Annotated in this window: 42 protein-coding genes and 2 pseudogenes; 21 read left to right on the top strand and 23 right to left on the bottom strand. The window is 70.8% G+C overall.

The window, feature by feature from the left end:
• Nucleotides 1-151: 151 nt before the first annotated feature.
• Nucleotides 152-1,216 carry a BMP family lipoprotein gene (locus GRC12_RS08510; protein WP_208778561.1) on the bottom strand — a complete coding sequence of 355 codons (1,065 nt, stop codon included), beginning with the start codon at nt 1,214-1,216 and terminating at the stop codon, nt 152-154.
• A gap of 290 nt (nt 1,217-1,506) precedes the next feature.
• Nucleotides 1,507-2,727 carry a M20 family metallopeptidase gene (locus GRC12_RS08505; protein WP_208778566.1) on the bottom strand — a complete coding sequence of 407 codons (1,221 nt, stop codon included), beginning with the start codon at nt 2,725-2,727 and terminating at the stop codon, nt 1,507-1,509.
• Between the two features lie 218 nt (nt 2,728-2,945).
• On the opposite strand from GRC12_RS08505, the gene GRC12_RS08500 reads away from it, so the two are divergent.
• Nucleotides 2,946-3,614 carry a class I SAM-dependent DNA methyltransferase gene (locus GRC12_RS08500; RefSeq protein ID WP_308286499.1) on the top strand — a complete coding sequence of 223 codons (669 nt, stop codon included), beginning with the start codon at nt 2,946-2,948 and terminating at the stop codon, nt 3,612-3,614.
• A gap of 965 nt (nt 3,615-4,579) precedes the next feature.
• Here GRC12_RS08500 and GRC12_RS08495 read toward each other — a convergent pair.
• The 4 genes from GRC12_RS08495 to GRC12_RS08480 all read right to left on the bottom strand — a co-directional run bounded on the left by GRC12_RS08495 (nt 4,580) and on the right by GRC12_RS08480 (nt 9,415).
• Nucleotides 4,580-5,647, bottom strand: coding sequence for a hypothetical protein (locus GRC12_RS08495; protein WP_208778565.1), 1,068 nt, complete (start codon nt 5,645-5,647; stop codon nt 4,580-4,582).
• Between the two features lie 130 nt (nt 5,648-5,777).
• Nucleotides 5,778-6,716 carry an N-acetylneuraminate synthase family protein gene (locus tag GRC12_RS08490; RefSeq protein WP_208778559.1) on the bottom strand — a complete coding sequence of 313 codons (939 nt, stop codon included), beginning with the start codon at nt 6,714-6,716 and terminating at the stop codon, nt 5,778-5,780.
• Between the two features lie 15 nt (nt 6,717-6,731).
• Nucleotides 6,732-7,997, bottom strand: a complete 1,266-nt coding sequence (locus tag GRC12_RS08485) for an N-acylneuraminate cytidylyltransferase (RefSeq protein ID WP_208778558.1) — start codon at nt 7,995-7,997, stop codon at nt 6,732-6,734.
• 71 nt (nt 7,998-8,068) lie between these two features.
• Nucleotides 8,069-9,415, bottom strand: a complete 1,347-nt coding sequence (locus tag GRC12_RS08480) for a DUF6716 putative glycosyltransferase (protein ID WP_208778557.1) — start codon at nt 9,413-9,415, stop codon at nt 8,069-8,071.
• A 198-nt stretch (nt 9,416-9,613) separates the two neighbouring features.
• Between GRC12_RS08480 and GRC12_RS08475 the strand changes: the two genes are divergently transcribed.
• The 3 genes from GRC12_RS08475 (at nt 9,614) to GRC12_RS08465 (ending at nt 14,811) form a co-directional block, all read left to right on the top strand.
• On the top strand, nt 9,614-10,600 hold the full coding sequence (locus GRC12_RS08475; protein WP_208778556.1) for a glycosyltransferase family 2 protein: 987 nt from the start codon (nt 9,614-9,616) through the stop codon (nt 10,598-10,600).
• Complete coding sequence (locus GRC12_RS08470) at nt 10,600-11,946, top strand: alpha-2,8-polysialyltransferase family protein (RefSeq protein ID WP_208778555.1); 1,347 nt, start codon at nt 10,600-10,602, stop codon at nt 11,944-11,946. Before GRC12_RS08475 ends, GRC12_RS08470 begins: the two co-directional genes overlap by 1 nt.
• A 201-nt stretch (nt 11,947-12,147) precedes the next feature.
• Nucleotides 12,148-14,811, top strand: coding sequence for a glycosyltransferase family 4 protein (locus GRC12_RS08465; RefSeq protein ID WP_208778554.1), 2,664 nt, complete (start codon nt 12,148-12,150; stop codon nt 14,809-14,811).
• Nucleotides 14,812-14,865: 54 nt separating this feature from the next.
• Here the strand turns inward: GRC12_RS08465 and GRC12_RS08460 are convergent, their stop codons facing one another.
• Nucleotides 14,866-15,519: a TetR/AcrR family transcriptional regulator gene (locus tag GRC12_RS08460; protein ID WP_208778553.1), complete on the bottom strand. Its 654-nt coding sequence runs from the start codon at nt 15,517-15,519 to the stop codon at nt 14,866-14,868.
• 72 nt (nt 15,520-15,591) lie between these two features.
• Here GRC12_RS08460 and GRC12_RS08455 point away from each other — a divergent pair, with 72 nt between their 5' ends.
• Complete coding sequence (locus GRC12_RS08455) at nt 15,592-16,998, top strand: FAD-dependent oxidoreductase (protein WP_208778552.1); 1,407 nt, start codon at nt 15,592-15,594, stop codon at nt 16,996-16,998.
• Nucleotides 16,999-17,025: 27 nt separating this feature from the next.
• Here the strand turns inward: GRC12_RS08455 and GRC12_RS08450 are convergent, their stop codons facing one another.
• A complete protein-coding gene (locus GRC12_RS08450) occupies nt 17,026-18,606 on the bottom strand; it encodes an acyl-CoA mutase large subunit family protein (RefSeq protein WP_208778551.1) in 1,581 nt (526 codons plus the stop codon).
• A 234-nt stretch (nt 18,607-18,840) separates the two neighbouring features.
• Between GRC12_RS08450 and GRC12_RS08445 the strand changes: the two genes are divergently transcribed.
• Nucleotides 18,841-19,656, top strand: coding sequence for a L,D-transpeptidase family protein (locus GRC12_RS08445; RefSeq protein ID WP_208778550.1), 816 nt, complete (start codon nt 18,841-18,843; stop codon nt 19,654-19,656).
• Nucleotides 19,657-19,882: 226 nt separating this feature from the next.
• On the opposite strand, the gene GRC12_RS08440 is transcribed toward GRC12_RS08445, so the two are convergent.
• The 4 genes from GRC12_RS08440 to GRC12_RS08425 all read right to left on the bottom strand — a co-directional run bounded on the left by GRC12_RS08440 (nt 19,883) and on the right by GRC12_RS08425 (nt 23,497).
• Nucleotides 19,883-21,013 (bottom strand): hypothetical protein, encoded by a 1,131-nt coding sequence (locus GRC12_RS08440; protein ID WP_208778549.1) that lies wholly within the window; start codon nt 21,011-21,013, stop codon nt 19,883-19,885.
• Complete coding sequence (locus tag GRC12_RS08435) at nt 21,013-21,675, bottom strand: RNA polymerase sigma factor (RefSeq protein ID WP_208778548.1); 663 nt, start codon at nt 21,673-21,675, stop codon at nt 21,013-21,015. Before GRC12_RS08435 ends, GRC12_RS08440 begins: the two co-directional genes overlap by 1 nt.
• 298 nt (nt 21,676-21,973) lie before the next feature.
• Complete coding sequence (locus GRC12_RS08430; RefSeq protein ID WP_208778547.1) at nt 21,974-22,714, bottom strand: hypothetical protein; 741 nt, start codon at nt 22,712-22,714, stop codon at nt 21,974-21,976.
• A 165-nt stretch (nt 22,715-22,879) separates the two neighbouring features.
• The gene (locus GRC12_RS08425) at nt 22,880-23,497 is read right to left on the bottom strand and encodes an RNA polymerase sigma factor (protein ID WP_208778546.1); all 618 of its coding nucleotides are present in this window, start codon (nt 23,495-23,497) and stop codon (nt 22,880-22,882) included.
• 359 nt (nt 23,498-23,856) lie between these two features.
• On the opposite strand from GRC12_RS08425, the gene GRC12_RS08420 reads away from it, so the two are divergent.
• Nucleotides 23,857-26,094, top strand: coding sequence for a peptidoglycan recognition protein family protein (locus GRC12_RS08420; protein WP_208778564.1), 2,238 nt, complete (start codon nt 23,857-23,859; stop codon nt 26,092-26,094).
• A 58-nt stretch (nt 26,095-26,152) separates the two neighbouring features.
• Here GRC12_RS08420 and GRC12_RS08415 read toward each other — a convergent pair whose 3' ends face one another.
• Together GRC12_RS08415 and GRC12_RS08410 are read right to left on the bottom strand one after the other, a co-directional pair.
• Nucleotides 26,153-27,625 carry an MFS transporter gene (locus GRC12_RS08415; RefSeq protein ID WP_208778545.1) on the bottom strand — a complete coding sequence of 491 codons (1,473 nt, stop codon included), beginning with the start codon at nt 27,623-27,625 and terminating at the stop codon, nt 26,153-26,155.
• A 75-nt stretch (nt 27,626-27,700) separates the two neighbouring features.
• Complete coding sequence (locus GRC12_RS08410) at nt 27,701-28,090, bottom strand: hypothetical protein (protein ID WP_208778544.1); 390 nt, start codon at nt 28,088-28,090, stop codon at nt 27,701-27,703.
• A 167-nt stretch (nt 28,091-28,257) separates the two neighbouring features.
• Here GRC12_RS08410 and GRC12_RS08405 point away from each other — a divergent pair, with 167 nt between their 5' ends.
• Nucleotides 28,258-28,701, top strand: coding sequence for a DUF1877 family protein (locus GRC12_RS08405; protein ID WP_208778543.1), 444 nt, complete (start codon nt 28,258-28,260; stop codon nt 28,699-28,701).
• Here GRC12_RS08405 and GRC12_RS08400 read toward each other — a convergent pair.
• The 3 genes from GRC12_RS08400 to GRC12_RS08390 all read right to left on the bottom strand — a co-directional run bounded on the left by GRC12_RS08400 (nt 28,690) and on the right by GRC12_RS08390 (nt 31,533).
• Complete coding sequence (locus tag GRC12_RS08400) at nt 28,690-29,274, bottom strand: hypothetical protein (RefSeq protein WP_208778542.1); 585 nt, start codon at nt 29,272-29,274, stop codon at nt 28,690-28,692. The two genes, GRC12_RS08405 and GRC12_RS08400, sit on opposite strands and share 12 nt — an antisense overlap.
• A 106-nt stretch (nt 29,275-29,380) precedes the next feature.
• Nucleotides 29,381-29,887, bottom strand: coding sequence for a hypothetical protein (locus GRC12_RS08395; protein ID WP_208778541.1), 507 nt, complete (start codon nt 29,885-29,887; stop codon nt 29,381-29,383).
• Between the two features lie 32 nt (nt 29,888-29,919).
• Nucleotides 29,920-31,533 carry a family 20 glycosylhydrolase gene (locus tag GRC12_RS08390; protein WP_439959874.1) on the bottom strand — a complete coding sequence of 538 codons (1,614 nt, stop codon included), beginning with the start codon at nt 31,531-31,533 and terminating at the stop codon, nt 29,920-29,922.
• A 209-nt stretch (nt 31,534-31,742) separates the two neighbouring features.
• Here GRC12_RS08390 and GRC12_RS08385 point away from each other — a divergent pair, with 209 nt between their 5' ends.
• From GRC12_RS08385 to GRC12_RS08355, 7 genes are all read left to right on the top strand, one after another.
• Entirely contained in the window at nt 31,743-32,279 is a 537-nt protein-coding gene (locus GRC12_RS08385; RefSeq protein ID WP_208778540.1) for a 2-oxo-4-hydroxy-4-carboxy-5-ureidoimidazoline decarboxylase, read from the top strand.
• A 190-nt stretch (nt 32,280-32,469) separates the two neighbouring features.
• On the top strand, nt 32,470-32,850 hold the full coding sequence (sdhC, locus tag GRC12_RS08380; protein ID WP_133043130.1) for a succinate dehydrogenase, cytochrome b556 subunit: 381 nt from the start codon (nt 32,470-32,472) through the stop codon (nt 32,848-32,850).
• A 5-nt stretch (nt 32,851-32,855) separates the two neighbouring features.
• Complete coding sequence (locus tag GRC12_RS08375) at nt 32,856-33,338, top strand: succinate dehydrogenase hydrophobic membrane anchor subunit (protein WP_208778539.1); 483 nt, start codon at nt 32,856-32,858, stop codon at nt 33,336-33,338.
• Between the two features lie 19 nt (nt 33,339-33,357).
• Nucleotides 33,358-35,112: a succinate dehydrogenase flavoprotein subunit gene (sdhA, locus tag GRC12_RS08370; protein ID WP_208778538.1), complete on the top strand. Its 1,755-nt coding sequence runs from the start codon at nt 33,358-33,360 to the stop codon at nt 35,110-35,112.
• Nucleotides 35,112-35,885: a succinate dehydrogenase iron-sulfur subunit gene (locus GRC12_RS08365; protein ID WP_133043133.1), complete on the top strand. Its 774-nt coding sequence runs from the start codon at nt 35,112-35,114 to the stop codon at nt 35,883-35,885. The genes sdhA and GRC12_RS08365 overlap by 1 nt, the downstream gene beginning before the upstream one ends.
• 151 nt (nt 35,886-36,036) lie before the next feature.
• On the top strand, nt 36,037-36,663 hold the full coding sequence (locus GRC12_RS08360; protein WP_208778537.1) for a hypothetical protein: 627 nt from the start codon (nt 36,037-36,039) through the stop codon (nt 36,661-36,663).
• Nucleotides 36,664-36,665: 2 nt separating this feature from the next.
• Nucleotides 36,666-36,989, top strand: a complete 324-nt coding sequence (locus GRC12_RS08355; protein WP_208778536.1) for a hypothetical protein — start codon at nt 36,666-36,668, stop codon at nt 36,987-36,989.
• Here the strand turns inward: GRC12_RS08355 and GRC12_RS08350 are convergent.
• Entirely contained in the window at nt 36,986-37,897 is a 912-nt protein-coding gene (locus tag GRC12_RS08350) for a hypothetical protein (protein WP_308286498.1), read from the bottom strand. The two genes, GRC12_RS08355 and GRC12_RS08350, sit on opposite strands and share 4 nt — an antisense overlap.
• Nucleotides 37,898-38,130: 233 nt before the next feature.
• Here GRC12_RS08350 and GRC12_RS08345 point away from each other — a divergent pair, with 233 nt between their 5' ends.
• The gene (locus GRC12_RS08345; RefSeq protein ID WP_208778534.1) at nt 38,131-38,703 is read left to right on the top strand and encodes a hypothetical protein; all 573 of its coding nucleotides are present in this window, start codon (nt 38,131-38,133) and stop codon (nt 38,701-38,703) included.
• Nucleotides 38,704-38,706: 3 nt separating this feature from the next.
• Here GRC12_RS08345 and GRC12_RS08340 read toward each other — a convergent pair.
• A pseudogene (locus tag GRC12_RS08340) lies at nt 38,707-39,537 on the bottom strand (DUF7737 domain-containing protein); the annotation flags it as partial.
• On the opposite strand from GRC12_RS08340, the pseudogene GRC12_RS08335 reads away from it, so the two are divergent.
• From GRC12_RS08335 to GRC12_RS08325, 3 genes and pseudogenes are all read left to right on the top strand, one after another.
• Nucleotides 39,527-39,694, top strand: a pseudogene (locus GRC12_RS08335) (VOC family protein); the annotation flags it as partial. The pseudogenes GRC12_RS08340 and GRC12_RS08335 sit on opposite strands and share 11 nt — an antisense overlap.
• A gap of 51 nt (nt 39,695-39,745) precedes the next feature.
• Nucleotides 39,746-40,483: a TetR/AcrR family transcriptional regulator gene (locus tag GRC12_RS08330; protein WP_208778533.1), complete on the top strand. Its 738-nt coding sequence runs from the start codon at nt 39,746-39,748 to the stop codon at nt 40,481-40,483.
• A 73-nt stretch (nt 40,484-40,556) separates the two neighbouring features.
• A complete protein-coding gene (locus GRC12_RS08325) occupies nt 40,557-41,174 on the top strand; it encodes a Uma2 family endonuclease (protein ID WP_208778532.1) in 618 nt (205 codons plus the stop codon).
• On the opposite strand, the gene GRC12_RS08320 is transcribed toward GRC12_RS08325, so the two are convergent.
• The gene (locus GRC12_RS08320; protein ID WP_208778562.1) at nt 41,167-43,575 is read right to left on the bottom strand and encodes an MMPL family transporter; all 2,409 of its coding nucleotides are present in this window, start codon (nt 43,573-43,575) and stop codon (nt 41,167-41,169) included. The two genes, GRC12_RS08325 and GRC12_RS08320, sit on opposite strands and share 8 nt — an antisense overlap.
• A gap of 166 nt (nt 43,576-43,741) precedes the next feature.
• Between GRC12_RS08320 and GRC12_RS08315 the strand changes: the two genes are divergently transcribed.
• Nucleotides 43,742-44,431: a response regulator transcription factor gene (locus tag GRC12_RS08315; protein WP_208778531.1), complete on the top strand. Its 690-nt coding sequence runs from the start codon at nt 43,742-43,744 to the stop codon at nt 44,429-44,431.
• Nucleotides 44,428-45,882, top strand: coding sequence for a sensor histidine kinase (locus GRC12_RS08310; protein ID WP_208778530.1), 1,455 nt, complete (start codon nt 44,428-44,430; stop codon nt 45,880-45,882). Before GRC12_RS08315 ends, GRC12_RS08310 begins: the two co-directional genes overlap by 4 nt.
• Nucleotides 45,883-45,906: 24 nt before the next feature.
• Here GRC12_RS08310 and GRC12_RS08305 read toward each other — a convergent pair whose 3' ends face one another.
• The 3 genes from GRC12_RS08305 to GRC12_RS08295 form a co-directional block, all read right to left on the bottom strand.
• Nucleotides 45,907-46,308 (bottom strand): ATP-binding protein, encoded by a 402-nt coding sequence (locus tag GRC12_RS08305; RefSeq protein WP_208778529.1) that lies wholly within the window; start codon nt 46,306-46,308, stop codon nt 45,907-45,909.
• Between the two features lie 97 nt (nt 46,309-46,405).
• Nucleotides 46,406-47,962, bottom strand: coding sequence for an ABC transporter substrate-binding protein (locus tag GRC12_RS08300; protein ID WP_208778528.1), 1,557 nt, complete (start codon nt 47,960-47,962; stop codon nt 46,406-46,408).
• A gap of 206 nt (nt 47,963-48,168) precedes the next feature.
• Nucleotides 48,169-48,995: metallophosphoesterase (locus tag GRC12_RS08295; RefSeq protein WP_208778527.1), on the bottom strand; the 827-nt coding region annotated here is incomplete at its 5' end.

The following is a 48,995-nucleotide window of genomic DNA, read 5'->3' as shown; positions in this document are numbered from 1 at the left end:
GGCAAAGGGGGCTGAGGGGGAGGGCAGGCGTCGGCGACGCTAGCGCGGCAACTCCATGCTACACGCGTAGAGTTGACACATTGTTATGGCTCGACGAGGGGGTCTGTCGAGGCCCCCTCGCCGAGCCCGGGTTCCGGCGGGAACCGTCAGGTCAGCTGGTCTTGACCTTGACGGTGCCGTCGACGATCTTCTTCTTCGCGGCGTCCAGCTGGGCCTTGATGTCGTCGATGTAGCCACCGCTGGTGGCCAGGCCGACACCGCCCTTGGCGAGGGAGTAGACCTGGTTGCCCGTCAGCGGCTTGCCGTCGTGCACGGACTTGATGAAGTCGTACACACCGACGTCCACGTTCTTGACCATCGAGGTGAGGATCGAGGTCTTGTACGCGGCCAGGCCCGGGATGTTGTACTGGTCCGAGTCCACGCCGATCGCCCAGGCGCCCTTGACTCCGTGGACGGCCTCGATCGAGCCGTTGCCGGAGGAGCCGGCGGCGGCGTAGATCACGTCGGCGCCGTTGTCGAGCATGCCGGACGCGGCCTCCTTGCCCTTGTCGGGGCTGGAGAAGCCGGACAGGTCCGAGCCGTGGGTCAGGTACTGGACGTCGACCTTGACCTTGGAGTTGGTGTCCTTGACGCCCTGGACGTAACCCGCGGCGAACTTCTTGATCAGCGGGGTGTCGACGCCGCCGATGAAGCCGACGTGGTCCTTCTTGGTCTTCAGCGCCGCCGCCACACCGGCCAGGTAGGAGCCCTGCTCCTCGGTGAAGGTGATGCTGTCGACATTCGGGGAGGTCGCGACCGAGTCGATGAGACCGAAGCTGACCTTCGGGAACTGCTTGGCGACCTTGTCGACCGAGGTGGCGTACGAGAAGCCGACGGCCACGATCGGGTTGTAGCCGGCGCTGGCCAGGTCGGTCAGGCGCTGCTCGCGGTCGGCCTCGGTGTCGGAGGTCTTCGCCGTCAGCTCCTTGATGGAGCCGCCGAACTCCTTCTCGGCCTTGTCGGCACCGCGCGCGGCGGAGTCGTTGAAGGAGCGGTCACCGCGGCCGCCGACGTCGTAGGCGAGGCCGATCTTGATGCCCTTGCCGCCGCCACCCGAGGAGGAGGCGGAGGACGAGCTGCTGTTGCTGTCGGACGAGGTGCTGCCACAGGCTGTGGCAGTCAGTGCGAGAGCTGCGGTGGCGATACACGCAGCGGAAAGCTTGGCTACCCGGCGCACGGGAAGGCTCCTTCACCTGACCTGAGCGCCTTGTCGGCGCTTCATGTGAGCACCATGCCAGTGCTCGGGCCCGGACGCCCCTGCGGCGTCGGCTTCGCGGCATCGTAACGCGCGTAGATGTCAGAAAAAGACCTCTTCCGAAGCCGTTATCGATTCGAGGCAAACGCCGCCTGAACTCCGGGTCTTCGGCCCTGACACGCCGTGATTTCGAAGAGTGCACGATTGGCTTACAACCATGTTGCGCCGGACAGCGCAACGGCCCCCGAAGGGGCCGTCGTGTCACATGCGGGTCACTCCGCCGCGTCCAGCAGGGCCGCCGCCGTGAACAGCTCCACACCGACGGTGATGGCCGACTCGTCGGCGTCGAAGTCGCCCTGGTGCAGATCGCGCACGGTCCGATCGCCGGGGGGGCGCACCCCGAGCCGGGCCATGGCGCCGGGGACCTGCTCCAGGTACCAGGAGAAGTCCTCGCCGCCCAGGCTCTGCTCGGTGCCCTCGACCGAGAGGGCGCCACGGCGGGCGGTCATGGCCTCGCGCAGCAGCTCGGTGACGTCCGGGTCGTTGACGACGGGCGGGACGCCGCGGACGTAGTTGATCTCCGACTTGGCGCCGTGCAGGTTGGCGACCTCGTCGATGGCGGCGACCACCAGGTCCGGGGCCTGCCGCCAGGCACCGAGGTCCAGGCAGCGGACGGTCCCGGAGAGCTCGGCGTGCTGCGGGATCACGTTCGGGGCGTGGCCGGACTCGATGCGGCCCCAGGTGATCGCGAGACCGGCGCGGGTGTCGACCCGGCGGCCGACCAGCGCGGGCACGTCGGTGACGACGCGGGCGGCGGCGGTGACCAGGTCGGTGGTCAGGTGCGGGCGGGCGGTGTGGCCGCCGGGGCCGTCGAGCGCGACCTCCAGACGGTCGCAGGCGGAGGTGATGGCGCCCTCGCGCAGTCCGATGCGGCCGGCGTCCACCCGGGGGTCGCAGTGCACGGCGATGATCCGGCCGACGCCCTCCAGCGCCCCGCACTCGATCGCGTCCGCGGCGCCGCCGGGCAGCACCTCCTCGGCGGGCTGGAACAGCAGCCGGACCGGGCGGGGCAGCCTGCCCTGCCGGTGCATCTCGGCGAGCACGAGGCCGGCGCCGAGCACGACGGTGGTGTGCACGTCGTGACCGCAGGCGTGCGCGCGGTCGGGCACGGTCGAGCGGTAGGGGCACTCGGTCTTCATGTCCGGGATGGGCAGGGCGTCGATGTCGGCGCGCAGGGCCAGCATGGGGCGGCCGCCGTCCCAGTCCCCGATGTCACAGATGAGCCCGGTCCCCAGCGTGAGCACCCGCGGCTTCAGGCCCGCCTTCTCCAGACGGGCCTTGATCGCGGCGGTGGTACGGAACTCCTGGTTGCCCAGCTCGGGGTGCATGTGCAGATCGCGGCGGAAGGCCACGAGCTCGGCACGCAGCGACTCGGGCAGCGTGCCGGGGAGCTTTGCATCCCCGGGAGCGACGGCTTCGGACTCCAGTGACATCAGTTGCTTCACCCTCTAAAGGCTATGACGCCGGGACGGCCGGGCGACCCTCGATCAACAAAACTTCAACCCGTCCGGGAAAGAAAATCTGGTCACTCGACGCATGGGTGCGGTTCGGGATGGGTAAACCTCTTGTTTCTCTACGCATACCACGCCCCGTCGACTCAAGTCGGTTCTGTTCACCTGTCGGACTCGGGGTCCTTGTAGGGTGCGGGCCCGTGAGCTCCGAGATACCGGGTAGCCCGGATTTCCTGCATGCCACCAGGACGTCGTACGACGCGATCGCCCGTCCGTACGCCGAGCAGCTCTCCGACTGGCTCGGGGACAGACCCCTCGATCTCGCGCTGGTCACCGCCTTCGCGGAACTGGTCCGTTCCTCGGGTACGGCGCCGGTGGCCGACGTCGGCAGCGGGCCCGGGCATGTCACGGCGCGGCTGGACGGCCTCGGGGTGCCGGTGTTCGGCGTGGACCTCTCACCCCGGATGGTGGCTCTCGCCCGTCAGGCACATCCCGGGCTGCGGTTCCACGTCGGTTCGATGACCGCGCTGGACCTGCCGGACGAGACGCTGGGCGGGGTGCTCGCCCTGTACTCGGTCATCCACGTCCCGGACGACCAACTCCCTACCGTCTTCGCCGAGTTCCACCGTGTCCTGGTCCCCGGCGGCCATGTCCTGCTCGGCTTCCAGACCGGCGAGGAGGACACCCGCCTCCACCTCACGGAGCGCTTCGACCAGCGGATCTCCCTGGACTACTACTGGCGCACCCCGCAAACGGTCACCGAACAACTGACCAAGGCAGGCCTCCGCGTAACCGCCCAGACCCTCCGCGAACCAACCCCCGACGAAGCCCGCCCGCGCGCCTACGTACTGGCCCACAAGGACGCCTGACCGGGGCGGGCGCGGCGGGGACGACACCCCGCCGGCGCACGGGCTGGGCACGCGGCCAGGTGACCGCCGCCGCACGCCCTGACAGCGGCGGTGACGCCCAGGAGGGTCTGTCTCCGACCCGCCGGGGACGGAAGCGGCGCGTTGGACCGACCGGGGCCTTCCAGGCCCGCAGGGCGGAATGCAGGGCCAAGGGCGAGTGTCCACGGTTATGGGGCGGGGCAAGGGCCGCGTCCAGCCGCAGATTCCCGGCGAGCAGCTCCTTCGGAGCCGCATCCGACCCGCCACACCCCGGCACACCCACCCGCCTGCGGCCGGGGCCCAGCTCGACGCCGTCAGGCCACGTCTCCGCCTCCCCGCGGAGCGGCGTCCACCCCCACCACAGCCCGGCACACGGCCCGCCTGCGGCCCGGGGCACAGCTCGACACCGCCAGGCCATGCCTCCCGACTGCTCGCAGAGCTGCATCCGGCCCCACCACAGCCCGGCACACCGCCCGCCTGCGGCCCGGGGCACAGGCCAACATCGCCAGGCCATGCCCCCGGCTCCCCGCGGAGCAGCATCGATCACCACGGCCCGGCGCACCGCCCGCCTGCGGCCGGGGCCCAGCTCGACGCGGCCAAGCCGCCACGCCCCGGCTCCCCGCGGAGGGGTATCCGGCCCACCAGGCCCGTGCACACCGCCCGCCTGCGGCCCCGGGCGAAGGCCGACACCGCCAGGCCAGGCCCCCGACTCCACGGGGAGCAGCATTCAGCTGCACCACAGCCCGGCACACCGCCCGCCTGCCGCCCCGGGCGAAGGCCGACACCGCCAGGCCACGCCCCCGACTCCCCGTGGAGCAGCATCGATCACCCCGCCACGGCGCACCGCCCGCCTGCAGCCCCCGGCGAAGGCCGGCGCCGTCAGGCCAGCGCCTCGGCTTCCCGGCAGTGGGATGTCCGGCCCGGCGTCCCCGGCTCCCGCGCGGCGTTCAGGCCGTCGTGGTCAAGGTCTGGAGGCGGGTTACGTCTCGGGCCGTTCCTGTGACGCCTGAGAGGAAGCCCTGGGCTCGGGGGGAGGCCTTCTCCGTCAGCCAGGTGGGGTCGATGTCGCAGACCGCCACGCGGACCTCCGTGCCGACCAGGGCCAGGGGGAGGGTGTGGACGACCGTGGAGGGGAAGCTGAGGATCGTGCGGCCCACCGGGCCCCGGCGGGCGATCAGCTCCAGGGGGAGGTCGGGGCGGACGATCTCCAGACCCGTCTCCAACGCCAGCTGGTGGAGTTTCGCGGTGCTCTCCCGGCGGTGGGCGAAGTAGCGCGTGGCGCCGTGGGCCTTGGACAGCGTGCGCACCGCCTCCAGGTAGCGGTCGTGGTCGACCACACCGGTCTCCACCAGCGAGGTGCCCACCATGTCGGCGCCCTTGGTGATCCGCGGCGGCCCGAAGCGGAAACGGGTCCAGGAGAAGTCGTTGGCGAGGAGGGTGACACCGGGCGGTGTCTCGTCCATCGGCATCGAGGAGAACACCGTCACACGGCGCTTGTCGCTCGGGGTCAGCCGGCGCCGGGCCTTGGAGGACACCGGCGCGAAGATCAGGTCGCGCGGGCCCGGCCGCCCGCCCTTGCGGTGCCAGCGCACCAGCCGCTCGCCCCGGGCGAGCTGCGCGACGAACTCCATCGTCGCCGTGCCGTCGTCGACGACGACCAGGTCACGGGCCCGGGTGATGGTCAGCAGAAGCTGCACGTAGCGGGAGAAGGGGTCGCCCAGGACGATCCGGTCGGCGCGCCGGAGCCTGGCCGTGAGACCGCCGATCGTCTGGAACGGAGCCGCCGGACCACCCCGGGCCTCCTCCCAGCGGACCTCGTGCCCCTCCTCGCGGGCCAGTTCGGCCATCCGGCGCAGCTGGCCCCGGGTCATGGGGTCGGTCGGGGACAGCACGACGAGGGTGAGCGCCACGTCAGGCGCGTGCGCGTGCGCCCACTCCAGCACGTTCAGGAGCTGTACCGGGCTCTCGACGAACGCGAGGGTGTGGGGGCCGGTGTTCCCGGCGCGGGGGCTCATCGACGTACGACCGTCCCGTCGTAAGGCGCTCATGAGGCGCGCGGAGGATGCGGGGTCCGAGCGCCCGGGCCGGGGGCGACCGCGGTGGTCGCGTCCCGGCCCGGTGCGTTCGGACTCGGTGCGTTCGGACTCAGACGGAAACCGGCTCGCCGGCCGCCGCCGCGATCTCCGCCTCGGCGACGACGCCCGCGACACGGCGCAGCTTCTTCATCGGGCCGAGCTCGGAGTCGTAGACCTTCTTGACACCGTCACCGAGGGAGGCCTCGATGGTGCGGATGTCGCGGACGAGGCGCGTGAGGCCCTGCGGCTCGACGGAGGCGGCCTGGTCGGAGCCCCACATCGCGCGGTCGAGGGTGATGTGGCGCTCGACGAAGGTGGCGCCGAGGGCGACGGCGGCCAGCGTGGTCTGCAGACCCGTCTCGTGGCCGGAGTAGCCGATCGGGACGTTCGGGTACTCCTGCTGCAGGGTGTTGATCACGCGCAGGTTGAGCTCCTCGGCCTTGGCCGGGTAGGTCGACGTGGCGTGGCAGAGCAGGATGTTGTCGCTGCCCAGGACCTCGACCGCGTGACGGATCTGCTTCGGCGTCGACATGCCGGTGGAGAGGATGATCGTGCGGCCGGTGGCGCGCAGGGCGCGCAGCAGCTCGTCGTCGGTGAGGGAGGCGGAGGCCACCTTGTGGGCGGGGACGTCGAACTTCTCCAGGAAGGCGACGGCCTCGGTGTCCCACGGGGAGGCGAACCAGTCGATCCCCTTCTCCTTGCAGTACTCGTCGATCTGGCGGTACTCGTCCTCGCCGAACTCCACACGGTGGCGGTAGTCGATGTACGTCATCCGGCCCCAGGGGGTGTCGCGCTCGATGTCCCACTGGTCGCGCGGGGTGCAGATCTCGGGCGTGCGCTTCTGGAACTTGACGGCGTCACAGCCGGCCTCGGCGGCCACGTCGATGAGCTTGAACGCGTTCTCCAGCTCGCCGTTGTGGTTGATGCCGATCTCGCCGCAGATGTAGACGGGGCGACCCGGGCCGGCCTCACGCGAACCGAACGTGCGGATGCGGGTGTTGGTGCTCATGGGCGTGAACTGTCCTTACTTGTCGAGGGAGTCGAGAGAGGGGCCGAGGATCCAGCTGGCGATCTCTCGGATCGCGCCGTCGCCACCGGGGACGGTGGTGACCGCACGGGCGGCGCCGCGTACCACGTCGTGGGCGCTCGCGACCGCCACGGGCCAGCCCACGAGGGCGAAGCACGGGAGGTCGTTGACGTCGTTGCCGACGTAGAGCACGCGCTCGGGCGCGATGCCCTGCTCCTCGCACCACTGCTTCAGTGCGAGGTCCTTCCGGTCGATGCCGTGCAGCACGGGAATCTGCAGCTTCCGTGCGCGCGCGGCGACGACCGGGTTCTGCTCCGTGGAGAGGATCAGCATCCGCAGGCCGCTCTTGCGCAATGCGGCGATGCCGAGCCCGTCCCCGCGGTGCACGGAGACGAACTCCTTTCCATCGGCGTCGATCAGCACCCGGTCGTCGGTCTGGGTGCCGTCGAAGTCCAGTACGACCGCGTCGATGTCCGCGGCGGTCGGCAGCGAACCGGGGCGGTCCGCGTCGAAGAGGGGCGCCAGGGCGCGTGCCCGGGCGAGGTCGTGCGGGTCGTCGATCTCCAGCACGCGCGCGGGGTCGGTACGGACGAGTTCCGTACGGCCGAAGAAGCGGTGCTGGTGCTTGCGGAAGCCGGCCGCGTCCATCGCGTAGGCGGCGCCGGTCTCCAGGAGGTCCTGGGGGCGGTCCTGGCGGCGCGGGCGGAAGGACTTGTCGTGGTTGACGCCGTAGCCGCCGCCGGTGGCCGCGTCGGCCTCGGAGACGGTGCCGGCGGCGACCTCGTCCTCGGCGTCGCGCCAGATGAACCCGTGGAAGGGGGCGACGGTCACGGCGGTGTCGGCGCCGTTCTCGACGACCGCGGACGCCACCCCGTCGATGTCCTCGCGGATGATGAACGGGCTGGTGCACTGCACGAACACCACCACGTCGACGGCCGCGCCGTGCAGCGCCTCGTGGGCGTCCATGGCGTGCAGGACGGCGGCCTCGGAGGTCGCGGTGTCGCCGGCGATGGCGGCCGGGCGCAGCACGACCTCGGCGCCGGCCTCGCGGGCGGCGGCGGCGATGGCCTGGTCGTCGGTGGAGACCACGACATCGGTCACCAGACGGGCCGCGAGGCACTCGCGCACCGCCCGCGCCACCAGCGGCACCCCGCCGACGGGGGCGAGGTTCTTCGCGGGCACGCCCTTGGAGCCACCGCGCGCGGGAATGACGGCGAGCACACGGCGCACAGAGGCCCCGGTACGGACCGGCGAGTCGGACATGGGTTGCACTCCTTGTGCGGGGTTCGCTGAGGTTTCACGGGCGGCGAAGCCGCCCTCCGGGGGCGCGGCGCTCACAACTCCCCCATCCGCCGGATGACGGGCGCCACTCGCTGCACCCCGTGCCGGTACGCACCACGAGCAGCGCGCCGCACGATCTGCCGGACGGGCCCCGGCTCCTTGTCCGCGGCGGGAGCCCCCGGCAGCGGACCGCCGTCCGGACCCAGGTGGTGGCGGGCGAGGATGCCGGGCAGATAGCCGGGTGCCGTCGCGGGCGTGTAGTAGGGGGTCAGCGGCGCCAACCCGCCCGGTCGGCCCAGGAGTTTGGCGATGCGCTCACGCGCCGCGTCGAAGGCGGTCGCGTACGAGCCGTCCGCCACGACACCCTGGCGGGCCACCCACTCCTCGTCCGGCACCGGACGGTGCCCGGCGTCCAGCTGGTCCCAGGAGGCGAGACAGCCGGAGCCGACGAAGTGGTGGTTGCCCAGCACCTCGCGCACGCCCAGGTCGGACAGGATCACCGTCGGGATGCGCCGGTGCAGGGACTCCAGCGCGGCGGTCGAGCTGATGGTGACCAGCAGGTCGGTGCGGTCGAGGACCTCGCCCATGTTCCCGTACACCAGGCGGAAGTTGGTCGGCGGATCGAGCCGCTGGACCAGCTTCTGGTAGGGCAGCTCCTCGATGTGGGTGGTGTGTTCGCCCGGCCGGGAGCGCAGCTTGAGCAGCACCTCGCGGTCGGGGTGCAGCCGGGCGTGCCGGATCAGCCGGTCGAGCAGGTACACCCGGTCCCTGCGGTTGTCCGGGACGGACGGCTGGACGGCGAACACCACGGTGTACGGGTCGTGTTCGCCCTCGTAGGGCGCTCCGCCGAGGAAGGGCAGTGCCACCTCGGTCACCGACGAGGCGTCGGCGCCCACCCCCTCGTACACCGCCCGGAAACGCTCGGCGTCCTGGCGGGAGTTGGCGAGCACGAGGTCGGCGCCGTGCCGCAGCAGCAGGCCGTCGGCGAGCTTCTCGTAGACGACGCCGACATAGCCGGTGACCACCACGGGTCGCGAGCTCCGGCCCTCCCACACACGCTTGAGGCCGTGCAGCATCGCCTGCACGCCGCCGCCGACGAGCGCGAGCACGACGACGTCGTACTCCTGCTCGCCCATGGCGCGCAGGAACTCGACGGCGGTGACCTCCCGCAGGGAGTCGGCTCGCACGCCCACCTCGGCCAGCTGGCGCGCGGTCGGCGTGGCACGGCCACGCAGCAGGAATCCGCTCAGCTCGAGACCGACTTGCGCGTCCTCGTCGGGTGCGGCTTCCATGGACGTGCCCGGAGCGATCCGAGCAGCGGTCAACGCACCCCATTTCCAGCGGGTGTCGGAGTCCGCGAGCACGGCGATTCGCGTGGGCTTCGTTGTACTTGGTGGCACGTCCACGACGCTAGGAAGCAATTCCTAGGAGCGGCCCAACCGCACTTGTCCAAAAAGTTAACAGCAGCCCGCCGAGAGCCGAACTGGCCCGCGGAATCGTCGGAAGCACAGGGGATGCACTGTTCCGTCACATGGAGTTCACCCCCTGGACGGACACCGGAAAAGTACCCAGCTGGGCCGCCTCATAGGCTCTCAGGCGTGCCAAAGCTTTCCGTGATCGTGCCGTTCTACAACGTGCAGCAATACGCCCCGGACACCCTCAGAAGCCTTCGACTGAACGCCAGCAAGGATTTCGAGTTCGTACTGGTCGACGACCATTCGAAGGACGAGACTCCGGCGATTCTCGAACGCGCGGCCGACGAGCTTTCCGATGTCGCGCAGGTGCGTTATATCCGCCATGAGAAGAACGGGGGACTCGCCACCGCGCGCAACACCGGCCTGGACGCGGCGCAGGGCGAGTACCTCACCTTCCTGGACGGCGACGACTGGCTGGCCCCCGGCTACTTCGCCGAACTGGTGGCGGCCATCGAGGGGCTGGGCTGCGACTTCGTACGCACCGACCATGTGCAGGCGACCGCCCGCGCGCGCACGGTGCAAAGGGTGCCGATCGGGCGGCGCTGGGAGGTGTTCGACCCGCGCGCGGCGATCCTGCCCGCCGACCGCTCGACCTCCGTGGACTACGCCTTCGCCTGGGCCGGCGCCTATCACCGCCGGCTGCTCGACAAGGGCCTGCTGCACTTCACCGACGGGCTGCGCACGGCCGAGGACCGGCCGTGGATCTGGAAGCTGCACCGCGAGGCGGAGTCGTTCGCCGTGGTGAGCCTGCTCGGTGTGTTCTACCGCCGTGGGGTCGCCTCCTCGCTGACCCAGATCGGCGACGCCCGCCAGCTCGACTTCATCCGCGCCTTCGACCAGGTGATAGAGGAGACGGCGCAGGACCCGGACGCCGACCGGCTGCTGCCGAAGGCCGTGCGCACGTACTGCGCGATCATCGCCCACCATCTCTCCGACGAGGAGAAGTGGGAGCCGTCGGTGCACCGGCAGCTGCGGACGATGAGCGCGGCGGCGATCAAGCGGATGCCGCAGGACATGCTCGGTGACGTCCTGGAGACCATGGACTTCCACCGCTCCACGAAGCTGCGGCGGCTGCGCCGCCGGGTCACCACTGCGAAGGCGGCCGCCTGATGTCCCGTACCACTCGTATCTTCTGCGTCTCGACGCTGTACGGCGCCGCCACCCTGGCCGCGGCGCTGGACTCGGGCTGCTTCCCGGAGCGGGACGGGGAGGAGGAGGCCCGGCGGCTGCTGCTGGTGTTCAACAACTCCACGACGCCGGAAGTGACGTTGCCGGTCGACGAGATGCCGGGCTTCGAGCCGCTGCGCCACCACTTCGACGACATACTGTCCTGGAACGAGGCGATCCGCCCCTTCCATCCCGGTGCCTGGACGCCGCGCCCGGACGACGTCCCGCTCTTCGAGCGCTATCTGCGCATGCTGTGGGAACTGGGCGAGGACCGGGTGGAGTTGGTCCTGGAGTCCATCCAGGTCGCCCCGGCGCTGTCCGTGGCGCAGCTGTTCACGGACGCCCCCATCCACGTCTACGCCGACGGCCTGATGAGCTACGGCCCCACGCGCAACAAGCTCGACCCGCTGGTCGGCACCCGGGTGCGCCGGCTGCTCCACCTCGACCTGGTGCCGGGTCTGAAGCCGCTGCTGCTCACCGAGTTCGACGTCCCCGCGCAGCTCCTGCCGACCGAGGCCTTCCGCAAGGTCATGGGCGAACTGACCGCCGCCGTACCGGAGTTGCCCGCACTGCCGGACAACGCGGCGCTGTTGCTCGGCCAGTACCTGTCCGCGCTGGACATCCTCTCCCCCGAGGACGAGGAGAAACTGCACGTACGGATGATGCGCGGGGCCGTCGAGCGCGGTCACCGCGCGATCGTGTTCAAGCCACACCCCACCGCACCGGCCCGCTACAGCCGCGCCCTGGAGGCGGAGGCCGAGAAGCTGGGCGTCGAGCTGACCGTGCTCGACATGCCCGTCCTCGCCGAGGTGCTGTTCGAGAAGTCGCCGCCCGCACTGGTCGTCGGCTGCTTCTCCACCGCGCTGTTCACGGCGTCGGCGTTCTACGGCCTCCCGGTCGCCCGCATCGGTACCGAGCCGCTCCTGGAGCGTCTGACGCCGTACCAGAACAGCAACCGGGTCCCGGCGGTGCTGGCGGACGCGCTGATCCCGGACCTGGAGGGCCGCAAGGGCGAGGAAACGATCCCCGCGCAGACCCTGGACGGTCTGGTCAAGGCGGTCGGGTTCGCCATGCAGCCGCAGATCTACCCGTCGCTGCGCCGGGACGCGGAACGCTATCTGTCGAAGAACCTCACGGCGCGCACCAAGCGGTACTTCAGGCGCCGCCGGCTGACCTCGCTGGGGCTGCCGGGCGGCATCCCGGAACGGCTCGCCTTCCTGCCGCACAACTCCACCGCCCGCCGAGTGGTGCGGCGCGCACGGGCGTTGAAGAAGGCCGTCAAGCGCTGAGCCGGGCCCGGCCCACGAGGCTCCTTGCAGTCGCACGGTGGCGACACCGCGCGACCGCAAGGAGCTTCTTACTTTTTTGGGCCTTTTGGCCTCCCGTACAGGAACCCCACAGGGTTCGATCCCCAGCTGTTCACCGACGGTTCCCCCGAAGTTCGATTGCGGAGGGAACCCGTTCGTATTTCATGCCCTCTTATGAAGGTTATGCGCATCGCAGTCTTCGTCGAGAACCGCAACGGTGTCGGTCTCGCGGCGGAGATCATGAAGGCCCCCGGAGCCCACGCCCACTCGTTCCACCTGGTCACCGCCGACCGGGACGGGGATGTGGCGGGCTGGATCGAGCAGGAGGCCGCGGCCCGTTTCGACGACCTCAAGGTGCACAACCTCTTCCAGGTCGACGAGCCGCTCAGCGCCGCCGAGTTCCTCGAGGAGGTGGGCCGCCGGATCCGCGCGTTCACCGAGCAGGAGCGCATCGACCGGCTGGTGTTCTTCAACGACCAGTCGCAGCGCGGCCGCCGGGTCGCCGGGGAACTCGGCCGTACCCTGCCGCTGGTCCTCGTCCAGGACGGGCACCTCGACTTCCACTTCAAGAAGACCGACGCGGGCCTGCGCGACCAGAACTGGTACTACGGATCCTCCTCCCCCGCCGCCGTCTGCGTCTGGGGCCCCGCGACCGCGCACCACCTGCTGTTCCGCTCCGCGGACGCCGACGCGCCGGTCCACATCACCGGCGCGCTCGGCCACAGCGACGACCCACTGCTGCTGCGCGCGGCCCGCTCCACCACCCATCGGCACGCGGGGCGTCCCGGTGAGCCGCTGCGCATGGTCGTCCTCGACCAGCCGCTCAGCGACCAGCGCAAGCTCTCCCGGGGCGACCACCGCGAGCAGCTGACGGAGTTGTGCGAGGCGCTCACCGCCTTCGGCGAGGTGGAGATCAAGCCGCACCCCTCCACCCTGCGCGGCCACCTCGAATGGCTGCGGACCCTGCCCGACGTGACCGTGCTGGACGAGAGCGCGCTGCTGGAGGCCGAGGCCCTCGACGGCTACGACCTCGCCATCACCTTCTTCTCCACCACCTATCTGCAGACCCTGCGCGCGGGCACCCCGCTGATCCTGTTCAGCCCGCCCGCGCTGAACATCGTCTTCCCGACGATCAACCACCCGCTCCTGCGCAACGTCGGCACGGTCGGCGAACTCGTCGACGTCGCCGCCGACCTGCAGCGCTCGGGCAAGTTCACGGCCAACGCGCACGGCGAGCCGGTCGAGCACTTCATCACCTTCCACGACGACGTCCCGGCCCGTGTGCTGCGCCGCATCGAGGAGGCCGAGATCCCCCTCGAGCGGCCGGCGCCCCGCTGGTCCGCCCCGGAGGACGGGCCGCGGGGCCACCTCTCGCGCGCCGAGCGCGCCCTGCGGGCCGTCGAGGGCCGGATGAACCGGCCGCGCTCGCTGGCGATCCTGGGTCTCGGCTTCTCCTACGTCACCGGCGTGGCGATCCCCGTGCTCACCTACACCCAGGCCCTGCTCGCGCAGTCCCCGGTCGACATCCGCTACTTCGACCTCGGGGTGTACTCACGCACCGAGGACGTGCTGGCCGACCTGGAGGGCACCGAGGTCGTCCTGATCAACAGCCTTGCCCCGTTCTGGCGTTCGGCGCTCGCCAACGAACTGACCGAGGCGCTGGTCGCGCTGGGCAAGTCCGTGGTGCTGTACGCCCACGAGACCGAGTACGTCATGAACTTCGAGGGCGAGCAGCACGCGCTGCGGCACGCCGAGATGCTCAAGGTGCTGCCGAAGATCAAGGTGCTGTGCGTGTCCACCGCGCAGGCCGACATGTTCCGGCAGATCGGCGTGAGCGATCCGGTCGTCGTCTACAACACCGTGCCGCTCGACACCCACCGCGCCCGGGCCCGGCAGACGCCGGGTGAGCGGCCGCGGATCGTGATGGTCGGCTCGATGCAGGACCGCAAGGGGCTGGACCTGTTCTCACGGGTCGCGGAACTGGCGTACGCGCAGGGGCTGCCGTGGCGGTTCGCCTGGATCGGCCACAAGACCTGGCGGATCGGTCCCTCGACGCTGCTGTCGGACCGCGTCGAGTGGATGGGAGCGCTCTCCCGGGACCGGGTGCGCGAGGAACTCGCGGCCTCCGACGTCTTCTTCCTCTCCAGCGTGGACGACCCGATGCCGCTGTCGGTGGTCGAGGCGGTGCAGCAGCGGCTGCGGACCGTCACCTACCACCGGGTGGGCTCGCGCGAGGTGCTGGAGGGTGTGCCCGGCTACCGCTCCTTCGCCGAGTACACGCCGGAGGCGGCGTTGGACGCGCTGCGGCACGTCCTCGACGAGGAGGTCTCGGAGGAGGAGTACCAGGACGTCGAGGCGCTGTTCGACATCTCCGCCTTCACCGCGCGGATGACGACGGCGCTGGGCCTGGCCGGCCCCCGGGACGTGGCGCCCGCCGCGGCCCCCGAGGAGCCGGACGGCGAGACCGCCTACGGCGAGGGCCCCTTCTCCGCGGTGCTCTCCCGGCACGGCAAGTACCTCGCCGAGGACTTCACCCGGCACTTCACCGCGGGCAAGCACGACGACGCGCTGCGGGTCGGCACCGAGATCCTGCGCCGCCGGCAGCCCGTGGACGTGCTGATCGGCATGGCCGAGATCCGCTCCGGGCGCGGCGACGTCGACGAGGCCTGCCGGCTGCTGTCCGCCGCCGCGATCGCGGGCGGCGACCGGATGCGGGTCTGGTCGGAGATCTACCGGGTGGCCGGCGGCCTCGGGGCGCGCGGCAAGGCGATACGGCAGCTCGCCCGCAAGGAGTCGATCCGGATCGACCTCGCCAACCGCTCGGCGCGGCTGCTGAAGTCCGACTGAGGGCGAGCCTCGATGAGCCTCATGGGGTGAGGTCCTGACGCTCGCGTCGGGGCCTCACCCCTTCGGCTGGTAACGGGCCTCGATCCCCGCGACGATCAGCGCCAGGCCCTCCTCGAAGTGCCGGTCGTAGTCCTCGAAGATCTCCGCGCCCGCGGACGCCGACAGCGGGAACTCGGCCAGCAGCCGGGCCCGTTCCGCCACGTCGTAGCCCTCCCTGCGCTCCCCCGGGGCGGGTTGGACGCCCTGCTCCTCGGTGACGAAACCGATGGTGTACGCGTAGGCGGTCGCGCTCGCCCGGACGGCCTGGGCGAGGGTGAAGCCGGCCGCGGTGAACAGGCGCAGGTTCTCCTCCATCTCCCGGCCGTGCTCGGTGCCGGTGAAGCGTGAGCCGCTGTAGACCTTGGCGCCGTCGCGGTAGCCGAGCAGGGCGGCGCGCAGGCCCCGGTTGGCCTTCAGCATGCGTTCCTGCCAGGTGTCGTCCGGGTCGAGGTCGGTTCCGGCGAGCATGCGGCGGTACATCTCCGTCGCCATCTCGTCCAGCAGGGCCTGCTTGTCCTTGAAGTGCCAGTACAGCGCGGGCGCCTTGACGTCCAGCTCCCTGGCGATGGCCCGCAGGGTCAGGCCCTCCAGACCGCCCTCGTTCAGCAGCTTCAGGGCGGTGTCCGCGACCCGCTTGCGGTCGAGGGGCGCGCGCTTCTCCGTACTCACGCTTGACAGCTTAACAGCGTTAAGGGCACCCTCGTGACCGACGGCACTTAACAGCGTTAAGGGGACTGGATCATGAACACGGACGTACTGGTCGTGGGCGCCGGGCCCACCGGACTCACGCTCGGCATCGATCTCGCGCGGCGCGGGGTGGACGCGCTGGTGGTGGAGCGGGGCGAGGGACTGACGCCCGGCTCACGGGGCAAGGGCCTGCAGCCGCGGACGCAGGAGGTCTTCGACGACCTCGGGGTGATCGACGCGATGCGAGCGGCCGGCGGCCCCTATCCCGTCGGGATGATCTGGCGGGACGGCGAGCCGCAGGGCGAGCACCGGATGATGGACCCGGACGAGGACACCGACGAGGACTCGCCGTATCTGCTGCCGCTGATGGTGCCGCAGTGGCGCACCCAGGAGGTCCTGTACGCGCGCCTGACCGAGCTCGGCGGAAACGTGGCCTTCGGGCAGGAGCTGGTGGGCCTGGAGCAGGACGCGGACGGAGTGACGGCGCGCTTCGCGAACGGCTCCACGGTGCGCGCCCGCTACCTGGTGGCCGCCGACGGAGGACGTTCGGCGGTGCGGCGGGCGGTGGGGATCGGCATGACCGGGGAGACGGTCGACCCCAACCCGGTGCTGGTCGCGGACGTACGGATCACCGGACTCGGCCGCGAGTACTGGCACATCTTCCCGCCCCGGGGCGAGGATGGCGGCTACCTGGCGATCTGCCCGCTCGCCGGGACGGACGAGTTCCAGCTGGTGGCGCAGTTCCCGGACGGCACGGAGGTGGACACCGGCCTGGAGGGCGTGCGCGGGGTGGCCGCCGAGCGCACGCACATCGCCCCGGCGGACATCACCACCCTGTCCTGGTCCTCCGAGTTCCGCCCCCGCGCGGCCCTCGCGGACCGCTTCCGCGCCGGGCGGGTCTTCCTCGCCGGGGACGCGGCGCACGTCCACTCCCCCGCCGGCGGGCAGGGCCTCAACACCAGCGTCCAGGACGCCTACAACCTGGGCTGGAAGCTGGGCGCGGTACTGCGGGACGGGGCGGCCGCGGACCTCCTGGACACCTACGAGGAGGAGCGGCGCCCCATCGCCGCCCATGTCCTGGGCCTGTCCACCGCCATCCACCGCGACGAGGCGCGCCGCGGCAGGGCGACCCGCCAGCTGGGGCTCGGCTACCCGGACTCCTCGCTGACCGCCGAGACCCGCACGGACCCGGCCGGCGCCGTCCGCGCCGGCGACCGCGCACCGGACGCGGAGTGCGACACCGGCCGCCTCTTCGACGCCTTGCGCGGGCCGCACTGGACCCTGCTCGCCCTGGACACCGAGGCACCGGCCCCCGGGGAAGGGGTACGGCTCGTGCACGCGAGCACGCCGAAGCCGTACGGCAAGGGACTCCTCCTGATCCGGCCGGACGGTTACGTCGGCTGGGCGGGCGACTCCGCGGCCGGACTGGACGCCTACCTCACCCGGGTCGGCCTGAGCTGACCCCTGGGTCCCCCGTGCCGGTGCCGATCAGAAGGCGTCCGAGGGCACGTAGGTGCCCCAGACCTCCCGCAGCGCGTTGCAGACCTCGCCGACCGTCGCGCGGGCGCGCAGGGCGTCCTTCATCGGGTAGAGGACGTTGTCCTCGCCCTCGGCCGCCTTCTTCAGGGCGTCCAGGGCCGCGTCCACCGCCTGCTGGTCGCGCTCGGCGCGCAGCTTCGCCAGGCGTTCGGCCTGCTGGGCCTCGATGGCGGGGTCGACGCGCAGGGGCTCGTAGGGCTCCTCCTCGTCGAGCTGGAAGCGGTTGACGCCGACCACCACCCGCTCGCCGGAGTCCGTCTCCTGGGCGATGCGGTAGGCGCTGCGCTCGATCTCGCTCTTCTGGAAGCCGTGTTCGATGGCGGAGACGGCCCCGCCGAGGTCCTCGACCTTCTGCATCAGTTCCAGCGCCGCCGCCTCGACGTCGTCGGTCATCTTCTCGATGACGTAGGACCCGGCGAAGGGGTCGACGGTCGCCGTCACGTCCGTCTCGTAGGCGAGGACCTGCTGGGTGCGCAGGGCCAGCCGGGCCGACTTGTCCGTCGGCAGGGCGATCGCCTCGTCGAAGGAGTTGGTGTGCAGGGACTGCGTGCCGCCGAGCACCGCGGCCAGCCCCTGGACGGCGACCCGGACCAGGTTCACCTCCGGCTGCTGGGCCGTCAGCTGGACGCCCGCCGTCTGCGTGTGGAAGCGCAGCATCAGCGACTTGGGGTTCTTCGCGCCGAACTCCTCCCGCATGACCCGGGCCCAGATCCGGCGCGCGGCACGGAACTTGGCGACCTCTTCGAGGATCGTCGTGCGCGCGACGAAGAAGAAGGACAGGCGCGGGGCGAAGTCGTCGACGTCCATGCCGGCGGCGACCGCCGTGCGCACGTACTCGATGCCGTCCGCGAGCGTGAACGCGATCTCCTGCGCGGGCGAGGCACCGGCCTCCGCCATGTGGTAGCCGGAGATCGAGATCGTGTTCCACTTCGGGATCTCGGCCTTGCAGTACTTGAAGATGTCGGCGATCAGACGCAGCGAGGGCTTGGGCGGGAAGATGTACGTCCCGCGCGCGATGTACTCCTTCAGCACGTCGTTCTGGATCGTGCCGGTCAACTGGTCGGCGGACACGCCCTGTTCCTCGGCGACCAGTTGGTACAGCAGCAGCAGCAACGACGCCGGCGCGTTGATCGTCATCGACGTGGAGACCTTGTCCAGCGGGATGCCGCCGAAGAGCACCCGCATGTCGTCGACCGAGTCGATGGCGACGCCCACCTTGCCGACCTCGCCGTGCGCGATCGGCGCGTCGGAGTCGTGGCCCATCTGGGTCGGCAGGTCGAAGGCGACCGACAGACCCATCGTGCCGTTGGCGATCAGCTGCTTGTAGCGGGCGTTGGACTCGGTCGCCGTACCGAAGCCGGCGTACTGGCGCATGGTCCAGGGCCGGCCGGTGTACATGGAGGGGTACACGCCCCGCGTGAACGGGTACTTGCCCGGCTCGCCCAGCTTCTCGGCCGGCTCCCAGCCCTCCAGGCTCTCCGGCCCGTAGACCGGCTCGATGGGCAGTCCGGACTCCGACTCGCGCGCCATGGTGTGATGCCTCCCGCTGAGCTACTGGCCAGTACAGACCGACCCTCCTGCGGAGCGTAGCGGTGCCCGTGCGGCCCTTGCAGGGGAGCACGCTGGGACCTTCCTCACAGGTGTTCTGCGGCCTCCGTCACAACCATGCACCGCCGTTCGCGAGGCGTCACCCGCGGGCAGCATGTCAGGTGACACACGGGCTCATCGGTGAGACCTCGGGGGTGGGATGTGCGTACTACGGGCATGGGCACCAAGGCCGCCGTCGGCGCGGCGCTCGTGGCTCTGGTGAGCGTCTGGGGCTGCACCGTGCAGGGAGGCGACGGCAAGGGCGGATCGCCGGTGCACATCGTGCTGCCGAGCAGCACCCCGTCGGCCTCCGGGTCCGACGGCGGGCGGAGCACGCCCCCCGCCCCGTCCGGCTCCGGCGCCGCCGTGCTGTGGTCGCGCGGCGACTCGGGATCGGGCGTGCGGGAACTCCAGGCGCGGCTCAGGCAGGTCGACTGGCTCTTCGACGGTCCGACGGGGTCGTACGACGACCTGACCGAGGCCGCGGTCAAGGGGTTCCAGGGCAAGCGGGGACTGCCGAAAACCGGTGAGACGGACACCGTCACCTGGCAGCGGCTGAAGAAGATGACCCACGAGCCGGGCACGTGGGAGCTGTACCTGATGGGCGGGCAGCCCGCCGGCGCCCCCGATCCGCGCTGCACGACCGGACGTGTGCTGTGCATCGACAAGACCACCCGCACCCTGCGCTGGATGATCGACGGCCGGACGGTCTCGGAGATGTCCGTCCGCTTCGGCGCCGTCGGCACGCCCACCCGGGAGGGCGTGTTCCACGTGTACTGGAAGTCCCGTGACCACTGGTCGACGCTGTACGACTCCCCGATGCCGTACGCCATGTTCTTCAGCGGCGGCCAGGCGGTGCACTACTCGTACGACTTCGCGGCCCGCGGCTACGCCGGCGGCTCGCACGGCTGCGTCAACGTCCGGGACGAGGCGGCGATCTCGAGCCTGTACGCGCAGGTGCGCAACGGCGACAAGGTCGTCGTGTACCGCTGAGACGCGGGCAAGGGGATGTGTGGGGCGCGGGCGGGACCGGGGGAACGTGTCCCGCCCGCGCCGAGGTGCACGAGCCGTGGGTACGGGGGGAACCCCGGCTCTGTGCGACGGCCGATGACCAGTCGGCTCACTCTCTACTGCGTCGGAACGGCCGAAAACGTTACGGGTGCGGCCGAGAAAACATCACGGCTCGCGTCGACGCAGGTCAGAGGGGGCGACTGACGGTTCAGAGGGCGGTGTACGTCGGGGTCGGCGCCGGGGTGTGCGCCGCGAGGGGCGCGGCGGACATGAGGGGGTCGTCGCCCGTGCCCGTTCCGCTGCCGCCGGAACCGCCGCCAGGCGCTATGTGGTTGCCTTCGTCGTCGCCGCCGTGGCCGCCCTGGTCGCCCTGACCTCCGGAGCCGTTGCCCTCGCCCCGGCCGCCTTTGCCGTTTCCCTTGCCGTTGCCCCGGCCGTCGTCGCCTTTGCCGTTGCCCTTGCCCTCTTTGTCCTTGCCGCCCCTGGTGTTCTTGCCGTCGCGGCCGTTGGCCTCGGCGCCGAGGACGGTCTTGCAGTACTTCCAGACGCGGTCGGGCGTGGCGCCGCCGGCCGCGTTCTCCAGGGCCTGTCTGCGATGGGCGGTCAGTTCCTTGCCGCCGAGCGCGTCACGGCACGTCGAGGGGGCCTGCTCGCGCCACCAACTCCCGGCTTCGGCACCGGACTTGCCCGTCGGTTCGTCGTCGGTCGTGCCGCCCGGCGTGCCCGCTTCGGGGGTACCGCCGGTGGAGTCATCGGGCGTGGGCGCGACCTGGGCTCCGCTCGGCGTGGGCGAGACCGTCGGACGGTCGGGCGTGACCCCGGCCGAGACGGCCGGACTCGGCTCGTCACCGCCGAACGGCGTCGGCAGGATTCCGCTTGTCGCCGCGGCGGCGACCCCGCCGACCATGCCGACCGCCAGCGCGGCGGCCATCCCGAACCGCGCGGGCCGGCTCCAGCGGGACCGCCGGGCGGCACGGCCCGGGGCGCCGATACTGACGAGCCCGGCGTCATGACCGCCCCCGGGAGGGCCGCTGTGACCACCTGCACGGCGATCGACATCGGAGGTCTGGCGGTGTCCGTCTCGGTGGCCCGCGCTGGTCTGCTCGGCGGCGCCCGCGTTGGCGTCGGCGGTCGAGCGTGCTGCGCGGAACGCGGCCAGCGCGGCTGCCTCGCCGGGGAGTTCGGCGTTGCCCGATGCCTCCGGGGTGAGCGACTCCAGGGTTTTCGCGAGCCGTTCGGCCTGGTCGCGGGCGGCGGCGTCGACAGCGTCCAGTGACCCACCGCGCAGCAAAAGCTCCGCTGTTTCGCGGTCCAGCCACTTGTACTGCTCGTCGGCCATCACATGTCCTTCTGCGTCCGCGCGCGCAGATGCGTCACACTCGCGGACGTCACCGCACGCCCGTGCGGTTCTCGCTGGGGCGGCAGCGCGTCGAGGCCGCCGCTGGATTCCGGATCCTCGCCGAGCAGTTCGGCGAGACGCTTCAGACCGCGATGCGCGGCCGTACGGACGGCACCCGGCCGCTTGCCGAGCGTCTCGGCCGCGCTCTTGGCGTCCAGGCCCACGACCACGCGCAGCACGACCGCCTCGGCCTGGTCCTGCGGCAGCCGGGCGATCAAGGAGAGGGTGTGGTCGGTTGCGAGGGCCTCCATGGCCTCGCCCGCCGTGTCGGACTCCGCCGGCCTGGCGGTCAGTTCCGTCTCGTCGCCGCCGATCGCGGGGCGGCGGCCGCGCATCCGTATGTGGTCCAGGGCGCGGTTGCGGGCGATCCGGGCGGCCCAGCCCCGGAAGCGGTCCGCGTCTCCGCTGAACCGGTCCAGGTCGCGGGCGATCTGCAGCCAGGCCTCGGAGGCCACGTCCTCCGCGTCCGGGTCGCCGACGAGGGTGCGGACGTATCCGAGCAGCCGGGGGTGCACGGTTCGGTACACAGCACGGAACGCGGTCTCGTCCCCGTCCTGTGCCGCAAGCACCGCGGCGGTCAGCTCCGCGTCGTCCCCCAGCACCCGTAATTCCTCAGTCGACGGTCGGCCGGTGGTCACGGCGATCATGCGAGAGCCACGCCCGGCGCGAAAGGCACGTTACGACCTGAAACCGCTGCTCGTCCATGTCCGTACAATTCTCAACCACTCCGTTACGGGACTGGCCGCACCCGGGGTGTGACAGAAACCGCACTCATGGCGCTGTAGAAGATACGGGCCGCCGCGCGGCCCGACCGCGCGACGGCCGGGGCCTCTCCTGTGGGGGGTGGCGGCCCCGGCCGTTGCTTCGGTGGCCGAAACCGCAGGGTTCGCGGGGTGGCTGTCAGCCGTTCTTCCCGTTGCCGCCGTTGCCGTTGCCCTTGTCGGCGCTCTTGCCGTTGTCGGACTTGCCGGAGTCGTCGGCCGCGTTGCCCTTGGCGTTGTCGGGCTTGGTGGTGGGCGTGCGGAGTCCCAGCTGCTCGGCGCAGTAGGCCGCGACGTTCGCCTCGCCGCCCGCGGCCGTGATCAGCCGTTGCCAGGCCGTCGACTGCAGTGCCTTGCCGTTGCCCTTGACGTGTTCGTAGGCCTTGCAGTGGGCCTCGGTGTCCTGCGCCGTGGACGGGCGGTCCGGGTGCGTGGTGCCGGGCGCGGTCGAGCCGTGCGACGGTCGGGCGGCCGGGTGGGTCGTGGGTGCGGTGGGCTGCGCCTGGTGCGGGCTCTTGTGGTCGGGGCCGGACGAGCCGACGGTGCCGATCGCCGCGAACGCGACGCCGCCCAGGGTGAGTCCGGCCAGCGACAGGGTGAGCGTGGCCTTGAGGGAACGGCGGGTGCGGGTGCGCTCACGCGGGCGCCAGTCGTCACGGCGCCGGGTCCGCGCGCGGTGCGCGCCGGCGTCCCTCGCCTCCCGGAACGCGGCCACCGCCCGCTGCTCGGCCTCGCCGTCGACGCCTGCGGACCGCATGACCCCGGCCAGCAGGAACTCCAGTTCTGGTCCGTCCGTCCGCTGCCCGGCCCCGGACACGCTGCCGTCATGGTGCGCACGCCGACGACCGGGGGCACCGCCCTCGCTCTGCCGTTCACCCATGCCCGCATCCATCCGTGTCCGACGGCCGTCCGCCGTCGCCGTAATCGCCACCACCAGGCCCGACAGCTCCCGTGCCGGAGTCGGCGCCCGGATCCGCGCGTCCGGTCGGGGCCGTCGCGTCGTCGGCGTCCACGCCGTGGTTGACGTACGTTCCGTCGCTGACGTTCATTTCGACTCCCCCAGCGTCCGGGGGTCGTCATTCGTCACACCCGGGGCGCCGAGCAGGGCGGCCAGGCGCTTCAGGCCCCGGTGGGCGGCCGTGCGGACCGCGCCGGGGCGTTTGCCGAGGACGCGGGCCGCGGCGGGGCCGTCGAGGCCGACGACCACCCGCAACAGCACGGCCTCGGCCTGGTCGCGGGGCAGTCCACGGAGGAGTTCCAGGGCGCGCTCGGTGGACAGCGCCTCCAGGGCCTGGTCGTGGGTGCTGTGCGGCCCGGGCAGGTCCAGTACGTCCTGCTCAAGACCCGCCGACCGGGGCCGTACCTTCTGCCGGCGCAGATGGTCCAGCGCGCGGTGCCGGGCGATGGTCGCCGTCCAGCCGCGGAAGCCCGCCCCGTCGCCGCGGAACCGTCCGAGATCGCGGGCGATCTCCAGCCAGGCGTCCGACGCCACGTCCTCCGCGTCGTCGCCGACGATCCCGCGCAGATAGCCGAGCAGTCCGGGCTGCACGATCCGGTACGCCGCCGCGAACGCGGCCTCGTCGCCCTCCTGGGCCCGCGCGACGGCCGCGCCCAGCTCCCCGTCGGACGCCTGCGTGCGGCGGGGTTCCCGTGCCTGGCCCAACGACTGTCCTCGTTCGTACGCGTGCGAAGGTGGCCCTGCCGGGCCCGCCCCGTGCGGCACCTCCGTCCGTGCGCACACCTCCACGCTCATCAGCGCCAGGCGTCACGGAAGTGTCACAGCCCGTCGATCGGGAGCGCCCGGAACACCCGGGGTGACGTTTGGCCATCGGTCAACGCTGTGTGTATGTGCCACCTGTGCAACAGGAGTGACAGCCATGACTGGCGTGACAGTTGCGGCAGGTGTGGCAGTTATCACGGTCACGGTCTTTCTTTTCTAGGGGTGGGGTAGTGAGTCCACGCGGCACGCGTGCGTACAGACCGCTGAGCTTCAAGCGCCGGGCGTGGCTGACGCTCGGCGCGGTGGTGCTGGGGAGCGGGGGTGTGGTGACGTACGCCGTCGCCGGCCCGTCCGCCGACCACGGCGCCGGTGTCCGGGCCAAGCGCCCGGTGAAGGTCTACGACCTGGCGCTGAAGGGCACGGCGAGCGGCAAGCGGGAGCTGCCCCGCACCGAGACCAGGCAGTTCTCGATGCTCGGCGTCTCCTGGACCGGGCCGACCCAGCGGCTGCACGGCACCGCCCAGGTCCGTACCCGCAGCCTGGAGACCGGCGCGTGGTCCGCCTGGCGCGATCTGGAGACGGACACGGCTCCGCTGGTCGACCCCGAGGCCGGTCCCGACGCCCGCGGCGCGTCCGAGCCGCTGTGGGTCGGCCCCTCCGACGGCGTCGAGGTCCAGGTCGTCCACAAGGACGGCTCCACCAGCGCGGGCCTGCCCAAGGGCCTGCAGGTCAACCTGGTCGACCCCGGCGTCGCGACGACCGCCGAGACGAAGGCCGCCGAGCCGGCCGCGTACGTGGCGGAGGCGAGCCCGACGGACGGCACGTCCCCGAGCGACAGCCCGAGCCCGAGTGACTCCGTGGCGCCGACGGACTCCGGGTCACCGACGGACACCGTGTCACCGACCGGCTCCGTCTCCCCCAGCGACAGCGTCTCCGCACCGGCGAGCGACTCGGCCTCCGCGTCCGCGAGTTCGTCCCCGTCGGCGAGCGCGTCCGTGAGCGTCCCGCCGGCGCCGCCGTCCACCGTTCCCGAGCCGCCGATCGTCTCGCGGGCCGGATGGGGTGCCGACGAGTCGCTCAGCCCCGATCCGTCGGAGTACAACGCCGATGTGAAGGCCGTGTTCGTGCACCACACGGACGGCTCGAACGACTACTCGTGCGCCGACTCCGCGGCGATCGTGCGGGGCATCTACGCGTACCACACGCAGACCAACGGCTGGAACGACATCGGCTACAACTTCCTGGTCGACAAGTGCGGGACGATCTTCGAGGGCCGCAAGGGCGGCGTCGACCGTCCCGTGCTCGGCGCGCACACCTACGGCTGGAACCGTGAGTCGGCCGGCATCGCGGTGCTCGGCGAGTACACCACCACCGGCGCCTCCAACGCCGCGCTGGAGTCGGTCGCCCGGATCGCGGCCTGGAAGCTCGGCCAGTACGGCGCCGACCCCGCGACGACCGTGCAGCTCAAGTCGGGCGCCACGCAGACGAACTACTTCGGCACCAGTTTCACCGCGGGAGGTTCCTACACCTTCAACCGGATCTCCGGTCACCGCGACGGCTACAACACCCAGTGCCCCGGCAGCTCCCTCTACGCCCAGCTGCCGACGATCCGCGCCTGGGCGTCCGGCCCGGTGCAGGGCCTGAAGCTCACCTCGCTGTCCGGTGCGGCCCCGTCCGGCTCGACGTACTACACCAAGGGCGCGATCACGGCGAAGTGGTCGACGACGACCCCGGGTTCGCTGATCTCCCGGTTCGAGCTGCTGGTCGACGGCAAGGTCGCGGCCACCGCCTCCGGCACGGCCACCTCGGTCGGCGCCACGCTGCCCTCGGGCCGGCACAGCGTCGCCGTACGGGCCGTGCACCAGTCCGGCAAGACCGCGACGAGCTCCGCGCTGACCGTCGTCACCGACACCACGGCGCCCACTTTCACGACCGCGCCGAAGATCTCCCTGCGCACCGGCACCGTCAACACCACGGCCGTCCCGGTCACCCTCGGCTGGAAGGCGGCCGACGACGCGGCGCTGAAGTCGGTGAGCCTGCTGTCGCCGACGACGGCCGCCTTCGGCCCGACCACGACCAGCTCCAGCCGCACCGCCACGTCCGGTACGGCGAGCACCTGGTCGATGAAGGCGTACGACTACGCGGGCAACACCCGCACCTCGTCGCCGTCCTACACGCCGGTGATCCTGCAGGAGACCTCGGCCGTCAGGTCCGGCAGCTGGACGGCCCGTTCGTCCAGCAGCTACCTCGGCGGGAAGTCGTACTCCAGCGGTTCCAAGGGCGCGAGCCTGACGTGGACCTTCACCGGCCGCTCGGCGTCCTGGGTGGTGTCGCGGGCGTCCACCTCGGGTCAGGCGTACGTGTACGTCGACGGCGTGAAGGTGAGCACGGTCGACCTGAAGTCCGCGACGACCCTGTACCGCCAGGCGATCTGGACCAGGACCTGGTCCGGGAGCGCCAAGCACACGGTGAAGATCGTGGTGGTCGGCACGAGCGGCCGTCCGACGATCACGACGGACGGCCTCGTGTACGTCAAGTAGATCGTGCGCATCAAGCAGCTCGTGCACATCAAGTAGGTCGTGCACATCGAGCAGTACGTCACATGGCTGTGTCGACCGGTTCGGGCGTCCTCTCCTGCGCGGCTTGCGGAGTGGGCGCCCGGTCCGCGTTCACGACCACCCCGGCGATCAGCGCGGCCAGCAGCAGCGCCCCCATCGCCCACCAGGTGGCGACGTTGAAGCCGTGCACGGTGGCCTCGGCCGCGAGCTGCCGCCGGTTCACCCCGGGTCCCGCGTGCGCGGTCAGATAGCGCGCGGTCACGGTCGCGGCGATGGTGTTCAGCAGCGCCGTACCGATCGAACCGCCCACCTGCTGCGCGGTGTTGAAGGTCGCGGAGGCCGCGCCCGAGTCGCGCGGCGCGACGCTTCCGGTGGCCAGCGACACGGACGTCATCATCGCCGTGCCCATGCCGAGGCCCAGCATCAGCATCGCGGGCAGGATGTGCGAGGCGTAGGCGGGCTCCACGCCCACCTGCGCGATGATCGCCAGCGCGCCCGCGGCCACCAGCAGCCCCGGCACCATCAGTGCCCGGGGCGGCACCCGGTTCAGCAGCCGGGCGGCGACCTGCGTGGAGCCGGTGATCATGCCGACGGTGATGGGCAGATAGGCGAGGCCCGTCTTGACCGGCGAGTATCCGAGGATGCCCTGCATGTAGTAGGTGAGGAACAGGAAGACCCCGAACATGCCGATGGTGGTCAGCAGCACGGTCAGGAACGCCCCGACCCGCTGCCGGTCCTTCACCACCGACATCGGCAGCAGCGGCACGCGCGCCCGTGTCTGCCACCATCCGAACACCGCGAGCAGGGCGACCCCGGCGGCGAGCAGCGTCAGCACCAGGCCGTCGCTCCAGCCCCTGGACTCCGCCTCGGAGAAGCCGTACACGAGCGAGAGCATCCCGGCCGACCCGAGCAACGCGCCCGGCACGTCCAGCCGGGCGCCGGGGTGGCGGACGCCGGACTCCAGCAGGGCCATGGCGCCGAAGAAGGCGATCAGGGCGATGGGCACGTTGACGTAGAGGCACCAGCGCCAGTTCAGGTACTGGGTCAGGAAGCCGCCCGCGAGCAGGCCCACCGCGGCACCGGCGCCGATGATCGCGCCGAAGATGCCGAACGCCTTCCCGCGGTCCTTGGGGTCGGTGAAGGTCGTGGCCAGCAGCGACAGCGCGGACGGGGCGAGCAGCGCGGCGAAGACGCCCTGCAGGGCACGCGCGCCGAACAGCATCCCGGAGTTCGCGGCGGCACCGCCGAGCGCGGAGGCGGCGGCGAAGCCGAGCAGCCCGATGACGAAGGTCGTCTTCCGGCCGACCAGGTCGGAGACCCGGCCGCCGAGCAGCAGCAGCCCACCGAAGGCCAGCGTGTACGCGGTGATGACCCATTGCCGGTTCCCGTCCGACATGTGCAGCGCGGACTGGGCGGACGGCAGGGCGATGTTCACGATGGTCATGTCGAGGACGACCATCAACTGGGCGAGCGCGATGACGACGAGGGCCCACCAACGACGGTTGTCAGCCATGCCCCCATCGTGCTCCGCGTCACACCCGTTTGGGAACGGCCGCGTCTCTTATTACGGCGATTTTGCTCCCGCCCCTTACCGCGACCCTGCCCCCGCCTCCCGGCACAGCAAGCGCAGCGACCCGTCACCGAGGAAGCACCGCCGGGCCTCGTCGACCGGGTCCCACAGCCGCCCGTCCGGCGTGCGCAGCCAGTGCTCGCCCCCGCTCGCCCACCACTCGGCACCGGTCTGACGGACGATCACCTCACCCGCGTACGCCCCGAAGCCGCGCAGCACCCGCTCCACGGCGGCGTACGGCGGCGCGTCCCGGCGCATCTCGTCGATCAGGCGGTCGACGCGCCACAGGCTCTGTGCGGAGTAGTCGAGGCGCAGCCGCGCCCCCTCCCGCATCGCCGCCACCGCGTCCGCCGCCCACCGCACGGGCTTCGCCGCCGCGTTCGGCCTGGTCTCCTGGAAGGTAGTCACACAGCCATGAGCGGTCCGGGCGTGCCGTGTGTCACACGAAATCGGGGCCTTCCCCGGGACCGGCGCAGGACCGCCCCAGCTCCGCCCCACCACGGTCACAGGAACCCCTCAGCTGCGCGTTTTGACCGGGAGTGACGCTTCGCCCGTTCCGTGCGCTCCTCTCACTGATGAGCCTGTACTTCCATCTCCGCGCGGTGCCGCCCTCGGCGCTGCGCAACAGCGCGAACTGGTTGCAGCGGCTGTTCGAGGACGACTGGGACACCGTGCGCGAACGTATGGACCGCCACCGTGAGGAGGTGCTGGACACGACGTACCTGGACCAGCACGCCCTCTACGGCCCGGCGGCCGACGTGGTCCTCGGCGGCACCTCGGTGCCCCCGTTCCTGCTGCTGACGGCGGCCCAGGTGGCCCGGGTCAGCACGTTCCTGCAGGCGACGGACTTCGAGTCCCTCTGGCAGAAGGCGAGGGACGACCTGCTGGCCGACTACGGCGGCCCCGACGCCGAACCGGAGCTGCACGCCCTGTTCGCGGCGGCCCACCGCGACCTCGCCGCCTTCTACGCCCGCACGACGGAGTACGGGGACGCGGTGGTGAAGTGCCTACTGCGCTGAGGGTCCCCGGTGCGTCCGCGCCCGCCGCGAGACGACGGCCCGCAGCACCCGGCGCCCCTCCACCGACACCTCCAGCGCCCGCCGCAGCCCGGCGGGGCCGTGCCCGGCGAGCAGTTCCAGAACGGTCGTCTGCCGCCGTAGCTCCGCCGCCACCAGCGGCGACATCCCCTCCGTCAGCCCCTCCCGCCGGGAGTCGACCGAGGAGGCACCGTCGGCGAGCGGGTCCAGCAGCCGGTGTATCTGCAGCGCGGCGACCGAACACCCGTCGGCCCACACCCGCATCTCCCCGCCCGACCGCTCCGCCGGCGCGGCGGCCAGCATCCGCCGAGCCAGCAGCGCCGCCTCGTCCTCGACGGACCCGGCGTACTCCTCCGCCCCGGCCAGCTTGCCCCGCACCTGCTCCAGCAGCGTCCCCCACTCCGCGTCGTCCCCGGCGTCGGACAGGCTCCCCCACAGCGGCCGCAGCACCTCGTCGTCGCCGCCCAGCAGCGGCACGCAGCGATCCAAACAAGCCAGCCCGCTGGCGGCCAGTCCGCGTTCGTCGGCCTGAGCGATCAGTTCCACCAGGCTCATCCACGCCTCCCTCCGCGGGCCCCTGCGAGGCTCCACCGGGCCTTCAGCGGGCCCTTCCTTAACGGAGCCCGCACTTCCCCTTACTGCGCGCGACGGCCCGTGAGTGTCACAGGGGCACCACGCCGAGCCGGTCCAGCAGCCGGAAGAAGAGATTTTCCGCCAACGGATCGGGCTCCGCGGTCAGGACCTCGACCAGCGGCTCCGCCGTCACCTCGCGCCCGGCCTCCGCGGCCCAGGCGACGGCCCGCTCGGCCGCGTCGCGGGGTTCCAGGAAGTAGTCCTCGAGGGTCAGCCCCTCGTTCCCGGCGCCGAGGTACCCGGCCATCGCGGCCCGCGCCAGACACGTGGTCCAAGCGCCGCTCTCCGGCGCCGCCGCCTCCACGACCACCGACGCGCTGTCCATGACGTACCCGAAGAGCGCCGGCGCGCCGGTCTGAGCGGCGAGGACGTTCATGTTCCCGAGTTCGCCGTCCTCGCTCGGGTACTCCCACACCTGCCAGCCGCCGGGCGCCTCGGCCCGCAGCTCCATGCCGTCCTTGGCGCCGGCCAGCGCCTCCAGCCCGGCGAGCGGCCGCTCGTGGCGCCCGACGACGTAGTACCCCCAGTAGCCCATGCCCGCAGCCCTACGGGAGAAGAGAGCCGGCGTCAACCCAGCCGGGCGGCCAGCGCCTTGAACCCCGTCCACGACAGCGCGGGCCGCCCCGGATCCCACAGCTTCTGGACCGTGGCCCGCAGTGGCATCCGGATGCCGGCCGCGACCTGGTCCTGGGTCTGCGAGTTCGACAGGTCGCACCACACGGCGAAGGAACCGCCGAGGATCTGCCCGTCGTACCGCGAGGGAACCGCCGTGGTGCCGCGCACCACGAGCGGGGTCCACTGCTCGTAGATGCGCTGCCCGGTCGGGTAGACGAAGTTGTTGGGCTGTCCGAGCACGTAGTACAGGTACTCGTCGTTGTAGTTGACGACCTTCCGGCCCGCGCTCAGATACTCGACCGGCTGACGGGCCCCGTACTCCTTGCCGGTCCAGTACCCGACCTGGAGGTCCTTGGCGGGCTGCACCGACGTGCCGCGGAGGAAGCCGTCGTTCCAGGCGCGCATCGTGCGGTGGTGGGCGCGGATCGTGTCCGCGCGGTCGTTGAGCCACCCGGTGGTCAGGTCGGAGACGGTCGCGCCGGAGCCGTACTTGTCCCGGGCGGCGGTGGCCAGCTGCGGGAAGGACGCCTGCGGGTCGGACACGACGAGCGCCTGGTACTCGTCACCGCCGAGGTTCCACTGGTCGCCGGGGAAGAGACCGGCGTACTCGTTCAGCAGATCGTCGACGATCTTCGCCGCGGCGGGCTTGGAGATGTCGACCGCGCCGCGCACGGGCACGCCCCGGACGTTGCGCAGCTGCAGATCCGGGTGGGCGGCGATCACCGCTCCCAGATGTCCCGGCGAGTCGATCTCGGGCACCACGGTGATGTGCCGCGAGGCCGCGAGCGCGACGATCCGCTGCACCTCGGCCTTGGTCAGATGCGGCTGCGAGACGACCTCGGGATGGCTGCTGGACTCGATCCGGAAGCCCTGGTCGTCGGAGAAGTGCAGGCCCAGCTGGTTGAACTTCAGGTCACCGAGCTCCCGCACCCGGTCCTCGATCCACCGCGCGGTGAAGTTCTTGCGCGCGATGTCCAGCATGAACCCGCGCACCGGCTTGGCCGGCTGGTCGCGGACGACACCCTCGGGCGCCGTACGGCCGCCGTGCACCTCCTGCTTCAGCGTGCGCGTGCCGTAGAACACCCCGGAGTCGGCGGGCCCGCTGATGCTCACCCGCCCGCCGCGCACGGTCATGACGTACGACTCCGGATTCGCGCCCTGGCCGCCGCCCAGCGCCAGCCGCACGTCCCCGGCCTTCACGTCGTTCTTCTCACCGGCGTACGTCAGCCCCAGCTCGGAGGCGATCAGCCGGCCCTCGTCCGCCAGCCGCGGATCGCCCACCACCACGCGCTCACCGCGTGCGGGGCGCCAGCCGGGTCCGCGCGCCGGGGTGTGCGAGCGCACGGCGGGAATGGTCTGCGGGGCCTGCGAGAGGGGGTACGAGCGGGTCGGGCTCGGTGTCGGGGTGCCCGCGCGCGGCGCGGTGGACGTGGGGTCCGAGCCGCCGCCGGACTTCTGCGCCTGCTCCCGCGCGGACGCGGCAGGCGCGCTGTCGTCGCCCCCGGAGGCCCACAGTCCGAAGCTCACTCCGGCCCCGACCGTCACGGCGAGCGCCGCTCCGATCACGATCCCTGGCTTCACGTTCCGCGCCGGCCGCCGACGCCGCCTGTGCTGACTCACTCCGCCAACCTAAGACTCCCGGGCGGACGCGGGGGTCCACCAAGCGTTCCGAAACTCTCCCCTGCGGGTGAAATTCGGGCATCCGTCGGACACGTCACGCCCACTCTCGATAACGTGACGTCACACCTCTCACAGCTTCCCCTGCCGAAACACACGTGACGCCCACACACCTTCCCGGCCGAGCGGCCATACCGACGCTGCCCACCCTCCTGGACGCCTTCAACACGGCCCCGGCCGACGACGCCCGCAAGCTCCTCCTGGACTGTCTCCGCAGCCTCCGCTGGGCCCACCGGGTGGCGGACCACCGCCCCTACCCGGACATCGCCGCGCTGCTGGCCGCCTCCGACGAGGCGGCGTACGACCTGAGCCCGGCGGACCTCTCGGAAGCCCTGGCCGCCGAGACCCTCCCCACGCTACCCGACGGCACGTACTCAGCCGCCCATACCGCGATGAGGGCGGCACAAGCCGCATACGAGACGAAATTCGGCCATGCCTTCGTGATCTGCGTGGACGGTCTGCCTCCGGGCCAGGTACTGGACCACGTACTGGCAGCCATCCGGTCACGTTTGACGAACGATCCGGAGGACGAGCGGGTGGTAGCGGCGGAGGAACTCCGGCGCCTGGCGAAAGAACGGTTGTCCGGCATGCTCAGGAGCGCGACCAGGCACAACGAACCGGCACCCGGCACATAACGGGACTCCCCACCCCAGAAGCCGCGAAGCTCACCCATCCGCGTGCCACTTTGATCACACCGGTAGGCCCGGCGTAAGCGCCGCAGGCAGGGGTGGATACGATGCTGGGGGCCGGTGGACCGTACCCGGCCGGGCCCGACCGACAGCACAAGCCGGCGCGGCCCCAATCCCCGCTCCCGGAGGGACTTCCGTGCCGGCTGGAACGCTGTACCGCGGCCGGGAAGGAATGTGGTCCTGGGTGGCTCACCGAGTCACCGGCGTCCTCATCTTCTTCTTCCTGTTCGTTCACGTGCTGGACACCGCTCTCGTCCGTGTGTCACCCGAGGACTACGACAAGGTCGTAGCCACGTACAAGACCCCGATCGTGGGACTGCTGGAGTACGGCCTCGTCGCCGCCATCCTCTTCCACGCGCTCAACGGCCTGCGCGTCATCGCCGTCGACTTCTGGTCGAAGGGCCCGCGCTACCAGAAGCAGATGCTCTGGTCCGTCGTGGGCATCTGGGTCGTGCTGATGATCGGGGCGATCTACCCCGTCCTCGGCCACGCCGCTCGTGAACTGTTCGGGAGCTGACACCGATGGCCACCACCGAATCCACCCCCTCCGGCGTCGGCCCGGTCGAGGGCGAGTCCCTCTACAACGTCGACAACCCGGCACCGTTCATCGAGGCCCCGCGCAAGCGCACCAAGAAGACCCCCAAGTCCACCCGGGGCAACTTCGAGATGTACGGCTGGCTCTTCATGCGCCTGTCCGGCATCGTGCTGGTCGTCCTGGTCCTCGGCCACCTGCTGATCCAGCTCGTGCTCGACGGCGGCGTGTCGAAGGTCGGCTTCGCCTTCGTGGCCGGCCGCTGGGCGAGCCCCTTCTGGCAGGTCTGGGACCTGCTGATGCTCTGGCTCGCGATGCTGCACGGCGCCAACGGCCTGCGCACGGTCATCAACGACTACGCGGAGCGCGCGAACACCCGGCTGTGGCTCAAGGGCCTGCTCTACACCGCCACGGTGTTCACCATCCTGCTGGGCACGCTGGTGATCTTCACCTTCGACCCGAACATCCGCTAGGCACGGGGCTGCGAGAATCATGAAGATCCACAAGTACGACACCGTCATCGTCGGCGCCGGTGGCGCGGGCATGCGCGCGGCCATCGAGTCCACCAAGCGCAGCCGCACCGCCGTGCTGACCAAGCTCTACCCCACCCGCTCCCACACGGGCGCCGCGCAGGGCGGCATGGCCGCCGCGCTGGCGAACGTGGAGGAGGACAACTGGGAGTGGCACACCTTCGACACGGTCAAGGGCGGTGACTACCTGGTCGACCAGGACGCCGCCGAGATCCTGGCGAAGGAGGCCATCGACTCGGTCCTCGACCTGGAGAAGATGGGCCTGCCGTTCAACCGCACCCCGGACGGCACGATCGACCAGCGCCGCTTCGGCGGGCACAGCCGCAACCACGGTGAGGCGCCGGTCCGCCGGTCCTGCTACGCGGCCGACCGCACCGGCCACATGATCCTGCAGACGCTGTACCAGAACTGCGTGAAGGAGGGCGTGGAGTTCTTCAACGAGTTCTACGTCCTGGACCAGCTGATCACCGAGGTCGACGGCGTCAAGAAGTCCGCCGGTGTCGTGGCGTACGAGCTGGCGACCGGCGAGATCCACGTCTTCCAGGCGAAGGCCGTGATCTACGCGTCCGGCGGCTGCGGCAAGTTCTTCAAGGTGACGTCCAACGCGCACACCCTGACCGGTGACGGCCAGGCCGCCGTCTACCGTCGCGGGCTGCCGCTGGAGGACATGGAGTTCTTCCAGTTCCACCCGACCGGCATCTGGCGCATGGGCATCCTGCTGACGGAGGGCGCCCGTGGTGAGGGCGGCATCCTGCGCAACAAGGACGGCGAGCGCTTCATGGAGAAGTACGCGCCGGTGATGAAGGACCTGGCATCGCGAGACGTGGTGTCGAGGTCGATCTACACGGAGATCCGCGAGGGCCGCGGCTGCGGTCCCGAGGGCGACCACGTCTACCTCGACCTCACGCACCTGCCGCCGGAGCAGCTGGACGCCAAGCTTCCGGACATCACCGAGTTCGCGCGCACCTACCTGGGCATCGAGCCGTACACGGACCCGATCCCGATCCAGCCCACCGCGCACTACGCGATGGGCGGCATCCCGACGAACGTCGAGGGTGAGGTCCTGGCGGACAACACGACGGTCGTCCCCGGCCTGTACGCGGCCGGCGAGGTCGCCTGCGTGTCCGTGCACGGCGCCAACCGCCTCGGCACCAACTCCCTGCTGGACATCAACGTGTTCGGCCGCCGGGCCGGTATCGCGGCGGCGGAGTACAGCCAGAAGGCCGACTTCGTCGAGCTGCCGGAGAACCCGGCCGAGCTCGTGGTCTCGACGATCGAGCAGCTGCGCACCTCGACGGGCACCGAGCGGGTCTCCGTGCTCCGCCGTGAGCTGCAGGAGACCATGGACGCCAACGTCATGGTGTTCCGCACCGAGCAGACGATCAAGACGGCCGTCGAGAAGATCGCCGAGCTGCGCGAGCGCTACAAGAACGTCGCGATCCAGGACAAGGGCAAGCGGTTCAACACCGACCTGCTGGAGGCCATCGAGCTGGGCAACCTGCTGGAGCTGGCCGAGGTCATGGCGGTCTCCGCGCTGGCCCGCAAGGAGTCCCGCGGCGGTCACTACCGCGAGGACTACCCGAACCGCGACGACGTCAACTTCATGCGCCACACCATGGCGTACCGCGAGGTGGGCGACGACGGCACCGAGACCGTGCGCCTGGACTACAAGCCGGTCGTCCAGACCCGCTACCAGCCGATGGAGCGTAAGTACTGATGGCAACTCCGACCCTGGAGAAGGCGGACGCGGCCCCCGAGCCCGGCTTCGCCGACTCCCCCTACATCACGGTCACCTTCCGGATCCGCCGCTTCAACCCGGAGGTCTCGGCCGAGGCGGTCTGGGAAGACTTCCAGCTGGAGATCGACCCGAAGGAGCGCGTCCTCGACGGCCTCCACAAGATCAAGTGGGACGTCGACGGCACGCTGACCTTCCGCCGCTCCTGCGCGCACGGCATCTGCGGTTCGGACGCGATGCGGATCAACGGCAAGAACCGTCTTGCCTGCAAGACCCTCATCAAGGACATCAACCCCGAGAAGCCGATCACGGTCGAGCCCATCAAGGGCCTCACGGTCCTGAAGGACCTGGTCGTGGACATGGAGCCGTTCTTCCAGGCGTACCGGGACGTCATGCCCTTCCTCATCACGAAGGACACGAACGAGCCCACGCGCGAGCGGCTGCAGACGGCGGAGGACCGCGAGCGCTTCGACGACACCACGAAGTGCATCCTCTGCGCCGCGTGCACCTCGTCCTGCCCGGTCTTCTGGAACGACGGCCAGTACTTCGGTCCGGCCGCCATCGTCAACGCGCACCGCTTCATCTTCGACTCACGTGACGAGGCGGGCGAGCAGCGCCTGGAGATCCTCAACGACCGCGACGGCGTCTGGCGCTGCCGCACCACCTTCAACTGCACGGACGCCTGCCCCCGTGGCATCGAGGTCACCAAGGCGATCCAGGAAGTGAAGCGAGCACTGATCACCCGTCGCTTCTGATCTTCCGAGTCCCCACCTCAGGGCCCTGTTTCCACCACTTCGGAAACAGGGCCCTCAGTTTTTTTGGCTGATTCGGGCTGCTACTGAAGCGGTCATTCCGCCGTCACACTCCGAATCACTTGTCCCTGGGGCTCTTCAGGAGGGGAACGGTGTGACGGAGGAGTTCAGACCGCCCCTGCCGGGAGCGCGGAAACCCTGGAAGGCGCCGATTCCCCTCGGATACGGCCCGGCCGACGCGATGGCGCTCTTCATCGCCGCCCCGCTCCTGACCGCGGCGGCGCTTTCCCTGGCGGGCGTCGTCGGCGGAGCCGAGGACCACTTCCGCTGGCCCGGGCCCATCCTTCTGCTGCTCGTGGTCGCGGCTCTCACATTGATCGCGAGTATTCAGCTCAGTTATCACTCGCGGTTGTATCTCTATTCGCATGCGGACCTCGTCGACTGGCTGTCGGAAACCTACGTCGAAAACAACAAGGCCTGGCTGTACCCCCAGCAGGTGGACGACCAGGCCACCTGGAAGAGATACGCCCGCAAAGCAGTGTGGTGTTTCAACCTGGGCACCTTGCTCCTGGGGCTGGGAATAGCCGCAGCGCTCGTCCCTCCGGCTTGCGCGACGCAGACCGCGTGGCGCCTGAGTGCGGCCGTCGTCACATTGGTGGCAACCGTCCTGGACGGTGTCTGGATCGGGAGCCTCTATTTCCAAGCGACCCCGGATTCCCTCGTAAGCCGGGTAGGTCGAACCATTCTCCGTCGCCGCCGAGTCTTCAACAGAGGGAGCTGACGATGATCACCGAATTCGAACTGCCGGGATTCCCCTGGCCGACGGACCACCCCACCTGCCCTGGTTGCCGCGTGGCCATCCCCACCGGTGTCACCGCCGACTACACCGCGTCCTACACGGCGGCCGAACTGACGGCGTGGCTGAACAGCGTCCCACCATGCGGTGTCCCCGAGGGCACAGTGTTCCCCGACCCCCGTGGGCTCACCGTCACGCACAACGCGGTGAACTGCGACTATCGAGAACTGCCGCCCGTGGTCCTCTGCCGGGGAGAGCACATCGCGGATCAGGCACTGGAGAAACTGTGGAGGGCCAGAAGGCCCTGTTAGAGCCCAGCGCCACGGTCGTCCCGCCGGGCTCCGCCGCCGGCGTCACCATGGTCGTACCGTACGTCGAGGCCGCCTCGCCCGGTGAAAAGATCCGACATCCGAACGAACAGCTCGAGTTCTTCCTCGTGGTCGCCGGGGAGCCTGTGGTGCAGGGCCTCCGCAAGGTCGAAGCGGTGCAGGTCGTAGACCACGTGCATCAGGCCCGAGTAGGACTCCGCAACGATGACAGCGCCCTTGTACGCCACACCGGCAAGCAACACAGCGCCCCCGCACAGCCACCACGCGGACGGCTCGTCGTACAGGGCCACGCTGCCGGTGGCGCTGAGCGCGAAGAGGGACCAACTCAGGTTGACCGCCGTGTCGAGCGCGTCCCGCGTCGAGCTCAGTGCCTCGGCAAGGCGACCCGAGACCTGGGGATGGATCCGCGGCCAGGAAGCCAGCGTGGCCAGGCCGTAGCGCTCGCCGGCGCTCAACTCGCCCGCACGCAAAGCGTTCCCGAGGGCGGTGGGCAGGAGAGCCTCGACCGGCGGGCGCGCGGCGAGACGACGGCGCGCGTCCGCCTGCATCCGACGTTCGGTTTCTCCGGTCCCGCCCCGCTCGACGCGTCGCCGCAGGGCGCGCCACCGCCGGCGTTGCAGTCGTGCGAGCAGTCCGGCCAGCCCCGCCGTGATCCGCCAGCGATCCCAGTACCCCTCGAGCGCCCGTACGGCACGAACCTGAAACGGCTGAAGCAGCAGACCGAGCAGGGCGGCGCAGCCAACGACCGTGATCAGCAACCCGATCGCCGCCGCCGGTCGCTGCGGCCACACGGCGTCCCAGTCGCTTCGTCCCGAGAAACTCCGCGCCCGCACAAGCGCGAGCACTCCGGTAACGAACAGCGCGCACGGCGCGAAGTGCACCGACAGCACCCGTCGCACCTTGCCCGCCCTTCCCGTGCACCCCTGAGCGCTGTTCAGTATGGAGCGCGGCGTCCCGTGAGCGGGAAGGAGGCCCGGCCAGCGCCGCAAGGCATCCGGTCGCCGCCCGCCCATCCCCGGCACCGGCGTCTCAGCGACCAAGTGGCGGCTGGAGCGGGCCTGCTGGCAAGATGAGGCGCTGGGGGGCCGTCCGATCGGGCACGGCTGGAAGACGGGGGACGAGCATGACCGAGCCGAATCCGTATCAGGGTGGGGCGGCTGAGTGGGGGCCGGACAAGCCGCCCGCGCAACCTCCGACGACGCCTCCGCCGGGGTACGGCTACCCGAACTCCGCGCCCGGTTACGGCTATCCGCAGCAGCCTGCCGCGCCTGCGTACGGATACCCCGGACAACCCGGCACTCCGGCCTACGGGTTCCCGCAGCAGCCGGGTGCGCCGGCCCCCATGGGCGGCGCGCCGGTGCTGGCCATCGGGGACATCACGGTGATGGGCGACCAGATCATCACGCCCGCCGGCACCATGCCGCTGCGCGGCGCGGTGTGGAACGCCACCGACATGTCGCACACCGAGGAGAAGATCCCGACGGTCGCCATCGTGCTCGCGATCATCTTCTTCATCTTCTGTCTGCTCGGTTTGTTCTTCCTCCTGATGAAGGAGAAGAAGACCACCGGCTTCATCCAGGTCACCGTGACCAGCGCGGGCCGGCACCACTCGACGATGGTCCCGGCCCTCGGCCCGCACACCTTCCCCGCGGTCATGGGGCAGATCAACTACGCCCGGTCGCTCAGCAGCATGTGACCCTCACAGCTGGCTGAGGATCGTCGGGTCGGTGATCCTCGTGTCCTCGGCCAGCAGCATCGCCTTGCTGAGAATGACCCCGAGCATGCGGTCGCCCTCGTAGGGCACGTAGCCGGTCTGCGGGGCTCCCGCGCCCGCCTTCGGGACGATGCACAGGTACTGGTCGTTCGGGGTCATGAGGATGTTGCCCGAGCCGAGGTGGATCTTGTACGTGTGGCGCTCGCCCTTCACGTGCAGGAAGCGGCCCTCGATGACGCACCGGTCGGCTATCGCGAGCCGGGGTATCAACCGCTCCAGCAGCGCCCGCCGGGTCTCGGCGCTCTGGCCCAGCTCGCCGAAGCCGTAGCCCGACCAGTAGGCGCGGAAGCGGCCGCCGGGGCCGCCGTCCTGCCAGGTCGGGTCGTTGCCGACGCTGGCCACACCGACGAACAGGTCGACGTCGCGCAGGACCTCGGACAGCACGAGGGGTGGGATGCCGGCGAGGGGCAGCGGGTCCACGGGGCCGGTGCCGCCTCTGCGTTCCATGCGGTACTCGCCGCCGTAGCAGTGCGCCCAGTTCTGCGGAGCGTCGATCGGATAGAAGCGGACCTGGTCGGTGCGCAGTCGCAGGAAGCTGCCGGACTCGGTGATCTCCTCGAACTGCTCGCCGCCGTCGCCCTCGATCCAGTACTCGGCACGCAGTCCCCAGCGGGACAGCTCACGGGTCGCGGGCGGTGCCTCGTCGTCGACGGCCAGCCGCAGCTTGTTGCGCCAACCCCGGATCGCTGCGAGGGAGTTGAACTGGTGCTGGCGCAGGACGTGCCCCGCGAAACGGTTCGAGTACGTGCCCGTGGCGAAGGCGGCCGCCTGTCTGGCCGAGGCGGGCATCGCGCCGCTCGACGAGCCCTTCCCGGTGGCCACCGGCTGGACCGTCGAGATCGCCGACCCCTGGGGCAACGTCATCGGGTTCACGGACTACGGCAAGCGCCCGGAGCTGGGCCGCCGCCCCTGAGCAGGGACGCGGACCGAAAGGACGGGCGCGTCACCCCGTAGGCTCTCGTGCGTGTCAGCGAAGAACGACGGCAGCAAGTCCGAGCAGACCCGTGCGCTGATCCTGGAGACCGCGATGCAGCTGTTCCAGGAGCGGGGCTACGACAGGACGACGATGCGGGCCATCGCCCAGGAGGCCGGGGTCTCCGTCGGCAACGCCTACTACTACTTCGCCGGCAAGGAACATCTCATCCAGGGCTTCTACGACCGGATCGCCGCCGAGCACCAGGTGGCGGTCCGGGAGATCCTGGCCCGGGAGACCGACCTCGAGGCGCGGCTGGCGGGCGTCCTGAAGGCCTGGCTGGACATCGCGACTCCGTACCACGAGTTCGCCGTCCAGTTCTTCAAGAACGCGGCCGATCCCGACAGCCCGCTCAGCCCCTTCTCCGAGGAGTCGGAGCACGCGCGCGAGGAGGCGATCTCGGTTCACCGCGAGGTCCTCGCGGGCGCCACGAGGACCAAGGTTCCGGACGAACTCCGGGACGTCCTGCCTGAGTTGATGTGGCTCTCCCAGATGGGCGTGGTCCTGTACTGGATCTTCGATCGCACTCAGGGGCGGGAGCGCAGCTACCGGCTGGCCGAGCGGGGGGCCCGGCTGACGGCCCGCGGTGTGTCCCTGGCCCGGTTCCGGGTGCTGCGGCCGCTGGTGCGGGAGGTGCACGAGCTGTTCACGGACTTTCTGCCGGGGATGACGAAGGTGCTGCCGCAGCCGGGGGCGGTGGACGGTCATGATCCACGATCGGGTGAATGAGGGCTGAACGGGACGTTCGGGTCCCCACCTGCCTACGATGATGCTCTCGACACCAGCCCCTAGGAGGCACGCGATGTCCGCTGCATCCGTCGAGCAGCCCTTCGACGACGACGAGCCGTTCTCGCTGACGGCCATCGCCGACGAGATCATGGAGCGCCATCCGGGCTACCGCGTCGAGATCATCGGAGGACATCTCCTCGTGACCCCTTCACCGGATGCCCCTCACGCCCGCGCCCTGACCAAGCTCATGCGGCCCTTCATCGCCGCTGGGCTGGACGACGAGGGCACGGAGGTCCTCCAGAACGTCGGCCTCTGGCTGCCCACCGGGGACGAGGACTACGCCATTCCCGACCTCGTGATCGTGGACGCCGACATCGACGACCACTTCGTCGAGAACAACGCCTACGACCCGGTCTGCTTCCGCCTGGTCCTGGAGGTCACCTCCAGCAACTGGAAGGACGACCTGAAGACGAAGGCCGTCGCCTACGCCAAGGCGGAGGTTCCGGTCTACGTCATCGTCGACCGCAAACACCAGCGCCTGCACGTGCTCACCGACCCCGCCGGGGAGAAGTACGAGCACCACCGCCCGTACTCCCCCGGCGAGACCGTCACGCTGCCCGAGTCGATCGGCGCCAAGGTCACCCTCGACGTGGACGAGATCCTCAAGGCCGCGCAGAAGAAGGCTAGTTGACCGCGTCCACCTCGCCCTCGGCCAGCTCCACGTCGTACACCAGCGGCCCCTCGGCCACCACCACGTGCGCCGCCCGTGACCCGTACGTCGGAGCCGTCGCCGCCAGCAGATAGGCGCCCGGACCCGGTACCGACAGGATGTACGAGCCGTCCGCCAGGGACGTCACCCGGTCCAGTTGACGCCCGCCCTTCGACAGCAGCGTCACGGAGGCGCCGTCCACCGGGTCGCCGTCCACCGTCCGGATGAAACCGTGGATCACGGAGGCGGGGCCCTCGTCGGCCGCCGGTGACTCCAGCGCCTCCTCCTTCGGCTCGACCGCGAGATGCGGCAGCCGCTTGTCGAGCCAGCCCGGCAGCCACCAGTTGGACGTCCCGAGCAGGTGCATCGCCGCCGGCACCAGTGCCGTACGCAGGATGAACGCGTCCAGGGCGACCGCGGCGGCCAGGCCGACGCCCGCCATCGCCGCTCCCGAGTTGCCGCTCAGGACGAAGGCCAGGAACACGCAGACCATGATCAGGGCCGCGGAGTTGATGACCCGGCTGGTCTCCGCCAGACCGACCCGCACCGCGCGCGCGTTGTCGCGCGTGTGGACCCACTCCTCGTGCATCCGGCTCACCAGGAACACCTGGTAGTCCATCGACAGGCCGAAGAGCAGCGAGAGCATGATGACCGGGAGGAACGCGTTGATCGGGCCCTCCTTGCCGAGGCCCAGCAGGTCCAGGCCCCAGCCCCACTGGAAGACCGCGACGAGGATGCCGAAGGAGGCCGCCGCGGCGATCAGGTTCATCAGGGCCGCCGTCAGCGGGACCACCAGGGAGCGGAAGGCGATCAGCAGCAGCAGGAAGCCCAGGCCGATGATGGTCCCGATGAACAGCGGCAGACGGTCGCCGGTGACCGACGCGAAGTCCTTGGAGATCGCGGTCACACCGCCCACGTGCGCTTCCGCCCCCGCCTGCGGGATCACCTTCTCGCGCAGGGTGTCGATCAGGTCGTCCGTCTCCTTGGACTGCGGTGAGGTCTTCGGGACGACCTGGATCACCGTGACGCCCTTGACGGGCGGGAAGGGCGCGACCCGGGCCACGTCGGGCGTCGACTCGATCCCCTTGACCAGCGCGGACGTGTCACCGCTCTTGGTGACGACCTGGAGGGGGCCGTTGAAGCCGGGACCGAAGCCCTCGGCGAGCAGGTCGTAGGCCTTGCGGGTGGTCGTGGACGCGTCGTCGTTGCCCTGGTCGGTGGCGCCGAGGCGCAGCGACAGCACGGGGATGGCGAGGACGGCCATGACGACGAGGGCGAGCGCGGCGATCCTGCGGGGACGCTTCTCGACGTTCACCGACCAGCGGGCGGCGAGACCGCTGGCCCGCTCCGGCTCGGGGCCCTCGGCGGCGAGCCTGCGCCGCTGGCGGCGGCTGAGCACCCGCGGGCCCAGGAAGCCCAGCAGGGCCGGGAGCAGGGTCGTGGCCGCCAGGACGCTGAGCACGACCGTGAGGGACGTGGCGACGACGACGCCGTCCAGGAAGCGCAGCCGCGTCACGAGCATGCCGGCCAGCGCGATGCAGACCGTACCGCCCGCGAACAGCACGGCCCGGCCTGAGGTGTTGAGGGCCGTGACCGCCGACTCCTCGGGGTCCAGGCCGCGCAGGATGCCGCGCCGGTGCCGGGTGACGATGAACAGCGCGTAGTCGATGCCGACACCGAGGCCGATCAGGGAGGCGAGCAGCGGGGCGATGTCGGGGATGTCGGTGCTGTGGCTGAGCAGCTGGGTGGAGAACAGGCCCATGCCCACCCCGAAGATCGCGATGGCGATCGGCAGCAGCATCGCGAAGAACGAGCCGAAGGCCAGGAACAGCACGAGGGCCGCCGCGACGATGCCGACCATCTCCGACAGGCCCTGCGGCGGCTGCTCGACGCGCTGGATCGCCTGTCCGCCCAGCTCGACCTTGAGTCCCTCTCGCGCGGCGCCGTGCGCGGTGTCGACGACGTCGTGGATGACGTCCTCGGACACCTCGTTGGCCTGCTTGGCGAAGGTCAGCTGGGCGTAGGCGATCGTGCCGTCACGGCTGATCTGCGCCGCCCCTCGGGGACCGGTGTAGGGGCTGGTCACCGCGCCGACCCCGGGCATCTTCGCGATCTTGTCAAGGGCGGGCTGGATCCGGTCCTGGACCGCCTTGTCCCGCACCGAGCCCTGGTCGACCTTCCACACCACGGTGTCGGTGTCGCCCGAGGTGGTCGGGAAGGCCTTCTGCATCAGGTCGTACGCGCTCTTGGAGTCCGTGTCGGGGAGGGAGAAGACGTTCGCGTAGTTCGTCCCCGCCGTGGACGCCGAGAAGCCCAGGCCGAACAGTGCCCCCACCCACAGCAACAGGACCACCAGCCGGTGCTGATAGCACCACCGTGCCAATGCCGCCACGATCAAAGCTCCTTAGTCGGTCGTCGGTCGGTCCCCCAGGTCCTGGCACCAGGATTGGCGGTGCCGCTCGCGCGCGGAGGGAACCCGCCATGACTCTCAAGGAACTCCAAAGAGCGTTCCGGACCCCGCTGTCAGTGGCCCGTTCGATACTGGGGGCATGACGACGGCTCCAGGCACCGTGCTGGTGGTGGAGGACGAGCCGAGCATCGCGGACGTCCTCGCCATCGCCCTGCGCTACCACCGCTTCGAGGTGATGGTCGCGGGCACCGTCCGCGAGGCCCGCGCGCTCGCCGAGCGCACCCGGGCGGACGTGGCGCTGCTCGACGTCATGCTGCCGGACGGGGACGGGCGGGTCCTCGGGCGTGAACTGCGCGCCGAGCGGCCGGACCTGGCGCTCGTCTTCCTCACCGCACGCGACTCGCCGGCCGAGGTCGTCGGCGCCCTCGGCTTCGGCGACGACTACATCACCAAGCCGTTCAACATCGACGAGGTGGTCGCCCGCATCACGGCGGTGCTGCGCCGCACCCGCCCGGCGGACGTCCTGCCGCAGCGGCCGCCACTGCGCTACGGCGACCTGGAGCTGGACGAGACGACGTACAGCGTGCACCGCGCGGGCCGCAGCGTGGAACTGACCCCCACCGAGTACGCGCTCCTGCGCTTCCTGGTCCGCAACGGCGGCCGGATCGTGCCCAAGGAGCAACTGCTGCGGCACGTCTGGCAGTACGAGCACACCCCGCAGGAGTCGACCGTCGTGGAGACCTACATCAGCTATCTGCGGCGCAAGCTGGACGCCCTGGGGCCGCCGGTGATCACCACGCGGCGTGGCGTCGGATACGGGCTGGCATGAGGCTCGGGGAGAGGCTCGGCCGCCGCCGCGGCATCCACTCGCTGCGCGCCAAGCTGACTCTGGCGAACGTCGCCCTGCTCGCGCTCGGCATCGTCGCGGCGACGGCGGTCAGCCTGATGGGCATGCGGCACTATCTGATCGGCCAGATCGACTCCGGGCTGACCAAGACGCGCGCGTCACTGGGCAGTTCGCAGCTCACCCTGCGGCAGGTGGACTCGCTGGGCGCCCTCGCCCTGGCCCGGGACCGGCTCGTCGGTACGGACGAGCAGCCGCGGCCGGAGTCGATCTACACCGCCGTCGACGCCCGGTCCAGGCCCCTGAGTGTCTTCGGCACCGCCCCGACCACCGCCCAGCGGGGCCTCGCCGCCGCCGTGCCCGACCCGCGCGCCCTGGAGAAGGACCCCGCACCGCACGAGGTCACGGTGAACGGCGCCACCTACCGCGCGACCGCCACCCGTCTCGCCGACGGCACGTACGTCCTGCTCGCCACCTCGACCGAGGCCCTGCACCGGGGCATCGGCAAGGCCCTCAAACTCGACCTGGCCGTCGGGACACTGCTGCTCACGCTCCTGTGCTGCCTGACGATGCTCAGCGTCCACCGCCGGATGCGGCCGCTGGAGGACATGGTGGAGACCTCCTCGGCGATCGCCGAGGGCGATCTGACCCGGCGCGTGCCCTCCAGCGAACATCCCACGCAGGAGGTCGAGCAGCTGCGGTTGGCCCTCAACTCGATGCTGCACCAGGTGGAGTCGGCGTACCGCACGCGCGAGCACAGCGCGGCCCAGCTGCGCCGCTTCGTCGCGGACGCCTCGCACGAGCTGCGCACCCCACTGTCGGCGATACGCGGCTATCTGCAGCTGTACGACAAGGGGATGCTGAGCGATCCGGACGAACGCAAGCGGGTCTGGGAGCGGGTGCTGGCGGAGACCGACCGCATGGGGCGCCTGGTGGACGAGCTGCTCACGCTGGCCCGTCTGGACCAGCAGCCCGAGCTGCGCTTCCGCAACGTCGACGTCAGCCGCCTGGTGCGGGACGCGGCCGAGGACCTGCGGGTGCAGCAGCCGGAGCGGCCCATCGAGGTGGCGGCCGACGGCTCTGTGCTGGTGAGCGCCGACGAGTCGGGGCTGAGACAGGTGCTCGGCAACCTGGTGGGCAACGTCCGCACGCACACGCCGACCGAGGTTCCCGTGCGGCTCGGCGTGGAGCGTGAGGACGGGGTCGTACGGCTGAGTGTCGCGGACGAGGGTCCCGGGCTGTGCGAGAAGGACGCGGCGCGGGTCTTCGACCGGTTCTTCCGGGCGGGCGGGGGCGCGGGCAGCGGGCTGGGCCTGGCGATCGTGCAGGGGGTCGTGCAGGCGCACGGCGGCGAGGTGGCGGTGCGTACGGCGCCGGGCGAGGGGCTCGCGGTGACGGTCACCCTGCCGGCGCGGAGGGCGGCGGCGGTGTCGTAACGGCCGTCGGGCCGGAAGCCGGTCTCACGTGGCGGACAGCACCAGGGCCCAGACGGTCTTGCCGTGCCGTCCCCGGGTCCACACACCCCAGGCCGCCGCGACGGCCTCCACCAGGTGCAGTCCGCGGCCGGTCTCCTCCCACTCCCCCACCACCCGCAGGCGCGGCTCGAGTTGACCCTCGTCGGACACCTCGATGAGACAGGACCCGTCGGCGAGGGCGGTCACCGCGACCTCGAACTCACGCTCTCTGAGCGGTCCGTGGCGTACGACGTTGGTGGCCAGCTCGGACACCAGCAGCAGCGCGTCCGTCAGCGCCGGGTCGTCCGGGCCGTGTCCCCAGTCGGCGAGATGGTCCCGCACCCGGCGCCGCGCCAGGCCCACGGAGGCCGGGTGCCGGGGCAGCCGGAAGGAGTTGCGTCTCAACACGTTTGCTCCTCACCCCGCCCACACCTCCGTCACACCGTCCTGCGTGGGGAGGATGCCCTGCGTCGCGGGGGCGAATGTCCCAGCCTGTGAGATCGGGTCAGATCCAGTTCAGGCTCCACAAGCGGAACACTCCGGTCCCGTCGTCCAGGTACTGGCTGCCGCCGACGTCCTCGGTGCTGAGCACGTACTCCTTGCCCTGCCACAGCGGGATCACCGGCACGTCGCGGGCGATGTCCTGCTGCAGGGCGCTGAAGTCGGAGGCGGCGTCACCGCGGTCGGCGAACTGCTGGCTGTCCTGGATCAGCCGGTCGACGGCCCTGCTGCTGTAGCCGGTGTTCATGGTGCCGTCCGTGCCGACGAGCGGGGCTCCGAAGGTGTCCGGGTCCGGGTAGTCGGCGACCCAGCCGACGGCGTACGCGTCGAGCTTTCCGGTCGCCCAGTGCTCCTGGAAGTCGGTCCACTCGTAGCCCTTGAGCGTGACCTTGAACAGGCCGCTCGCCTCCAGCTGCTTCTTGATGGCCTCGGCCTCCTCCTGGGAGGAGCCGCGGTTGACGGCGTAGCCGTAGGTGAAACGTACCGGCGTCTTGACGCCCGCCTCACTGAGCAGGGCCTGCGCGGCCTTGGCGTCGGGCTTGGGGTAGGCGTCGAAGAACGACGTGGTGTGGCCGGTGATACCGGTCGGGATCAGCGAGTACAGCGGGTCGACGGTGCCCTCGTACACCGTGGCGGCCAGCTGCTCGCGGTTGATCAGCCAGGCCATCGCCCGGCGGACCAGGACGCTGTGCAGGGGCGAGCCCGCACGGGTGTTGAGGTAGAGGTTGCGGGTCTCGGAGCTCTCGGACTCGGAGAGCCGCTGATCGGGGTCGCTGGGCGACAGACCGGACAGCACCTTGGGCGGCAGCTGCCGGGTGGCGACGTCGACGTCCTTGGCCTTCCAGGCCTTCTCCAGGGCGTCGGAGTTGGTGTAGTAGAGCAGGTCGACGGGGCGCGCCGCGCTCTTCTCGGCCCCCTTGTAGTGGCCGTTGGGCGTGAGCACCGCCTTCTTGTTCTTCTGGTACGACGTCAGCTCGTACGGTCCGGTGCCGTCGGCGCCGGGGTCGGTGCGCAGCCGGGTCTTCGGGTACTTGTGGCTGTCGACGATCGAGCCGGCGCCGGTGGCGACCTTGAACGGGAAGGTGGCGTCGGGCGAGGACAGATGGAAGGTGACGGTCAGGCCGTCGGCGTCCACCGACTTCAGCGTGCTCAGCAGGGAGACCGGGCCGACCTCGGACTTGATCGCCTTGACGCGGTCGAAGGAGTACTTGACGTCCTCGGCGGTCATCGAGCGGCCGCTGGGGAAGGTCAGCCCCTGGCGCAGCGTGCAGCGGTACGTCGTCAGGGCGCTGCCCACGAAGTCACAGCTCTGCGCCGCGTCCGGGACCGGCGCGGTGCCGCCCGGGTCGAAGGTCAGCAGTGACTGGAAGACGTTGCTGAACAGGGCCCAGGAACCCGCGTCGTAGGCGCCGGCCGGGTCGAGCGCCGTGACGGCGTCCGTCGTACCGACCGTGATGGTCTTGCCCTTGTCCTCCTGCGACGGCAGCATCTGCCAGCCGCCGACTCCCACGCCCGCCAGTACGAGCAGCGTCGCGAGAATCCGCATGCGCACGGAACGCATCGGTATGCCCTCTCCGGGCCTCCGCGGGCCCCACCCCACACATGCCACTCCCCTGGTGGCGCGGCTCACCTAATCACAGAGGTTTCAACCGGGGGAAGAGGGATTTGTCGAGTTGAGAAAGAACTTACCGCAAGGGGTTTCAGCCAGGTTTCACAGCTTGTGCACAGGGTCCGCGCAGGACGGGTTCCATCCGGCTCCGCCGTCCGTCACGCGCGCGTGGAGGCCAGTTCGATCACCGTGATGTCGGACGGCGCTCCCACGCGCGTCGGGGGTCCCCAGGCACCGGCGCCACGGCTGACGTAGAGCTGGGTGTCGCCGTACCGGTCCAGGCCCGCGACGGTCGGATTGGCGGCCGCCGCGATGAGGTTGCCGGGCCAGAGCTGGCCGCCGTGGGTGTGGCCGGAGAGCTGGAGGTCCACGCCGTGCTTGACGGCCTCGTGGATCTGGACGGGCTGATGGGCGAGGAGCACGCACGCGCGTGCCGGGTCCCGGTCGCCGAGCGCCTTGGTGAAGTCGGGGCCCTGCCCCTCGCTCTCGCACGCGAGGTCGTTGACGCCGGCGAGGTCGAACCAGGGCAGTTCCGTACGGGCGTTCTCCAGCGGGTGCAGACCGAGCCGCCGTACCTCCTCGACCCACTGCCGCGCGCCGGAGAAGTACTCGTGGTTGCCGGTGACGAAGTAGGAGGGCGCGTTCAGCCGCGACAGGGGCGCCGCCGCCGGACCCAGGTTCTTCACGCTGCCGTCCACCAGGTCGCCGACGACCGCGACGATGTCCGGCTGGGTGGCGTTGACGGTGTCGACGACCTTCTGGGCGAAGTCCCGGCCGAGGACCGGGCCCAGGTGGATGTCGCTGACGACCGCGATGCGGTAACCGTGCGCCGCGCGCGGGAGCTTGGCCAGCGGCACGGTGACGCGCTTCACGCGCGGGCCGCGCAGTACGCCATAGGTGCCGTATCCGACGGTCCCGGCGGCGGCCGTGGCGGCGGCCGTGGCGAGGACCCGCGAGACGAAGAGTCGGCGGGAGGGGTCGGGGG

This window comes from Streptomyces griseorubiginosus, from assembly GCF_017614965.1.
In the GTDB taxonomy this organism is placed as follows: Bacteria; Actinomycetota; Actinomycetes; order Streptomycetales; family Streptomycetaceae; genus Streptomyces; species Streptomyces griseorubiginosus_B.
The sequence above is the reverse complement of the archived record's forward strand: the minus strand, read 5'-3'. Positions and strand labels throughout refer to the sequence as shown.

Coding starts and splice junctions, on each gene's coding strand:
- GRC12_RS08405 (WP_208778543.1), top strand. CDS start 28,258: ATGAGCCTGTACTTCCATCTCCGCGCGGTGCCGCCCTCGGCGCTGCGC.
- GRC12_RS08495 (WP_208778565.1), bottom strand. CDS start 5,647: ATGAGCCCCCGCGCCGGGAACACCGGCCCCCACACCCTCGCGTTCGTC.
- GRC12_RS08395 (WP_208778541.1), bottom strand. CDS start 29,887: ATGGGCTACTGGGGGTACTACGTCGTCGGGCGCCACGAGCGGCCGCTC.
- GRC12_RS08470 (WP_208778555.1), top strand. CDS start 10,600: ATGTCCCGTACCACTCGTATCTTCTGCGTCTCGACGCTGTACGGCGCC.
- GRC12_RS08400 (WP_208778542.1), bottom strand. CDS start 29,274: ATGAGCCTGGTGGAACTGATCGCTCAGGCCGACGAACGCGGACTGGCC.
- GRC12_RS08440 (WP_208778549.1), bottom strand. CDS start 21,013: ATGGCCGACGAGCAGTACAAGTGGCTGGACCGCGAAACAGCGGAGCTT.
- GRC12_RS08490 (WP_208778559.1), bottom strand. CDS start 6,716: ATGAGCACCAACACCCGCATCCGCACGTTCGGTTCGCGTGAGGCCGGC.
- GRC12_RS08375 (WP_208778539.1), top strand. CDS start 32,856: ATGGCCACCACCGAATCCACCCCCTCCGGCGTCGGCCCGGTCGAGGGC.
- GRC12_RS08365 (WP_133043133.1), top strand. CDS start 35,112: ATGGCAACTCCGACCCTGGAGAAGGCGGACGCGGCCCCCGAGCCCGGC.
- sdhA (WP_208778538.1), top strand. CDS start 33,358: ATGAAGATCCACAAGTACGACACCGTCATCGTCGGCGCCGGTGGCGCG.
- GRC12_RS08325 (WP_208778532.1), top strand. CDS start 40,557: ATGTCCGCTGCATCCGTCGAGCAGCCCTTCGACGACGACGAGCCGTTC.
- GRC12_RS08300 (WP_208778528.1), bottom strand. CDS start 47,962: ATGCGTTCCGTGCGCATGCGGATTCTCGCGACGCTGCTCGTACTGGCG.
- GRC12_RS08355 (WP_208778536.1), top strand. CDS start 36,666: ATGATCACCGAATTCGAACTGCCGGGATTCCCCTGGCCGACGGACCAC.
- GRC12_RS08485 (WP_208778558.1), bottom strand. CDS start 7,997: ATGTCCGACTCGCCGGTCCGTACCGGGGCCTCTGTGCGCCGTGTGCTC.
- GRC12_RS08315 (WP_208778531.1), top strand. CDS start 43,742: ATGACGACGGCTCCAGGCACCGTGCTGGTGGTGGAGGACGAGCCGAGC.
- GRC12_RS08445 (WP_208778550.1), top strand. CDS start 18,841: ATGGGCACCAAGGCCGCCGTCGGCGCGGCGCTCGTGGCTCTGGTGAGC.
- GRC12_RS08345 (WP_208778534.1), top strand. CDS start 38,131: ATGACCGAGCCGAATCCGTATCAGGGTGGGGCGGCTGAGTGGGGGCCG.
- GRC12_RS08310 (WP_208778530.1), top strand. CDS start 44,428: ATGAGGCTCGGGGAGAGGCTCGGCCGCCGCCGCGGCATCCACTCGCTG.
- GRC12_RS08450 (WP_208778551.1), bottom strand. CDS start 18,606: ATGGCGCGCGAGTCGGAGTCCGGACTGCCCATCGAGCCGGTCTACGGG.
- GRC12_RS08430 (WP_208778547.1), bottom strand. CDS start 22,714: ATGGGTGAACGGCAGAGCGAGGGCGGTGCCCCCGGTCGTCGGCGTGCG.
- GRC12_RS08455 (WP_208778552.1), top strand. CDS start 15,592: ATGAACACGGACGTACTGGTCGTGGGCGCCGGGCCCACCGGACTCACG.
- GRC12_RS08465 (WP_208778554.1), top strand. CDS start 12,148: ATGCGCATCGCAGTCTTCGTCGAGAACCGCAACGGTGTCGGTCTCGCG.
- GRC12_RS08415 (WP_208778545.1), bottom strand. CDS start 27,625: ATGGCTGACAACCGTCGTTGGTGGGCCCTCGTCGTCATCGCGCTCGCC.
- GRC12_RS08505 (WP_208778566.1), bottom strand. CDS start 2,727: ATGTCACTGGAGTCCGAAGCCGTCGCTCCCGGGGATGCAAAGCTCCCC.